The organism is Nostoc sp., from assembly GCF_036917235.1.
Lineage (GTDB): Bacteria > Cyanobacteriota > Cyanobacteriia > Cyanobacteriales > Nostocaceae > Nostoc.
Genome location: NZ_JBALDU010000069.1, coordinates 1 through 57,671 on the forward strand (window position 1 = coordinate 1; position 57,671 = coordinate 57,671).

At 41.6% G+C, this 57,671-nt stretch carries 50 protein-coding genes and 1 tRNA gene; 27 read left to right on the plus strand and 24 right to left on the minus strand.

Features of this window, described 5'->3' with window-relative positions; translation table 11 throughout:
• Positions 1 to 451: 451 nt before the first annotated feature.
• A complete protein-coding gene (locus tag V7K44_RS20305; protein WP_334933733.1) occupies positions 452 to 925 on the plus strand; it encodes a tellurite resistance TerB family protein in 474 nt (157 codons plus the stop codon).
• A 353-nt stretch (positions 926 to 1,278) separates the two neighbouring features.
• A complete protein-coding gene (mutS, locus tag V7K44_RS20310) occupies positions 1,279 to 3,903 on the plus strand; it encodes a DNA mismatch repair protein MutS (RefSeq protein WP_334933735.1) in 2,625 nt (874 codons plus the stop codon).
• Between the two features lie 72 nt (positions 3,904 to 3,975).
• On the opposite strand, the gene V7K44_RS20315 is transcribed toward mutS, so the two are convergent.
• From V7K44_RS20315 to rpmI, 6 genes are all read right to left on the minus strand, one after another.
• Entirely contained in the window at positions 3,976 to 4,545 is a 570-nt protein-coding gene (locus V7K44_RS20315) for a peptidylprolyl isomerase (RefSeq protein ID WP_292738596.1), read from the minus strand.
• 118 nt (positions 4,546 to 4,663) lie between these two features.
• A complete protein-coding gene (locus tag V7K44_RS20320; RefSeq protein WP_334933737.1) occupies positions 4,664 to 6,646 on the minus strand; it encodes a primary-amine oxidase in 1,983 nt (660 codons plus the stop codon).
• Between the two features lie 174 nt (positions 6,647 to 6,820).
• The gene (locus tag V7K44_RS20325) at positions 6,821 to 7,345 is read right to left on the minus strand and encodes a tetratricopeptide repeat protein (RefSeq protein WP_334933739.1); all 525 of its coding nucleotides are present in this window, start codon (positions 7,343 to 7,345) and stop codon (positions 6,821 to 6,823) included.
• A gap of 76 nt (positions 7,346 to 7,421) precedes the next feature.
• Positions 7,422 to 8,237, minus strand: a complete 816-nt coding sequence (locus V7K44_RS20330) for a transporter substrate-binding domain-containing protein (RefSeq protein WP_334933741.1) — start codon at positions 8,235 to 8,237, stop codon at positions 7,422 to 7,424.
• Between the two features lie 12 nt (positions 8,238 to 8,249).
• Positions 8,250 to 8,606, minus strand: a complete 357-nt coding sequence (rplT, locus tag V7K44_RS20335; protein WP_289795542.1) for a 50S ribosomal protein L20 — start codon at positions 8,604 to 8,606, stop codon at positions 8,250 to 8,252.
• Positions 8,607 to 8,625: 19 nt separating this feature from the next.
• Positions 8,626 to 8,823, minus strand: a complete 198-nt coding sequence (gene rpmI / locus V7K44_RS20340) for a 50S ribosomal protein L35 (RefSeq protein WP_094350284.1) — start codon at positions 8,821 to 8,823, stop codon at positions 8,626 to 8,628.
• 115 nt (positions 8,824 to 8,938) lie between these two features.
• Here rpmI and V7K44_RS20345 point away from each other — a divergent pair, with 115 nt between their 5' ends.
• Positions 8,939 to 9,469: a GrpB family protein gene (locus tag V7K44_RS20345; RefSeq protein WP_334933744.1), complete on the plus strand. Its 531-nt coding sequence runs from the start codon at positions 8,939 to 8,941 to the stop codon at positions 9,467 to 9,469.
• Between the two features lie 22 nt (positions 9,470 to 9,491).
• Here V7K44_RS20345 and V7K44_RS20350 read toward each other — a convergent pair whose 3' ends face one another.
• The 3 genes from V7K44_RS20350 to V7K44_RS20360 form a co-directional block, all read right to left on the minus strand.
• Positions 9,492 to 10,205 (minus strand): hypothetical protein, encoded by a 714-nt coding sequence (locus V7K44_RS20350; RefSeq protein ID WP_334933746.1) that lies wholly within the window; start codon positions 10,203 to 10,205, stop codon positions 9,492 to 9,494.
• A gap of 391 nt (positions 10,206 to 10,596) precedes the next feature.
• Positions 10,597 to 11,712, minus strand: a complete 1,116-nt coding sequence (locus V7K44_RS20355; protein WP_334933748.1) for an ABC transporter permease — start codon at positions 11,710 to 11,712, stop codon at positions 10,597 to 10,599.
• 113 nt (positions 11,713 to 11,825) lie between these two features.
• On the minus strand, positions 11,826 to 12,707 hold the full coding sequence (locus V7K44_RS20360; protein WP_334898388.1) for an Npun_R2479 family HD domain-containing metalloprotein: 882 nt from the start codon (positions 12,705 to 12,707) through the stop codon (positions 11,826 to 11,828).
• A 562-nt stretch (positions 12,708 to 13,269) separates the two neighbouring features.
• Between V7K44_RS20360 and V7K44_RS20365 the strand changes: the two genes are divergently transcribed.
• From V7K44_RS20365 to V7K44_RS20385, 5 genes are all read left to right on the plus strand, one after another.
• Complete coding sequence (locus V7K44_RS20365; protein WP_334933751.1) at positions 13,270 to 14,727, plus strand: efflux RND transporter periplasmic adaptor subunit; 1,458 nt, start codon at positions 13,270 to 13,272, stop codon at positions 14,725 to 14,727.
• An 83-nt stretch (positions 14,728 to 14,810) separates the two neighbouring features.
• Complete coding sequence (locus tag V7K44_RS20370) at positions 14,811 to 17,930, plus strand: efflux RND transporter permease subunit (protein WP_334933753.1); 3,120 nt, start codon at positions 14,811 to 14,813, stop codon at positions 17,928 to 17,930.
• 126 nt (positions 17,931 to 18,056) lie between these two features.
• On the plus strand, positions 18,057 to 18,254 hold the full coding sequence (locus V7K44_RS20375) for a hypothetical protein (protein WP_334933866.1): 198 nt from the start codon (positions 18,057 to 18,059) through the stop codon (positions 18,252 to 18,254).
• Between the two features lie 78 nt (positions 18,255 to 18,332).
• Positions 18,333 to 18,800, plus strand: a complete 468-nt coding sequence (locus V7K44_RS20380; RefSeq protein ID WP_334933755.1) for a DUF29 domain-containing protein — start codon at positions 18,333 to 18,335, stop codon at positions 18,798 to 18,800.
• 624 nt (positions 18,801 to 19,424) lie between these two features.
• Positions 19,425 to 21,095: an MBL fold metallo-hydrolase gene (locus V7K44_RS20385; protein ID WP_334933757.1), complete on the plus strand. Its 1,671-nt coding sequence runs from the start codon at positions 19,425 to 19,427 to the stop codon at positions 21,093 to 21,095.
• A gap of 54 nt (positions 21,096 to 21,149) precedes the next feature.
• On the opposite strand, the gene V7K44_RS20390 is transcribed toward V7K44_RS20385, so the two are convergent.
• From V7K44_RS20390 to V7K44_RS20425, 8 genes are all read right to left on the minus strand, one after another.
• Entirely contained in the window at positions 21,150 to 21,461 is a 312-nt protein-coding gene (locus V7K44_RS20390) for a DUF6679 family protein (RefSeq protein ID WP_012408115.1), read from the minus strand.
• Between the two features lie 575 nt (positions 21,462 to 22,036).
• Positions 22,037 to 22,255 carry a hypothetical protein gene (locus V7K44_RS20395; protein ID WP_334933759.1) on the minus strand — a complete coding sequence of 73 codons (219 nt, stop codon included), beginning with the start codon at positions 22,253 to 22,255 and terminating at the stop codon, positions 22,037 to 22,039.
• Between the two features lie 281 nt (positions 22,256 to 22,536).
• Positions 22,537 to 23,325, minus strand: coding sequence for a Nif3-like dinuclear metal center hexameric protein (locus V7K44_RS20400; RefSeq protein ID WP_334933761.1), 789 nt, complete (start codon positions 23,323 to 23,325; stop codon positions 22,537 to 22,539).
• A gap of 32 nt (positions 23,326 to 23,357) precedes the next feature.
• The gene (locus V7K44_RS20405; RefSeq protein WP_334933764.1) at positions 23,358 to 24,107 is read right to left on the minus strand and encodes a hypothetical protein; all 750 of its coding nucleotides are present in this window, start codon (positions 24,105 to 24,107) and stop codon (positions 23,358 to 23,360) included.
• Between the two features lie 291 nt (positions 24,108 to 24,398).
• The gene (locus V7K44_RS20410; protein ID WP_334933766.1) at positions 24,399 to 24,812 is read right to left on the minus strand and encodes a secondary thiamine-phosphate synthase enzyme YjbQ; all 414 of its coding nucleotides are present in this window, start codon (positions 24,810 to 24,812) and stop codon (positions 24,399 to 24,401) included.
• Positions 24,813 to 25,028: 216 nt separating this feature from the next.
• Positions 25,029 to 26,111 (minus strand): glycosyl transferase, encoded by a 1,083-nt coding sequence (locus tag V7K44_RS20415; RefSeq protein ID WP_334933768.1) that lies wholly within the window; start codon positions 26,109 to 26,111, stop codon positions 25,029 to 25,031.
• Positions 26,112 to 26,244: 133 nt separating this feature from the next.
• Complete coding sequence (locus V7K44_RS20420) at positions 26,245 to 27,432, minus strand: aminotransferase class V-fold PLP-dependent enzyme (protein ID WP_334933770.1); 1,188 nt, start codon at positions 27,430 to 27,432, stop codon at positions 26,245 to 26,247.
• 103 nt (positions 27,433 to 27,535) lie between these two features.
• Positions 27,536 to 27,985, minus strand: coding sequence for an HIT family protein (locus V7K44_RS20425; RefSeq protein ID WP_334933772.1), 450 nt, complete (start codon positions 27,983 to 27,985; stop codon positions 27,536 to 27,538).
• A 306-nt stretch (positions 27,986 to 28,291) separates the two neighbouring features.
• On the opposite strand from V7K44_RS20425, the gene V7K44_RS20430 reads away from it, so the two are divergent.
• The 9 genes from V7K44_RS20430 (at position 28,292) to ftsH2 (ending at position 40,676) form a co-directional block, all read left to right on the plus strand.
• Complete coding sequence (locus V7K44_RS20430) at positions 28,292 to 29,752, plus strand: TM0106 family RecB-like putative nuclease (protein ID WP_334933774.1); 1,461 nt, start codon at positions 28,292 to 28,294, stop codon at positions 29,750 to 29,752.
• Between the two features lie 68 nt (positions 29,753 to 29,820).
• Complete coding sequence (locus V7K44_RS20435) at positions 29,821 to 31,005, plus strand: esterase-like activity of phytase family protein (protein WP_334933776.1); 1,185 nt, start codon at positions 29,821 to 29,823, stop codon at positions 31,003 to 31,005.
• 330 nt (positions 31,006 to 31,335) lie between these two features.
• Positions 31,336 to 32,958, plus strand: coding sequence for a serine/threonine protein kinase (locus tag V7K44_RS20440; protein WP_334933778.1), 1,623 nt, complete (start codon positions 31,336 to 31,338; stop codon positions 32,956 to 32,958).
• Positions 32,959 to 33,059: 101 nt separating this feature from the next.
• Positions 33,060 to 34,586: a serine/threonine protein kinase gene (locus tag V7K44_RS20445; RefSeq protein WP_334933780.1), complete on the plus strand. Its 1,527-nt coding sequence runs from the start codon at positions 33,060 to 33,062 to the stop codon at positions 34,584 to 34,586.
• Between the two features lie 110 nt (positions 34,587 to 34,696).
• A tRNA-Asp gene (locus tag V7K44_RS20450) sits at positions 34,697 to 34,770 on the plus strand.
• Between the two features lie 134 nt (positions 34,771 to 34,904).
• A complete protein-coding gene (gene gltX, locus V7K44_RS20455) occupies positions 34,905 to 36,350 on the plus strand; it encodes a glutamate--tRNA ligase (protein ID WP_334933782.1) in 1,446 nt (481 codons plus the stop codon).
• Between the two features lie 208 nt (positions 36,351 to 36,558).
• A complete protein-coding gene (locus V7K44_RS20460) occupies positions 36,559 to 37,704 on the plus strand; it encodes a transposase (protein ID WP_334933784.1) in 1,146 nt (381 codons plus the stop codon).
• A gap of 191 nt (positions 37,705 to 37,895) precedes the next feature.
• Positions 37,896 to 38,390 carry a hypothetical protein gene (locus tag V7K44_RS20465; protein ID WP_099100181.1) on the plus strand — a complete coding sequence of 165 codons (495 nt, stop codon included), beginning with the start codon at positions 37,896 to 37,898 and terminating at the stop codon, positions 38,388 to 38,390.
• Between the two features lie 399 nt (positions 38,391 to 38,789).
• Positions 38,790 to 40,676 carry an ATP-dependent zinc metalloprotease FtsH2 gene (gene ftsH2, locus V7K44_RS20470; RefSeq protein WP_334933786.1) on the plus strand — a complete coding sequence of 629 codons (1,887 nt, stop codon included), beginning with the start codon at positions 38,790 to 38,792 and terminating at the stop codon, positions 40,674 to 40,676.
• A gap of 150 nt (positions 40,677 to 40,826) precedes the next feature.
• On the opposite strand, the gene rnc is transcribed toward ftsH2, so the two are convergent.
• The 4 genes from rnc to V7K44_RS20485 form a co-directional block, all read right to left on the minus strand.
• Positions 40,827 to 41,513, minus strand: a complete 687-nt coding sequence (gene rnc, locus V7K44_RS20475) for a ribonuclease III (RefSeq protein ID WP_334933788.1) — start codon at positions 41,511 to 41,513, stop codon at positions 40,827 to 40,829.
• A gap of 103 nt (positions 41,514 to 41,616) precedes the next feature.
• On the minus strand, positions 41,617 to 41,853 hold the full coding sequence (locus tag V7K44_RS33265) for an HNH endonuclease (protein WP_442940706.1): 237 nt from the start codon (positions 41,851 to 41,853) through the stop codon (positions 41,617 to 41,619).
• Positions 41,854 to 42,375: 522 nt separating this feature from the next.
• On the minus strand, positions 42,376 to 42,984 hold the full coding sequence (locus tag V7K44_RS20480; RefSeq protein ID WP_334933790.1) for a hypothetical protein: 609 nt from the start codon (positions 42,982 to 42,984) through the stop codon (positions 42,376 to 42,378).
• 43 nt (positions 42,985 to 43,027) lie between these two features.
• Positions 43,028 to 43,615 carry a Uma2 family endonuclease gene (locus tag V7K44_RS20485; protein ID WP_334933792.1) on the minus strand — a complete coding sequence of 196 codons (588 nt, stop codon included), beginning with the start codon at positions 43,613 to 43,615 and terminating at the stop codon, positions 43,028 to 43,030.
• Positions 43,616 to 43,706: 91 nt separating this feature from the next.
• Between V7K44_RS20485 and bchD the strand changes: the two genes are divergently transcribed.
• On the plus strand, positions 43,707 to 45,740 hold the full coding sequence (bchD, locus tag V7K44_RS20490; protein WP_334933794.1) for a magnesium chelatase ATPase subunit D: 2,034 nt from the start codon (positions 43,707 to 43,709) through the stop codon (positions 45,738 to 45,740).
• A gap of 74 nt (positions 45,741 to 45,814) precedes the next feature.
• On the opposite strand, the gene V7K44_RS20495 is transcribed toward bchD, so the two are convergent.
• Positions 45,815 to 46,600, minus strand: a complete 786-nt coding sequence (locus V7K44_RS20495; protein ID WP_104904777.1) for an RNA polymerase sigma factor SigF — start codon at positions 46,598 to 46,600, stop codon at positions 45,815 to 45,817.
• Between the two features lie 532 nt (positions 46,601 to 47,132).
• Between V7K44_RS20495 and V7K44_RS20500 the strand changes: the two genes are divergently transcribed.
• The 8 genes from V7K44_RS20500 to V7K44_RS20535 all read left to right on the plus strand — a co-directional run bounded on the left by V7K44_RS20500 (position 47,133) and on the right by V7K44_RS20535 (position 52,509).
• Positions 47,133 to 47,861 carry a Bax inhibitor-1/YccA family protein gene (locus V7K44_RS20500; protein WP_334933797.1) on the plus strand — a complete coding sequence of 243 codons (729 nt, stop codon included), beginning with the start codon at positions 47,133 to 47,135 and terminating at the stop codon, positions 47,859 to 47,861.
• A 111-nt stretch (positions 47,862 to 47,972) separates the two neighbouring features.
• Positions 47,973 to 48,134 (plus strand): hypothetical protein, encoded by a 162-nt coding sequence (locus V7K44_RS20505; RefSeq protein WP_334933799.1) that lies wholly within the window; start codon positions 47,973 to 47,975, stop codon positions 48,132 to 48,134.
• A gap of 116 nt (positions 48,135 to 48,250) precedes the next feature.
• Positions 48,251 to 49,373 (plus strand): peptide chain release factor 2 gene (gene prfB, locus V7K44_RS20510; RefSeq protein WP_334933801.1). Its coding sequence is split into 2 segments (ribosomal slippage): positions 48,251 to 48,322 and positions 48,324 to 49,373, totalling 1,122 coding nucleotides; the frame shifts between segments, so codons are not numbered across the junction.
• A gap of 130 nt (positions 49,374 to 49,503) precedes the next feature.
• Positions 49,504 to 49,659: a DUF3285 domain-containing protein gene (locus V7K44_RS20515; RefSeq protein ID WP_094350437.1), complete on the plus strand. Its 156-nt coding sequence runs from the start codon at positions 49,504 to 49,506 to the stop codon at positions 49,657 to 49,659.
• Between the two features lie 39 nt (positions 49,660 to 49,698).
• Positions 49,699 to 50,226, plus strand: a complete 528-nt coding sequence (gene ybeY / locus V7K44_RS20520; protein WP_334933858.1) for an rRNA maturation RNase YbeY — start codon at positions 49,699 to 49,701, stop codon at positions 50,224 to 50,226.
• 153 nt (positions 50,227 to 50,379) lie between these two features.
• Positions 50,380 to 50,835 (plus strand): diacylglycerol kinase, encoded by a 456-nt coding sequence (locus V7K44_RS20525; RefSeq protein ID WP_334933803.1) that lies wholly within the window; start codon positions 50,380 to 50,382, stop codon positions 50,833 to 50,835.
• 303 nt (positions 50,836 to 51,138) lie between these two features.
• Complete coding sequence (locus tag V7K44_RS20530; RefSeq protein ID WP_334933805.1) at positions 51,139 to 51,738, plus strand: anthranilate synthase component II; 600 nt, start codon at positions 51,139 to 51,141, stop codon at positions 51,736 to 51,738.
• 3 nt (positions 51,739 to 51,741) lie between these two features.
• Entirely contained in the window at positions 51,742 to 52,509 is a 768-nt protein-coding gene (locus tag V7K44_RS20535) for an MBL fold metallo-hydrolase (RefSeq protein ID WP_334933806.1), read from the plus strand.
• A gap of 128 nt (positions 52,510 to 52,637) precedes the next feature.
• On the opposite strand, the gene V7K44_RS20540 is transcribed toward V7K44_RS20535, so the two are convergent.
• Entirely contained in the window at positions 52,638 to 53,879 is a 1,242-nt protein-coding gene (locus V7K44_RS20540; protein WP_334933808.1) for an FG-GAP repeat domain-containing protein, read from the minus strand.
• Between the two features lie 776 nt (positions 53,880 to 54,655).
• Between V7K44_RS20540 and V7K44_RS20545 the strand changes: the two genes are divergently transcribed.
• Entirely contained in the window at positions 54,656 to 55,966 is a 1,311-nt protein-coding gene (locus V7K44_RS20545; protein ID WP_334933810.1) for an aminopeptidase P N-terminal domain-containing protein, read from the plus strand.
• 265 nt (positions 55,967 to 56,231) lie between these two features.
• Here V7K44_RS20545 and V7K44_RS20550 read toward each other — a convergent pair whose 3' ends face one another.
• Positions 56,232 to 57,422, minus strand: coding sequence for a sensor histidine kinase (locus tag V7K44_RS20550; protein WP_334933812.1), 1,191 nt, complete (start codon positions 57,420 to 57,422; stop codon positions 56,232 to 56,234).
• Between the last annotated feature and the right edge of the window lie 249 nt (positions 57,423 to 57,671).

The following is a 57,671-nucleotide window of genomic DNA, read 5'->3' on the forward strand; positions in this document are numbered from 1 at the left end:
GATCGCCATTAATATACTCCGTCGAAATGGTCATCCTTCCATCACAATTGCTCAAAGATTTCTCTCTAATGATATTGACAAACTTCTTGCCCTTGCGGAATGAATCAGCCCTGCCTTATAAAGGGGGGAAACAAGAAAATCCGATTCCCTCCCCTTTCCAAGGGGAGGGTTAGGGTGGGGTAAAACCTTGGTTAATCAACTATTTTAGACTTGTGTGTACACCATATCCATTTAAGCTACTTAGGATAAAAAAGTACTAAAAACCTCGATCGCTCAAAGCAACTTAACCGTTTTTATACGCAGATGAGTATACTCTCTGCGTATTTTTTATGAAAAAAAGATTCATCCCAATGTATATTTCTGCATTCTTTTGGGAATCATAAATCGAGGAAGCATGATAAAGCGCAAAATATGACTTCCTGAAATATCACGTAACTTTTAGAGGATAATTATGTCTAAACGCAAGTTGCCCAAAGGCCGTAGTGTTAGTTCAGTTGCTTTAGAACCAGAAGTGGCGATCGCAATTCTTGGGTTGTTTTCCGCTGCGGCTGATGGTGAAGGTATTTCTTCCACAGAAGAATATGCTTTGAGTGAATTTCTCGGTCGGGTTGACTTATTTGAAGATTACTCTGAAGAAGACTTTGAAGAATTGAACGAAAAAGTCGTCAGCTTGATTGAAGAAGAAGAAGCAGAAGATTTAATCGCCCAGTCCATCGAATCCTTACCCAATAGAAATTACCGCGAAGCTGCATACATCACAGCTATTTTAGTAGTAGGGATTGACGAAGAAGTACCCGAAAGCGAACAAGATTATATCTCTGAACTTCAAGAAGCCTTAAATATTTCAGACGAACGCGCACAAGAACTTATAGACGCAGTGTTCGGAGAGGAAGAAGAAGAAGAAGAAGAAGAAGAAGAGGAGTAAATTTTTTGACTTGCAACCTCATACCATTTTGGATTTTAGATTTTAGATTTTGGATTATGAAACATCCATTGGATAAGTGTTTCAGTTTTCCATCTGTCGCAATCATTTTTCAAATTGGTATCAGTCATCTACCATCTTTAATTTGAGGTTACTAAATTTAGAATATGAAATAATTTTGTTTGGGTTAAGTTGTTCAGATTCCCGGCTTCATGAAGAAGTTGGGAATTTTGCATTGTATCAAAAAAAACCTTTTTCAGATAAAAGTAAAATATCCTTGAGCGATCGCCATTCAACTTTCACATCACGTTATCATCGGATATTGTGGAATTTCCGTGCGTAACTCGATAGCATCTATGACCGCCTCTCACTCCGAAACTCCATCTAACAAGCCCGATGCAAGTACTTTTATTTCTGACCATCTACAGGTGGATCGCAGTAAGCTAAGTCAAATGTACTTGCATTATGTCGAGACGAAGGATAAATATCCTCACGCGGTATTGCTGTATCGGGTAGGAGATTTCTTTGAATGCTATTTCCAAGATGCTGTAAAACTAGCGCAAGAATTGGAATTAGTTCTCACTAGTAAGCAAGCTGGGGAACAGGGACGGGTGGCGATGTCTGGTGTTCCGCATCACGCTTGGGAACGCTACGCGACGATGCTGGTAGAAAAAGGCTACGCAGTAGTAATTTGCGACCAAGTTGAAGATGCTTCTGAAGCTGCTGGGAGATTGGTACGACGAGAAGTAACGCGCATTCTTACACCCGGCACTTTGCTAGAAGAGGGAATGCTCAAATCCAGTCGCAATAATTACTTAGCAGCAGTAGTCATTGCCGCAAATCATTGGGGTTTGGCGTATGCAGACATCTCCACAGGGGAATTTCTCACGACTCAAGGTAGCGATTTAGAACATTTGACCCAAGAATTAATGCGCTTACAACCTTCAGAGGTGTTAGTTCCGACAAATGCGCCCGATTTAGGTAGTTTGCTGCGTCCGGGGGAAACTTCGCCACATCTTCCTGAGTGTTTGCCACCATCATTTTGCTATAGTTTGCGATCGCAACTACCTTTTTCTCAAGGAGAAGCTAGACCTAGATTATTGCAGAAATTTAAAGTGCGATCGCTCGAAGGACTTGGTTGCGATCATCTTCCCCTCGCCGTCCGTGCGGCTGGTGGTCTTCTAGAATACTTGGAAGATACTCAAAAAGAAAACCCTGTTACTCTTCAGAGACTCCGCAGCTATACTGTCACCGACTACCTGATTGTTGACAATCAAACCCGCCGTAACTTAGAAATTACCCAAACCGTCCGGGATGGCACTTTTCACGGTTCCCTACTTTGGGCGTTAGATAAAACTAGTACAGCTATGGGTGGGCGTGCTTTGCGGCGATGGTTGTTGCAACCGCTACTCGATATTAAAGGCATTCGGGCACGTCTTGATACCATCCAAGAATTGATGGAAAATACGCCCCTGCGTCAAGATTTACGGCATTTATTACGCCAAATTTATGATTTAGAACGCCTCACAGGAAGGGCGGGTTCTGGTACAGCCAATGCTAGAGATTTAGTAGCTTTGGCAGATTCGCTCTCACGCTTACCAGAATTATCCAATTTAGTAGTTGAGACACGTTCTCCATTCCTAAAAGCTTTGCAGAAAGTCCCAAGTGTATTGGAAGAATTGGCACAAAAGTTACACTTACATCTTGTAGAATCGCCACCCATACTAATTAAAGAAGGCGGATTAATTCGCCCTAGTGTAAATCCCCTATTGGATGAAAGGAAGGCGACTGTAGAAGCAGACCAGCAATGGATTGCCAATTTGGAAGTTGATGAAAGAGCTAAAACAGGAATTTCTACACTGAAGGTAGGATTTAACAAAACCTTTGGTTATTACATCAGTATTTCTCGCACCAAAGCCGACCAAGTACCCGCTCATTATATCCGCAAGCAAACCCTGACCAATGAGGAACGTTACATCACTCCTGATTTAAAGGAACGAGAAGCCCGGATTTTGACGGCGCGAGATGATTTAAATCAGTTGGAATATGAGATTTTTACGGCGTTGCGGGAAGAGGTAGCACAAGAGGCGGAAGTAATTCGCAATTTATCTCGTGCAGTGGCGGCGGCGGATGTGTTGTGTGGTTTGGCTGAGTTGGCGGTGCATCAAGGTTACTGTCGTCCCGAAATATTGCCAGGGAGGGAGATTAACATTGTTGATGGTCGTCATCCGGTGGTGGAACAGTCTTTACCTGCGGGGTTCTTTGTGCCGAATTCGACGCAATTGGGAAGTGAGGAAACGAACCACAGAGGCGCAGAGGACGCAGAGGAGAAGGAGAAGGAAAAGAGTTTCTCCTCTCCCGCTCCTGACTTAATTATTCTCACTGGGCCAAACGCCAGTGGCAAAAGTTGTTATTTGCGGCAGGTGGGATTGATTCAGTTAATGGCGCAAATTGGTAGTTTTGTACCAGCGAGGTTTGCTAGATTGGGAATATGCGATCGCATTTTTACCCGTGTCGGTGCAGTAGATGATTTAGCAACTGGTCAATCTACCTTCATGGTTGAGATGAATGAAACCGCAAATATTCTCAACCATGCCACATCTAGGTCGCTGGTACTATTAGATGAAATTGGTCGCGGGACAGCAACATTTGATGGTCTTTCTATAGCTTGGGCGGTGGCGGAATATATAGCAGTTGATATTCGATCGCGCACAATTTTTGCCACCCATTATCATGAGTTAAATGAACTGGCTAGCATTATACCGAATGTAGCTAACTATCAGGTGACAGTGAAAGAATTACCCGACCAAATTATCTTTTTGCACCAAGTTCAACCAGGAGGTGCTGATAAGTCTTATGGAATTGAAGCGGGAAGATTGGCGGGTTTACCAGCCGTAGTTATTCAACGAGCAAAACAAGTCATGGGGCAAATTGAAAAACACAGTAAGATTGCGATGGGGCTGCAAAATCTCGATGGATAAACAAGTTTGTAGTAAGGACTTTAGTCCTTATTTTCTAAGCACTAAAGTGCTTACTACAAACCGAGGTGTTAATTACTGCCGAAAAATTTCTACTTTTTGTAATACCACTTCTTGATTCGGACGATCTCTAGTCGTAGGCACATTAGCGATCTTGTTGACTATATCTAGACCTTGGACAACTTCACCAAAAACACTGTGTTTGTTGTCAAGGTGAGGTGTTGGTGCTTCTGTAATAAACCATTGCGAACCATTAGTACCGCGTCCGGCATTAGCCATCGACAGGATACCTGCACCAGTGTGTCTCAATTCAGGATGAAACTCATCCTCAAATTGATATCCTGGGCCACCAGTACCCCATCGATTGGCTGTATCTAGATAACGACTTAGAGGATCGCCACACTGAATCATAAAATCAGGGATGACCCGGTGAAAACGAACCCCATCGTAAGCTGGAGTTCCCTTACCAGATTGACCAGTTTTAGGGTCTTTCCAGTCGATTGTTCCAGTTGCTAGACCGACAAAATTTTTGACGGTGTTAGGAGTTCGCTCTTCTTCCAAACGAACTACAATTTCACCCAAGGAAGTAATTAAACGAGCGTGCAGTGTTCCATCACCGGGAATATTAATTTCTGGAAAGTTCATTAGATATCCTATTTTAACCAGTGCCAGTATTTGAACTATATAAGTTTATCAGCATTCAAGTTACTGCCTTTAGACATGAAAAAAACCTGAAGGCAGGAAACTTGAGCCAACAAATATTTTACTCAGGCAAATTTATCGCTGGATTACGGCTAAAGAATCCTCTAGGGACTAGCTTAAAGCCAACTCGGTGAACAGGCATCACCGGCCAATCTTCCGATCGCGGAATATGAGTTACGCCCATTGTGTACCACAGTACGATATCTTCACCCATCAAGGCTTCATCGTCTGCAATATATTTTGGTAAACCTTGCCCAGCTTGAGTTTGGTTGGGATAATCGCCGCCAGCATAAAGTTCAGTAGGTTTATATTTTGTTACCCACACGTGATGAGTTGCAAATTCTGCCCGTTGACGGATTTTTGAGCCTTCCACAGGGAAAAAAATCGAGTTTCCTTCAGGCATCAGCATATATCCGGGTGCAGCACCGAGAGGATTTTTTTTGTCTGCACTGACAATCATCCATTCCCGACTGCTTTTCATATCCAAATCGCGCACAGCAGCCGTTTCTTTAGCTAGTGGGGTTTCTGAAAGTGCGATCGCATTTCCTAAAGGATTTTTCTCATCCATCGGCAAAGCTTTCACATTCATTTCCATCACAGAATTTGCCTGACCGTCTACATCGAAATCTAGGCGATAGTTGAAAAAGTGCTGGTGATTGACTCCGAAGATATTCTTAGCAATTAACCGACCATAGGAATCATCATCAGATTGCTTTTGGGCAGCCGTTCCCTGCGCCAATACGATACCCGTTAATTCATTTTGGACTTCCAAAGTCCCATCCTGGTGAAAGATCCAATTGATGCTGTAATCATAGTTGTCAATAGCTACCGTCATCTTCATCACTAATTCTCGACTGCGACGGACATCATTACGCTGAGTATTATATTCATAGTGCTTCCACAGCATTCCGTTATCGCGCTCGTAGATACCGATAACTCCTGGTATTTTATAAGGTTCTCCCTGTTCATTAGCAAATACAGAATTTAGCAACAAGCCATTTTCGGGAATTTCTTTACCTAATTCCATCGTATTTGCTAGTAAACCTAAGTTGTATTCCCCAACATCAAAGGCATTTCTGAACGACCAAGTAGGCTCAGGATTACCATAAGGTACTACCATTTCTGAGAGACTGGCGCGATATAAAACTGGTCGAATATTTTCCCCGTCTTTGTGCGTCACTTGATAAAGCATTAATCCATTACGAGGATGCATTGAATAGCGAAACTTCCAACCTTGCCAGCTAATTTCATTGTCTTTTATCTGGAAACTTCTACCATTAGGTTGCAGAATCTTTAATGATTTAAGTGGTGACAGTAATTTGCCCAAGAATTTGATATCATAATCCCAGTTTTCTTTAGAGAAAGGTACGTTTCCTCTATCAACGAAACTAGCAATTTTACCCGTGTTCAAATTGACTGTTGCTAAGATTCCTTCAATGGGACTACCGTAATAGTTCCAGCCTTTCCCTTTGTAGTAAAATAAGCCGCGACAAAGACGATTACCTGTTGCTTCTTCCTGTTCGCTCAGAATTCCTGGTGCCCACCAACTGATTTTAACTCGAGCGAAATCGTTAATTCCCCGCCTTTGCATCGCTTTTTGCCATCGAGGATCGGCTTTAACGACCTGAGTTGCTAGTTCATATTCTGAATTAACGATCGCAGGTTGAACTGACGGTATTTCTTTCCAAGAACTTAAGGTTTTGCTTCTCAGGTCAACGATACCTTCAAAGGTTTTGTTTTCTGAACGTTCATAGATTACCAAAAAAACTTTTCGCTGGAAGGCCTTCCCAGGTGTAAAATTTATCACTTCCTCTTTATCTGGTTCTTGTAAAGCAATAAGAGGAAAAGCTGCCATTTCGCTCAATTTTTTTTCTCTTTGGATGACGGAAACAGCTGTGCTAATTTCTACCTCAGTTAGTGAAGTGAGAGGATGGGAAATCGAAGGCTGTTGAGCCATCAATGTTTCCATTAATCCGATTGAGAAAGAAATGACAACAATGATGGCAATAGCTAGCCATAAAAAATGCTTTAGCCGCTTAATCATCTTTTACATTTTTACAAAAGACTTATAGTTATCTATTTCCAAACCTAAGATTGAAAACCGATAAATTCAGAGGCTAAAGCGAAATTAATTATAATAAAATAACCCCACCCTGCTAAAGCACAGCTATAGCGGGGTGGGGTTCCGGGTATTATGCTTAATTACCTGGACATTATCTTACGCAGAAACCAAACGACGTAAAGATTCAGCACGACGTTTAGCAATAGAGTTATTTGGAGCTAATTTAAGTGCTTCTTCGTAACTTTGTAACGCCTGAGTCGTTAATTTTTTCTTCTCGTAGGCGTGACCGAGATTATTCAATCCTGTTACGTAGTCTGGTTTAGATTTGAGAGCTTCTTTGTACTGACGAATTGCTAAGTCATATTGCTCTTGGGTAAAATAAATATAGCCGAGTCCGTTGTAAATGGGGGCGATATCTTCTTCTCCCTCTTCTTCAGCAGCTTTGAGAGCTTTTTGAAATAGCGCGATCGCTTGAGAGTACATTTTCTTTTCTGAATAAATGCTGCCTAACTCATAATATTCTTGAGTCGTACCCTTTTCTTTCTCTAATTTCTTTCGCAATTTTGCAAAAGAGCCTTCAACCTTGCGAGTTTTGAAAATTTGGCGAAACACACTCACGGCTGCAATTGTGAGTATAACCACCAAAATTGAGAGATAAACAACGGCTAGACTGTTATCCATTACTGCAAATACAAATATTATAAAGTTTGTTATTTGTTTTTTGTCATTTGTTATTCACTAATGACTAATGACCAATTTACGGTAAACCCCAATATTGAGAGCGTTCCTGGAGCCAACCTTTTTCTAAATAACGAGCGATCGCTTGATTCACGTTTCGTCTAAACTCATCGTACTGCAATCCCTTGGGCATTACTACACATAAAGGTTCAGTTGATAACTTAGTTGGCAGTAACCGATATTGAGGATATTGTTGCACCCAACCACTTAGAACACTAGCATCTGCGGCAAAGGCTACGGCGGCATTATTTTCTATTTCCTCTCGCGCTTCTTTATAGGAATCTACTCCTACTAACTCGGCGTTTGGCAGATAGTATCGCACTTTAGCAATGGTACTGGAGTTGTTGAGTACGGCAATTTTTTGTTTTGCCAAATCATTCAACTGCTGTACAGAGGCATCTTTTGTAACTAATACAGTGCCATCCAAATAGTAGGGAACACTGAAACTAACTATGCGGGCGCGTGACTCGGTTGCTGTGACTCTAGCGATCGCAAAATCAACTTTCTTGTCTAAAACTACAGACAGGCGATCGCGATTCGCTACAGGTTGAAATTTTACAGCTTCGGCTTTACCAACCAAGTCAGCTGCCAAACGCTTGGTCAAGTCAATTTCTAAGCCTTGCAAATTCCCGTTGTCATCCTTAAATCCCAAGGGACGCAAGTTATCTTTCACGGCAACATTTAAATAGCCTCGCTGCTGAATTTCTGACATTTCGGCAGCAGATGCAGTTAATCCTGTCCCTACTAGAGAAAAGCAAAAAAGCCAAAAGATAGTGGCGGATAATACCAGATGTAACCGAGTAATTGCTTGCCGTCTGTTACATCTGTTATACATCCCTCACCACCTTTATCCTTTAGCTTGAAGTGCCAATTCAGCAACTTTGCCGAAACTAGCTGGATCGAGGACTGCTAATTGCGCCAGCATCTTGCGATTTAGTTGGATATCAGCTTTTTTCAAGTTACCGATCAACTGGCTATAACTCAAGCCGTGTTGCCTGGAAGCAGCATTGATGCGGGTAATCCAGAGGCGACGAAAATCGCGCTTTTTCTTTTTGCGATCGCGGTAGGCACTCCGTAGCGCCTTCATCACTTGTTGGTTGGCAGTTCTAAACAGAGTTGAATGGGAACCGCGAAAACCTTTAGCTAGTTTGAGAATTTTATTGCGGCGTTTGCGAGCTACATTACCGCGTTTTACCCGAGTCATAACTTATTTCCTAAAATACTTACAAATATGGGAGCATCAAGCGCACGTTAAGTTCGTCGCGTTCGTGTACAAGCGCACTCTTACGCATACCACGTTTTTTGTCAGAGGATTTGTGTTCTAAAAGGTGGCTTTTGAACGCTTTACGACGGACGATTTTACCGCTACCGGTGGCACGGAATCGTTTTGCCGCGGCTTTACGAGTCTTTAGTTTAGGCATGGTCTGGCTTTGATTCGACACGATCCATTATTATATACTATTAAAATTGCTATAACTGCAATTAAATAAAGGATTTAGCCAACCGCGATCGCTGTAGATAAACTTAGCTTCACTTATGGATGAGGTCAATATAGTCGAATATGACCCACGTTGGGCGACTTTGTTTGCAGAAGAAGCCGAGCGGATTTGGCAGGCACTAGGCAATGACTTAGTTATAGAAATTGAACATATTGGTAGTACCGCAGTACCAGGAATGGCAGCCAAACCAGTTATTGACATTATGGTGGGAGTGCGTTCCTTAGTAGATGCAAAATCTGCTATTTTGGCTTTAGAATCTTTGGGATACGTTTATTGGCATGAAGATACGCGTCCTGGACGGATGTTTTTTGTCAAAGGAATGCCGCCATACGGAAAGCAACGTACTCATCATGTTCACATAGTAGAGATTGACAGCGAATTTTGGGAGCGCAAGTTATTTTGCGACTATTTGAGAAAGCATCCTGAAGAGGCGAAACGCTACGAAGTTCTAAAACGTAATTTAGCGGCAAGTTTTCGGAGCGATCGCGAGGCTTATACCAATGGTAAAAATGACTATATCCGTGCTTTGATGGTCAAAGCACGGTGTAATGAGATGGGAAAAAGCTAAAGCCATTGATTATTTAACTTTTTTAACTGGCCTTGACTTTGGGATCTAAAATTATTTGCGAAGTGGATTTATTCACATGGTAAGTCCAAAATTGCTCTTTAACCTTGACAATCACTTCCCAGCCTTCCACAGGGTCGTACTGCTGGGTGCAGACTTCGCCAAAGTTGAATTGGCAGAGATTTCCAAAGGTTTTTGGTGTAGTTTGAGTAATTTTTAAATCAGTAATTCCCACCCCAGAACGGCTTGAAGCATCGCTCAAAATTGCATCTGCGATCGCCTTCGGCAATGTTTGTGAAGTACTCACTTTCGGATCTAAAATGATTTGCTTTCCAGATTTATCTACATGGTAAGTCCACGAATCTTGACGGACTCTGACAAGTACTTCCCAGCCTTCAATGGGGTTGTATTCCCTAGTACAAACTTCTCCAAATTTGAACACACAGGGATTACTAAAGGTTTTCGATGTGACTTGGGTAATCTCTAATTCCCGTTTACGCAAGCCGGAATGCCTAGAAGCATTTCGTAAAATTTTATTAGCGATCGCTTTCGGCAACTCGTTTGCTTGGGATTGGGATACTTGAGTGCCGTCTGGGTAAGGGATAGCACCAGCAGAATTGTTTTCAATGAGTCCAAATCCACAAGATAGCAAGCTTGTCAACACCAGCGTCAAGAAAATTCCTCTGGGTGACTGGAAGGTGCTTTTAATTACGGCAGATGCTCGGATGATGGATTTCATATATTATGTATTGATTGTTAAAAATTTAACAGATAATATTGCACCTGTGTTGACTCTTACCATTGATTTGCCCACTCTTGACAGCCATCCATTTTTCTTAACTTTACACCAATGGCATCCTGCCCACCCCACAATCATATTGGAAAAATATTAGTGCAAAATTAGTGCAAATTAAAGGTGCAACAGCTTACCTTCCAACATCCAAGTTAAAGTAGAAACTACTATCCAATAGCGTTCGGTTAAGGTTTTTTGATGAAAACTATAAATCTCAAAGACGCGATAAATCGGCGTCAAGACAATAATCAGTCGTTTTGTCTTGACGCCGATTCATCGCGTCTCTTGCCTTAACCGAACAGTATTAGACGGCATCGCATTTGCTATTATTAAGAGCTTATCTTCTTAAACTGCGGGGGTCGAGTGCATCTCTCAGCCCATCACCGAGTAGGTTAAATGCCAGCACTGTGAGAATAATCAACACAGCCGGCGGCCAAATTAACCAAGGTTGCAACACCAAAATTGAAGCATTGCTAGCCAGAGAAAGCATATTTCCCCAAGAGGGATCTGGTTGTTGAATTCCCAAGCCGATGAGACTCAATATCGCCTCTGCACCAATAAAGCCGGGAATTGCAAGAGTCGCAGAGATAACTACATAACTAGCCGTTTGCGGTAAAACGTGACGGACGATGATATAAATTGGGTTCGCGCCCATTGCCCGGGCTGCTTGGACAAATTCTCGCTCTTTAAGTGATAGTATTTGTCCCCGAATGACCCGTGCTAAACCAGCCCAGCTAATAACTGAAGTAATCACTACAATCAGCAAAAAGCGCTGGGTACTACTTAAACCCGCTGGTAAGACTGCGCCCAATGTTACCAAAAGATAAATACTGGGGAAAGTCATTAACACTTCTGCCAAACGCATAATGACACTATCAGTCACACCGCCGAAATAGCCAGAAATTCCCCCAATGAGTAAACCGAGGGGATAGGTAATGATAATGCCAAAAATCCCGATAAACATACTGATGCGACCGCCATGCAGCAAGCGACTAAATTGGTCGCGGCCTTGGTCATCAGTGCCCAAAATATTGACTTTTGCGCCAGTTGTTGTGCCAAATAAATGCCAATTTAAGGGGATACCAGAAAAGATTGTGACTTCATCCCACTTCGGCGGTAGTGGCAAACTCATCTGCAACAATCGGTATTCTGGCCCGGAAACAAATAGACGCAAGGGTGAAGGCTTTGTCGAGTCTACAATGAGTTTGCGATCGCCTGTATCTAAATTCGTATCTCCCTGAGTTGTCGGATAAACATAAGGCCCGACAAACTGCCCTGATTGAGAAACCCAATGTATCTTAGTTGGTGGCAGCAGTGAACCATTAGGCTGTGAAGCATAGGGGTCATAAGGAGCTACGAAATCAGCTGCAATTACTCCTATATAGAAAATTAACAGCAAAATGGCCCCAAAACGTGCCAAAGGATTTTTCTTCAGTCGTCGCCACCAATCCATAGTAGTTAGGAGTTATAAGTTAGGAGTTATGAGTTATTAAGTTTTTATCTTAATTCATAACTCATGATTAATAATTTTCAACTCCAAAACTCCTAACTCCTAACTCCTAACTCCTAACTCTTAACTGCTAACTTCTCTAAATAGCGCTGCTGTTCTTCCTGTTGTTTTTCATGTTCCACAACAAACACGTTTGAGTAAAGATTCGCGAGAATTTGTTTTCCCTGTTGTGTCAATGATAGGTAATGCAGTCCTTCTTGGATATAGGGATATACGCCATTCCAGTAAAACTTAGCGTAGTTGTTACGCAAATCGGCAGGGGTTTTATAGCCCAAAACTTTGTTTACACCAGTTTCTTCAAATTCGTAAAATAAAGAAGTAATTTTCTTCAGGTAACGCGGGTCGCTTAGTTGACCAATTAAATCAGCAGCACGGACTAATCCTGCAAAGCACTTTGTATCTTGATGATCTTCTGCCGCCGGCACGGGAAATCGAGTCAATTCAATATTGCTTTTAATTGCCTCAGCATCGATTAACTTGTGACCTCCAAACCGCTCATCAATAAACAGTTTGGCTCTATCAACATGATACGGCGTCAGGCTGGCATCAGAAGCGCCAGCAGCCACAGAAATCATTCTGCCATTTTTACCTGTGGAATATAGGTTTGCTGTTTCTCGGTCTTGTCGGCAAACTCCCTTAACATAGCCAATATCATGACTGACTAAAGAAATAATACAATGCAACCAGTCTTCACTAGAAACACCGCCTTCCCTGATGTGTTTGCCACGTAAAATTTCTTGTCCCACTAGGGTTACTAAGACAGTGTGTTCAACATTGTGGTAAAGAGCATCGCTATTGGCAATGTTTTCCAAAGCCATGTTACCCGCCCAGGCGATAATGTCCTGATAATCATTTTTAAAGCAGCCATAAGTGCGACGGTAGCCGTCTCGAATTTCATTTACAAAGGCATCAATTAAAATTTCAGTGGCATTGAACATATCTGCTTTCTCTGGTAAATACCAATTTTTTATTGATTTGATTTCAAAATTCCAGAATCAAGGCCACCCTTGCTGGAATGTAAGGCAATGGAGTTTGCTCCTTTGTAACTCACGTGTAGCTGTAGACGCTAGCTTTATCTATGCCTGGATACATGACTTCCTGGCATAGATAAAGGCTTTAGAGAAATTATTACGTATAAAAGCAATCTCTTGGTATAGCGAAATACATAAATACTTTCGATTCTAATTAGATAAATCTAGATGAGCTATATCAGTTTTTCATATCTAAGCATTGGTTGACAGTGATCTAAATACAGATGGTGTGTGACATCAAGTAGCTCTATGAGATGAGATAATTTTTTGTATCATAATCTACATAAAATTTATTACCATTTTTATGGTAGTAATTTCTCTTGGTAACAAAGTTGTCTTATATACTATTGCAGATAAAAGACATTTGCTATGAAATGCGTCATAGTTGATATCGAAGTGAATAAACTTCAAGTTTTCTTAAGAAAATACCAAGATTTGGTATGCATAGACAGCAAGTAGAGGTGGAACTGTGAGCGATGAAAGTCTTTCAGAAGTTGAGGTGGAAGAAGCTATAACCTCTGAAGATAGGAGTTTTTTAAGCAAATCAGATCAAAAACTAACCAGGGCGTGGTTGAAGCCATTATTCTTGGGTACTGGTTTAGGAATTGCGATCGCCTTGGTTGTGATGAGTGTATTAAATCGTTTTCCATCCCGTCAACAAAGTGCGGTAGCGGATAAAAAAGTTAACCCAGCGATGACAGTCACCATCGCCACAGTAGAAACCGCCCGTGTTGTCCGTACACTCAAAACTACTGGGACTGTAGCCGCGAGTGATTTAATTCCGGTGCTACCGCAAACAAACGGTTTACAGATTAAAAGCATTCCCGTAAATGTCAAAGAAGGAGCTTTTGTCAAACAAGGTCAAGTGTTGGCGGTGTTAGATGGTTCCATACTCCAAAGCCAAATTAGCCAAGCAAAAGCAGACGTGGAATCGAAACAAGCAGATGTGGTATCGAAACAAGCAGATGTGGCATCGAAACAAGCAGATTTGGCATCAAATAAAGCAATAGTCCAGCAAAGACAAGCCGATTTAGCTCAAGCCAAGGCGAGGTTAGAGGAAGCAGGCAAGAATTATCAGCGCTATCAACAACTCGCTGACTCTGGGACAATTAGCAAACAAGAACTTGATACTCGTTCCTACAATGTGAAAACTGCCATAGAAGTTGTGAACCTGTCCCAAGAAAATATACGCAGTGCCCAGGCTAATATCGGCAGTGCCCAAGCCAATATTAATAACGCCCAAGCGATCGTCAACAAAGCCAAAGCCGATGTCAAGAGCAGTTCTGCTAAGGTGCAACAACTGCAAACTCAGTTAGGACAAACTGTGGTACGTGCACCGGTTTCGGGAGTAATCGCTGAGAAACTGGCTAGAGTCGGTGATGTGACTGGCGTACCGCCGCAAACCCAGGTGGGAACTGTGATTGGTGGCACACAAAAACTATTTTCGATTATCCGAGATGAAAAGTTAGAACTTCAGGCGAAGGTGCCCGAAACTCAACTAACTCAGGTGAAAATTGGCGCATCGGTGCAAATTACTTCTGATGTCGATCGGCGGGTGCGATCGCAAGGACGAGTTAGAGATATACAACCACAGCTGAACGATCAAAGACGGGAGGCGACAGTGAAAATTGACTTGCCGCCAACAACTTTACTTAAACCAGGAATGTTTGCTAGTGCCGCGATTACTACTGATTCAGGGATGAAAATGGTAGTGCCACAAAAAGCAGTGCAGTCCCAAGGTGACGCAAGTGTAATTGTATTCATCTTATCGAGTGAAAATACAGTCAGTAGCCAGAAAGTAGAATTAGGAGATCCTGGTAATAACGACACAGTGGAAATCAAGAGTGGGTTACAGTTAGGCGATCGCGTTGTAGTTGATGGTGCTGGCTATCTCAAAGATGGGGATAAGGTTCGAGTTGCAAGTTGAAGGGAATGGGAAGAAATAACCAATGACCGACCAATGACAAATGACCAATGACAAATCCAAAATCTAAAATCTAAAATTCTCCGATGTCTTTTAATATCTCAGCTTGGTCGATCAAAAAACCTGTTCCCACAATAGTTTTATTTTTAATTTTGACAGTAATCGGTTGGTTCTCCTTTATATCCTTGGGGATTGATACTAACCCAAATATTGATGTGCCAACAGTTTCGATCAAAGTCATCCAACCAGGTGCAGGCCCAGCAGAATTAGAATCTCAAGTGACGAAAAAAATTGAAGATGCCGTCGCCGGGTTGGGCAATATCGATTTTATGATTTCCACCGTCAGCGATGGGAATTCTAAGACGACAATCAATTTTGTTTTGGGTACAGATAGCGATCGCGCCACCAATGATGTTAGAAATGCGATCGCTCAAATTCGCCAAGATTTACCCCAAGACATTAACGATCCAATTGTGGAACGCCTAGAATTTTCCGGCGGCCCGGTGATTACCTACGCAGTTAAATCAGATCGGCGTTCTGTAGAAGAATTAAGCAATCTCGTAGACCAAACTATTAGCCGTACCTTGTTGGGAGTTCGTGGTGTAGCACAAATTCAGCGCGTGGGTGGTGTTGACCGAGAAATTCGCATTAATCTTAATCCAGACCGCTTACAATCTTTAGCAATTACCGCCACTCAGGTAAACGACCAAATCCGCGCTTTGAACATTAACTTACCTGGGGGACGTGCTGAAGTTGGTGGTAGCGAACAAAGTATCCGTACTTTAGGAAGTGCTGTTAGTGTCGATATTTTGAAAACCTACGAAATCGTTTTACCACAAGGTGGTTCTGTACCGTTATCTAGCCTGGGAACTGTAGAAGATAAATTTGGTGATGTGCGCCAAGCCGCCCGTTTGAATAATCAACCCGTCGTAGCTTTCCAAGTCTTGCGTAGTACTGGCAGCGTTCTGGTGACAGTAGAAGAAGGAGTCAAAGCAGCAGTCAAACAACTAGAAAAAACCCTTCCTCCAGATGTCAAACTGGATTTAATTTTTACTAGAGCCGATATTGTCCGCCAATCTTACCAAAGCACCATTGATGAGTTGATTCAAGCTTCGGTGCTGGCGGTCATCGTTATTTTAGTGTTTTTGCGAGACTGGCGAGCAACATTAATTACGGCTGTTGCCTTACCCCTATCAATAATTCCCACCTTTGCAGTGCAGCAAGCCCTTGGTTACACCCTCAACAACATGACTTTGTTGGCATTAGCGCTGGCGGTGGGCAACTTGGTAGATGATGCCGTTGTGGAAATTGAAAATATGGAACGGCATATCGCTATGGGTAAGTCGGCTTGGGAAGCGGCTTTTGAGTCTTCCGACGAAGTAGGATTAGCGGTAATCGCCAGTTCAGCGACAATTATTGCAGTGTTTCTGCCCGTTGCCTTTATGGGTGGAATTCCAGGGCAATTTTTTCAACCATTTGGCGTTACCGTTGCGGCTTCCACAATTTTTTCAACTCTTGTCGCGCGGATGGTTACGCCGATGATGGGGGCGTATCTTTTAAAGGAGGCGGAGGGGCAGAGGGGAGTAATAAAAATTTTTAATTTTAAATTTACACTTCCAGGTGGTGGGAAGGGAAGTAAAAAACTCACACCTGAAAAGCATCGGGGCTTTCAACCTTATAGATCAGTCTTAGAGTGGGCATTACGCCATAGATTGACAACAATAGCGATCGCATTAGCTTTCTTCATTGCCAGTGCGATGCTGGTTCCCTTAATTCCCAAGGGTTTTGTTGATGATGGTGATTTTGGAATTTCCAACGTTTCTATAGAATTACCTCCTGGTTCCACGTTAGAAGACGTTAACAAGGTAGTCACCCAAGCGACTGATATCATCCGCCAAAATCCAGTAGTTGAACGTGTACTAGCAACAGAAGAGATCAATTCTGCCAGCCTTGCGATTAATCTCAAACCCAGAGAGGAACGAAATATTTCCCAAAAACAGTTTGAGGAACAAGTGCGTCCTGACTTTGAGCAAATACCAGGAGCGAGAATTAGTTTTCAAAGTCAGTCACCGGGTGACAGCCGCAAAGGTTTATCAATTGTCCTCAGAAGTGAAAATCCCGAAGCGTTGAATCAAGCTGCTGATGCCCTAGAAAAGCAGATGCGATCGCTAGCTGGATTGGTAGAAGTGGCTTCGACTGCCAGTTTAGTCAAACCAGAGATTTTGGTAATTCCTAACCCCCAACGGGCAGCAGATTTGGGGGTGACAGTGCAAGCGATCGCTCGGACTGCTTCTCTTGCCACCATCGGCGATAATGAGGCCAACTTGGCAAAATTTAATTTAAGCGATCGCCAAATCCCCATTCGCGTGCAAATCGATCCGCAAGCGCGGGCTGACATCAACACAATCACAAATCTGCAAGTACTCAGTCAAAATGGTAGATTGGTTCCCCTCATCGCAGTGGCAGATATCCGCTTTGGTAGCGGACCTGCTACCATCAACCGTTACGATCGCGCCCGTCAAGTTGCCGTAGAAGCCAATTTGCAAGGGCTTTCTTTAGGAGAGGCAGTGCAAACAATTAACCAACTACCTGCGATGCAAAACTTACCGCCAGGAGTAGTACAGCAACCATCAGGCAGCGCCAAAATTATGCAAGACATTTTCGGTCGCTTTGGCGGTGCGTTGGGGCTGGCATTAATGTGTATCTATGCAATTCTGGTACTGCTGTATGACAACTTTCTTCATCCATTATCGATTATGGCAGCCTTACCCTTTTGTTTAGGCGGCGCATTGGTAGCGTTGATGGTTGCTCAAAAACCCTTGGGAATATATGCCCTGATTGGGATTGTGTTGCTGTTGGGGATTGTCACCAAAAACTCGATTCTGTTAGTTGACTATACCATCATCAATATGCAGCAAGGTAAAACCCAACGTCAGGCACTCATAGAATCGGGTGTATCACGTTTGCGTCCGATTCTCATGACATCTCTGGCAACGATCGCCGGTATTCTGCCCTTAGCATTAGGAATTGGTGCGGGTTCTGAAGTTCGTCAACCGATGGGAATTGCCATTATGGGCGGTTTCACAACTTCTACTCTGTTGACACTGGTGGTAGTGCCAGTGATATTTAGTTACATTGACAACTTTCAAACTTGGATTATGCATACATTGCATTATGGCTTTGGTAAAAAACCATCGCGCCCATAATTGTAGAGACGGCGATTATATCGCGTCTCCTTAACCGCACCGTATTGCTTCTGCCCCTGTACCTATTGTGCGATCGCATTTCTCAGTGGGAATCATAACAAACAGATTCACCTGAGTAAATAACCAATGGCTTACCAAAACATCACCGCCTCCCTTTCCCCAGCAGATGTTCAAGAAATTAAAGCAGCCTTTGCGACTATCCAAGCAAAGATGCCTTTTCTTGTGACTCTGAGTGCAGAAGAACGACGTAACTTATTTAAGATGGGCGATAAAATATCTCCAAGGGTTAGATGTATACAAAAAAACTTTTCAGACATCCTCTAAGTGCGATCGCTTTCATCGCTATGATCGAATAAACTTCTGGGCGAACTGTGAGTGAATAGTTAGGAGCTAATCTGAGAAATGCCTAACCCACCATACGATCGAGATTTGCAATTATGGATTGAGCAAACCATTCAACAGTTACAAAATCATGATTTTGAGGCGTTGGATATAGAGCATTTGATTGAAGAACTAGTTGATTTAGCTAAGGCAGAGAAAAACGCGCTCAAAAGCAATCTGACAATTTTGTTGGCGCATTTACTCAAATCAAGACTTGGGCATGATGTCCCCGATAGCATGAAAGGAAGCTGGTATAGCTCAATACTTGAACATCGTCAGCGAGTTCTGAATAATTTAGCAGATACTCCTTCTCTAAAAAGTTTTCTGGTAGAGGTAGTGGAAAAAGCCTACCCAGATGCTCGCAAGCTAGCCATTAAAGAAGGTAAGTTGGCTAAGTTTGGGATTCAGATACCCCAGGAAAGTGAGTATCCCACAGTTTGTCCTTTTTCCATTGAGCAGATTTTAGATGAGGATTTTTACGGGCTGTAGAAAATTGCTTCTGCTGTCATATTGCTTTACATCTAGATGGATAGACAGCTTGACCGAAAGGTTCTACAATCTGACTGATTGCGGTAAATTTACCTATTGCCCAATCCATATAACCATAGTAAAGATTTTCCAGTGATTCCGTTTGATTGCAGAAGCACTAAATTAATATAGGAAAGTCTTTGAGTAAAGGGCAGCAGACAAATGGATGTAAAGCTGATTCTAGCTGGATTAACAGTTATATTTACGCTTTCGTGCTTATTTTTTGGCACGAAAAATGGATTCTATGATTCAGATGATTATCACGGTAACGGCTCCGCACATTGAGATAAGTCTGTAGACCCTTTGGCGACTTGCTGTAGGGTGAGTTGACTAAAAATAGCTCAGAACTTGCAAAGGGAAAAAACAAGAGCCAGACTCCTTAACTTACTAGCTTGATGGCTTTTCGTTAGCCCACCTTTCCGAACCAGTGCGGGTTCGTGGAGGCGTCCTCCCCAATCAAAAATCTGTATTCTCAGGGTGTAGGGGCGCACGATAAAACTTACCCCTAAGTCACAAAACCAAAATTTGTGTAACTTTTGGCTTTTGGGATATGTCCATGATGATGAGGTTTGAGGGGAGGAGAGCATGAGGGATAATCTGTCGGCATCCTCTCGCGTAGATGCTACGGAAGCGGGTAGTGAATTAGAATGTTTGCCCTATAGTGTCCAGCATGACAATGAGGGCGTGTGTTTATTGGTGAAAATGGGCCCACACCGCATTCTGTTGGACTGTGGTTTTGAGGATATTTCATCGCTGGCTAAGGGGCTTACTAAATCGGGACGTGGAACTAGTTCGCCCCTACCAGCAGATTTAGTTTTGATTAGTCACGCTCACCCAGATCATTCCAAAGGCTTACTGGCGCTGCATAAAGCTTTTCCCAAATTACCTATTTATGGTAGTGAGGTGACTAGCAAGTTACTGCCACTGAATTGGCTAGACGAAGACCCTGAGAAAATTTCCCAATTTTGTCATGCATTGCCATTGCGATCGCCTGTAGAATTCCAAGATGGTTTGGTGGCAGAATTATTTCCCGCAGGGCATTTACCAGGGGCAGTAGCAATTCTCCTGACCTACACCACCCAGCAGCGTAGTTACAAGCTACTGTATACAGGGGACTTTTTCTTATCAAACTCCCGACTAGTAGAAGGTTTGCGTTTAGAAGAACTGCGGGGCTTAGACTTGGATGTGCTAATCATTGAAGGTAGTTATGGCACATCGCGTCATCCTCACCGCCGCAACCAAGAAAATCAACTAGCCGAGCGAATTAATCGAGCGATCGCTGAGCATTGTTCTGTAATTCTTCCCACCCCAGCTTTAGGATTGGGTCAAGAATTATTAATGCTCTTGCGATCGCATCACCACTTCACCGGACGAGATTTAGATATCTGGGTAGATGGTGCTGTCGCCACTGGGTGTGATGCATATCTTGAACTGCTATCCCATCTCCCCCCATCGGTGCAGAACTTCGCCCGCCATCAACCCTTGTTTTGGGATGAACGGGTACGTCCCCGCGTGCGTCGTTTACAACCAGAACATCGTTCCACAGTGGGCAAGTCACCTTGTATTGTCCTCACCGACTCGACAGCTGATTTAGGCGAACACTGCCAATTAGACACCGGCCCTTGGCTGATTCTCCTACCAGAAAAAATTGATATAAAAGTTAACAAAGAATATTTAGCACCCACAACTGTCGAAAGCTATCTTTTAGCTCAACATAGTGATGGCCCTGGTACTACGCAGCTAATTCATAATTTGCGACCCCAGCACGTCGTTTTTGTCCACGGTTCTCCTGCCTACTTGGCAGACCTCACTAGCTTAGAGGAGTTGCAAAACCGCTACCACGTACATTCACCGGCGGCTGATACCTTAGTAGAACTGCCCATCGGCGACACATTTTTACAACCGGCAGCACCTGAGACTAACTACGAAGGCGAGCTGACAGAGTTGGGAACACTAATCACAATCACCCTACCCAATGTGATTACTGCCGATCCGCGTTGGCGGCAATTTGCCGATACTGGTTTAATCGAAGCTCGTTGGCAAGGGGAAGAATTAGTATTAAGGGGATTGTCTCAACGAGAACTGCTCAACCAAAACAGCGATCGCTATACATGGACAGATGTAGACTGTTGTGGTAATTGCCGACATCAAAGGGGGCAGCGGTGTTGGAACCCAGCTTCCCCGTTGTATAACTTTAAGGTAACTCTCGAAGGTTACTGTCCTGCCTTTGAACGCTTATCTAATCCTGAGTCCTGAATGCTTAATGCTGAGTTAGGATTTGTTACTCAGCACTGGGCACTCAGCACTGAATTATTCTGGATTCGAGTCAGTGTAACGGTTATGGATACGCTCTGCTTCGGGACAATCTTCAGTCATCAGAGGTTCTACATTACCGCGCGGTACTGAAGCCAATTTTTGCGTTACAGCACCAATGCTCTCGAGGCGAACCATTTCTTCCCAAGAACAAACTTCGTCCTCTTCTTCTGTTTCATAGCGTAGGGTCACTAAATCTCCCTCTATGTCTATGATGCGGGCGCGTTCAATCCAGCGTTGCTGGTCCCGCAAGAAAACACATACCTCGCGCCCATCGCAACACAGTTGATAAATCTTGCGGTGTAGCATGTACTGTTTCTGCCTTTTTAAACAACGTAGTTAAACCTGTCAAAATCTGGGTTCTACCCCATTACATTACACCTTTAAGAGGTTAATTTCACTGTTCAGAACAAGTACGCTTCATAACCCAATCCCAAGATTTGATTCTAGTTGTCAAAATATCAGGATAATGTTGGGTCATAAATCAGATGCTCTACCAATGAACTCAATTTCTCTCCGGCTTATTCTAGGGAATGTCTGCTTCTATAGAAGTCAGACAATTCGGTACCTGTCCTAATCAGGTTTATATTTGTTGGTGAGTCATTCCTACCATTATGTAATAAAGAATACTCCAAAACAATCGTTGATTGCGGTTGTTTAACTTGCCTACTTTTAATCATTGGCATTACTGGGAAGTCCGGGGACTTGGCTTTACTTTTACCCACTTGTATCTGATCTTAACTCATTCTCTTGCTGACCTTGATGCTTTTCAACAACAACACCCAAATAGTTTTGAGTTTTTCAGGTTTTTGTCTGAAAAAAGGCAACAGCGTAAGGGAAGAGGTAGAGGGAAAAGACCATGAGAAAATTTTACTCCAGAAGTCTCAGGAGGATTTATGTGGTAAAGGAAATTCTATAAGCACGTTCGACGAGGATGCTTCTCGTTTAATTTTTCCTGCGCGAACTGCATCGTATAGGGCTGCGAGTTCTGGCAAATCCTCTGCCTGATAGCATTTAGTGGCTAGCACCTGCTGGAGTAAACCCTCAGATTCAACACTAAGATATCCCGTTTGGAAAGCAGATGCGATAATTGTGCGAATCATCTTGGTTAAGGCAGAGTGAGCAAATTATTAGGTCTAGTGTGAAACATTTTTCTCTGTTACTAATTGATATGAAACATTAATACTGTGTGATTAGTATTACGCTCAATCAGTGATTTACATCACAATATGATTTTTCGATACTCCGTCTATTAATATACAGAGATAAAAATGCAGAGGAATTTTCAGTATCAATGTTGAGAAGCTGAATGTTTTAACAAAATTAAAATACAACAATCAATTTTTTCGACAAGCATCCACAAAATACAATCAAGCATCAGCAATCAAGCAAAAAACTGGCGGAAATCTTCATCTTTTTGACTTAATTGCACCCAGTCTAAGTTTAAAGACTGGAATTTTTGCACCAAGCGATCGCAAGCCGGACGTTCGGTAGCGTAATGTCCAGCATCGATTAAAATGAGATTGCGATCGCGACTTTCTTGAAACTGATGAAATTTACAATCAGAAGTCAGATAAGCTTGAGCGCCAGTTTTGACGACGGCTGAAATGTAACTAGCCCCCGAACCACCCAAAACCGCAACTCGTGAAATTGTTTGCTGTAAATCAGCACTTGGGGAAAAAATCAAATTAGGGGGAGCAAGTCGGGTTTGAATGGTGGCGAGTAATTTTTGTAATGTCAGAAATGGCTCTAGCAAACCAACACGGCCATATCCTAATCCTCCTTGTGTAAGTACTATGGGAGTAACTTCTTTGAGTTCTAAAATCTGAGCCAAAACGTCAGCAGTTCCATCTTGCACTTGGTCAAAGTTCGTGTGAGCAGTGTAAATACCAATATTATGGGTAAAGGCTAACCGTACCATTTCAGCGATCGCTTCACCAGTGCGTAAAGATTTGAGGGGATTAAAAATCAAGGGGTGATGGGCAAATATTAGATTAGCATTTTCTGCGATCGCTTCCTCCATTACCGCCAAAGTCGGTGTCAAGCACACCAAAACCCGTGTTTCTTCCTGCAAAACTCCTGGTTCAATTTGCCAGCCACAATTATCCCAACTTTCACACCAAGCGGGATTAGCCCATGCTTCAAACCAATTAATTAAATCAGCAATTTTCATAATTATTTTCTTCAGCAATTTTTAATTGCTAATCAGCGTCTCTGTGGTTGAATATTTAATTTTAATGCTAATTGCTGGCGCATTTCCTGGAAAGGTTTATTCCATACAGGGCTAGCATTCCAGTTCCATACTGCTACTGGAATAAGTTCTTCTTCAGCAAGATAAGTTAGCAGACGGTATTCATCTTCTGGTTCACGAGAAAAGATAAAGGGGTTGCGGTAGCCCGTCTCACACAGTTTATAAGATACGACCTGACCATGATTAATACGTTGTAAAAGTTCCTTACCTTTGACGAGCAAATAATCCAAAAATACCAGACTAAAAGGTTCTATATGTGCGCGTTTTTGTGGCTCTTTTTGTACCCATCTTGCCCAGTCAAATCCATAGATAAAATCATGAACGTAACGGAAGCGTATTTCCGTGTGATTTCCGAACAGTTCTGTCAGACAAACCATCTTTTCACCAAAAACTTTTAAGAAAGGAATAGCGCCTTCATCTGCATTTAAAGCCTGTCTAAGCATACTACTTACCAGAAAATCAAAATCCCAAAATATGTTTTCTGGAAAATTTTTTATTTGAGTACGGACTATGCTTTCGAGAGTTTCTTGAATAGTTGTGATAATTTGAATGTCGGTATTTTGTTCCGCAATCAAATTTCCCAATTCTGCAAAGCTGGTAATTAATGTTTTTTGGGGACTAAGTGACAATAAGTTCACAGACTGCTGGGCAAGGATTTCATCAATAAGTTGAAAAGTATTAGTTGGTGTTAGTTCTTGCTTCATAGTAATAGTAATAGCCCAGACAGCTTACACTAAATATTAGTGTATATCGGCATAAGCGGATTCTTTAATAATCACAAATAAACTTAACTTTTTGATTTACAAATATATACGAAATATTTAATGCATATCTGGTTAGTTTTGCATCAATAATTGTGATGATAAATTTATCAAGGCGATATTTTTTTAATGCATATCACCGTGATTTTAGGAGATTATATCCAAAAGGTAGATAGTATAACCAGAGTATTTAAACTCTACAAAAGCACACTTTCAATAAAACTTGAGAATCGGCTATCCAGAAATGTGAACAACCAATTCTCTAGAATGACTGCGTTGGCGGTGTTCCCAAATATAAATTCCCTGCCAAGTTCCTAGTACTAGGTGGCCGCGATTAATGGGGATATGTTCGGAAGTGTGGGTGAGTGCAGTACGGATATGTGCTGGCATATCATCGGGGCCTTCTGCATCATGGATATATTTGCCTGATTCTGGCACGAGTTTTGACATAAAATTCGCTAGATCCACAAGAACATCAGGATCGGCATTTTCTTGGATCACTAAACTGGCTGAAGTATGGCGCAAAAATAAAGTACAAAGACCAGTTTCAACTCCAGATTCTGCAACTGCGGCTGCAATTGTTGCGGTGATGTTGTAAAAAGATTTGCTAGTGGTAGAAATTTTTAGTAACTTTTGGTAGTGAGTCATTTAAAACAGTAATTATTGATGACAATAAAAGCTAGTTAGCAGTTCAATCTGCTTGATTTGGATATTGTTTTGTCGTCAGTTGAGCGCTAGATTGGGTATAGTTATTATAAATCTTTTTCAAGTCAGCTAACATCTGTAAATTGTATTCTTAAGACGTAGATTTATTTATCTATGGTTGGAGATAGCATTACAGCCTTGATGTTGTTTTGAACAACTTTATTTTGTCTGTAAATAATTGATCACAGCTTTAGCGATCGCTTCATTACCATCCTTAGCAATTGGTTGAGATTGCTTTGGAGGTTGGGGTAACTCATGGAGAAAATTCCAAGTCCCTTGAAAAAACTCAGATGGGGTGATGATTTGATGCTGATTATAATTAGTTATGCCTTCTACTATAAAAGTTGCTTCGGCAAAGTCTTCACGCGGTATAGTGACAATTGGTAATCCTAGTATTGTGGCTTCCGAAAAAGTACTATAACCAGGTTTAGAGACGACTCGCCCACAAATAGGCATAAAATCTACAGGGCGGTATTTACGGTCATTAATTTTCACTAAATTAGGTAAATCAGGAGCAGATTGATCGAATACGATAAATTGCCAATCTGGAAATCGCTGTAGGTTATTATAAGGAATTTGCTGTAAACCCAACCCACCGAAGGTCAACAAAATAGTTTTTTCGACTGGTGTAGTTATTCTCCACAGAGAACGTAAATCATCAGCAGAGTGACGGGGGGAACCGCCTGTTAAGCCGACATCTGTGATATTGTTAAAGGCTGGCATTGGTTCGTGGAAAGGGAGACGAAACAAGCGATCGCACTTTGCATACCAATCACTAATCCAATCTGCAACTGCGGTAAATTCACCTCCCCAATCTCGGTAGATAAAGTCCCAGCCAAAGTTACTCATCATCCAGCAGGGAATATTTGCCGCTTTGGCAAACCCAGGAGCGAGGAAGGGAATATCTGCCAAGATAAGATTAACGCGATTTTGGCGGATAAAATTTACTTCTGAGGCAATCAGCGAATTTTGATGCTTCTTAATATCCAGCAACTTTTCTAAAGTCGCTACTTTATCCATTATCAAACTATCTGTTTGCACCACACCCAAATCAAATGCACGAGGACGATAGATAAAATCGCCTTCTATATAGCACTCTAGCAACCAGCGTGGGGCAGTACTTACCACAATTAGCAGAACTTCTGGACATAATTTTTGAATTGTTGCGGCTACAGAAGCCGTGCGGGTAGCATGACCAAAGCCGTGGTTAGTTATAGCTAAGTATAAGATTGGGCGTTCCATTTTTAAGTTAGGAGTTATTCCATTTTGGATTTTAGATTTTAGATTTTGGATTGACGTAAAAATCTAAAATCTGCATAGTTAGGAGTGAAAATTATAATTTTCACTCACATTTATAACTTACAATTACTAACTTTTAACTAATTTTACAAAAACTTTGAATCGCCTCAATCAATAAGTCGATTTCCGATTCTAAAGTAAAGTAATGAACGGTAACACGTATACAGCTAGGATCGGCAATTGTCCGAGTTAATATCCTTTGTGAGTCTAAAAATTGCACCAACTTCAAATGAGCTTGAGGTTGATTATTGTCAAATTGAAAGGAGACTATACCGCTTTCAGGTGGAGAAGTTCGCAAACATTTAATATCAGGTAACGCCGTCAATTGTCGCCAGAGGTACTCACTGTTATGGCAAATTTGCTCGTAACGTTCCTGTGACGTTCCCCATTGTTGATGAATTGCGATCGCTTCCTTTAACCCAAGATACAACGGATAAGATAATGTAGAAACCTCGTATCGTCGCCCATCTGGCAGCCAATCCACAGGCTGAGATTGACTATCCACAACAATGCCATTCAAGCCAATAAAGGTAGGTTTCAGGCTTTCTCGTGCTTCTGGTCGGACATACAAGCCACCAGCACCGGCAGGGCCACATAACCATTTGTGACCAGTGAAAGCATAAAAATCTACTCCCAATTCAGTCAAGTTTAAAGGCAATAAACCAGCAGATTGGGCAGCATCTATCAGTAAAAAAGAATGATTCTTTCTGCATACTTCGGCAATTTTATCAAGAGGTAAAACTTGACCAGTATTCCAGAAAACATGACTCAAGATCGCAAGACGGGTATTGGGACGTAAATGCTGGACAATAACTTCTACCGGATCGCCCTCATTTAAAGTCGCTTTTAGGGGACACGTGGTAACTTCCACAGCGAATCTCCGCGAGATTTCTTGGGCTGTGGCAATCACGCCTGGATGTTCGCAGTCTGAGAGTAGCAAATGATCGCCAGCACGCCATTCGATGCCCCACATGGCGATATTACAGCCAACAGTGACATTTTGGGTGAGAGTAATTGTTTCAGATGGTGCATGAAATTCGGAAGCGATCACAACTCTAGCAGCTTGAGTCTGAGGCGCTATCCAGCTATACGCCTCATTACCAAAAGGGCCTATTTCTTGAACATAAGCTTGAGTTTGGGCGATCGCATCCATTGCCCTTTGGGGCATCGGTCCTTGTCCTCCATAGTTAAAATAAGCCTTGTTCGCTAAAGCAGGAAATTGCTCTCGATGCAGCTTGATTGGTGATGTAGAAATACTAGTCATAATTCACAAGGGATATCTGCTGTTTGCAGGTTATTGATATTCAAAAGTATTTGCACTTTGTGATAAAAGCGATGAAATTAATTTAAGTCCTCACTGCTAAATTTCATCTCGTAATCAGTAACGATAAATGTTCTGTGACTTTATGTGCTAAATTCTGGGCTGTTTGAGAAGTAATCAAATGGTGTTTGAACTCTGAGACATGATGCCACGGATTAGCCTTGCGGTCTGGATCGGACTCGTAACGGGGGAAGAGATGCCAATGAATATGTGGCTCACCATTTCCATAACAGGCATAATTCATTTTCCACGGATTAAAAGCGTTAACAAGAGCTTTTCCTGCCAGCATCACCTCTTGAAATAGGGCAGACTGGATACCTGGGGGAAGTTCATGCAACTCTCGAATATGTTGTTTTAGAAGAATGAGGGAATATCCGCGATGAAATTGATGATCGCCAATCACAAAGATTGAATGCTCGAATTCGTGGATAAAGTAGGGATTCTGACCGTTTTTCCAGAGTGTGACACGCTCACAGATGAGACACGGTTTATTCATGTTGTTCTGTCATGTACCCTTGTAATAATGGACAAACCGTGGTTTTGTTACTCTCCCTGTTGTAATTTAGGAGAAAAGCAAACGTTTATGCTGTTTACGCCAATAGGTAGCTGTTGACAGTATAAAATAAACAGCAAATTAAGCGTGGATTTGTTGGCGTAGCCCACCGTACCCCTACGGGAAGGCAAGCTACGCGTAGCGTCTGTCTACGACACGCTGCGCGAACGCAGAGAAGGTATCGCCACTTCTAAATTTTAATTGTCACAGTTACTCCCAGATTTTGCTAATTCTTGTTAACTTAAAAGGATGCTAATCAATGCTGAACTCCTACTGCAATACCAACGCTGTAAACGCCGACCTTTTCTAGATATCCACGGTGACAAAAGTCAGCGCGATGCCCCCAATGAGTTGCTAAGGAAACTGCAACAGGACAAAATCGCTCATCAGTTGAGTATTTTGACAAAGGTGACTTATCACCAACCAGATTATTCTTATGGAAACTGGGAAAAGGCAGAGAAGGCAACTTTAGAATTGATGCAGCAGGGAGTTGAGTACATCTATAAAGGAGTACTGTTAGCAACTTATTCCGAAGCAGACACTCTGCTAAGTCGTCCAGATTTACTCGTGAAACAACCAGGACAATCCCATTTTGGAGATTGGATCTATATCCCGGCGAATATTGAACTGGGTAAGCGCCCTAAGCAAGAATATCAGGTTGTCGCTGCATTTCATGCCCAAGTGTTGGCAACAGTTCAGGGAGTTGCACCTGAAACAGCTTCGCTCGTATTACGAACCAAAAATAAGAATTATGCAGTGGATCTGTGCAAATGGACACCACGGATGCAGCAGATTCTGGAGGAATTTATTCAAGTTTTAGAGTCACCGAATCCGCCAGAGGTGTTTATTTCTCGCCAAAAGTGCAATTTTTGCCATTGGTATAGTGAATGTTATGCGATCGCTCAATCTGAAAAACATCTCTCACTGCTACCAGGAGTAACACCCCTTCGCTACACTCAACTCCAAGCCTTAGACATTACCACACTGGAATCTCTTGCTAACACCAGTCCCAGCAGCTTAGAAAAGCTACTTGGTTTCGACAGCGAAGTAGCGCCCAAATTGGTAGTGCAAGCTCAATCTGCACTAGAAAAACGGCCATTAATTTTACCATATCCGCTACCAACACAAGATATTACATTTACAGCACCTATAGAGCTTTATTTTGATATTGAAGCCCAGCCAGACTTAGATTTAGATTATCTCTTAGGAGTTTTGGTTGTTAATAGACAAAATAATACAGAACAATTTTATTCCTTTTTAGCAGACAAACCAGAAGACGAAGAATTAGTTTGGCAGCAATTTTTAGATTTGGTTTGGCAATATCCCGAAGCGCCAATTTATCATTTTTGTGTCTACGAGTTTGATACAGTCAAACGGTTAGCAAAACTTTACGGTACTCCACACTCCTTAGTGCGTCCTGTACTGAATCGATTTGTGGATGTGTATGAACAATTAACCCAAAGTGTAGCATTACCGGTAGAAAGCTATGCCTTGAAAGCGATCGCTCGTTGGATAGGATTTGATTGGCGTGATAAAGAAGCCAGTGGTGCTAAATGTATTTACTGGTACGATCAATGGTTAGAAACAGGCGATCGCACCTTATTAGAAATTATCCAACGCTACAACGAAGATGATTGCCGCGCTACCCATAAAGTGAAAGATTGGCTTGTCAACTTTTTTCAAGATGAATATGGTTTGCAACTTGCTTAATGAATGTTGACTAATGATTACTCAATACTATTTTGTTTATGATTTTAAAAATTTAGCAATAGTTTTCCATGCGGTTACTTAAAAAAATATTTGTATTTCCACGAATTCTTTACTTTCTCATCCCGATTCTAATTATTAGTGTCGTATTCACAAACTTACCGTCAAATGGTGTTGAAGTCAGGAGTATAGAATTTATCGGGGAAGCCACCTTACCCAAAGGTTTAATTTTAAAAAAAACTGAAGTTGGAGGTTTATCTGGAATTACATATAATGCCAAAGATAACCTGTATTACGCTATTTCCGATGATCGTGGACAAAAAGCTGCCGCTCGTTTCTACACATTAAAAATCGATTTGAGCAAAGGTTTACTACAAAAAGATGGAATTACCCCAGTCAGTGTCACCACATTAATAAATGAAAATGGTCAAACATTTCGCCCTGGTGAAACTGATACAGAAGGTATTGCCTTAACTAATAAAGGAACTGTGTTTATTTCTTCTGAAGGCAATGCTGCAAAATTAATCAATCCTTTTATTAAAGAGTTCTCACTATCTTCTGGCAAGGAAATTGTAGCACTCCCCATCCCAAACAAATTTTTGCCAGATAAAACTAGTCAACAAGGGATTCGCAACAATTTTGCTTTTGAAAGCCTCACCATCACACCTGATAAAAAGCATCTATTCACAGCCACCGAAAATGCTCTAATTCAAGATGGTGTCGCAGCTAAACCTAACATCGGTAGTCCTTGCCGCATTTTGCAATACAACTTGCTCAACAACCAGCCAGAAAAGGAATTTCTTTACCAAACTGAACCAGTTGCACCATTTTTGAATCTGATTGGCAAATTCGCTAGTGGATTACCCGATTTTCTTGCTCTCGATAATCAAGGACACTTCTTAAGTTTAGAAAGGTCTTTTACTGGTTTAGGATTTGCGATTTCCTTATTTCAGGTTTCTTTAGAAGAAGCTGATGATATTCATAATATTGATAGCCTTTTAGCAGTTGACTCCAAAAATATTAAACCTATTAAGAAAAAACTGCTGTTAGATTTGAGAAAACTAGATGTACTGCTAGACAACATCGAAGGCTTAACTCTTGGCCCAAAACTACCGGATGGTCAACAATCATTAATTCTTATCAGTGATAACAATTTTAACTCCTTACAACGCACCCAAATACTGGCCTTTAAAATTAAAATTGAAAATCCACTTATTAGATTATTACGCCGTTTCATCCCAAATTTTAACCTTTAACCGTATAGAAATAAAAGTGCATAGGCGTAGCCCGTTGTAGACATCGCCGCTTGCTTGACTTCTATTTAGTTATTTTTGATTATTCCTGTGTATTCACGGAATCTACTAAGTAACTTTATCTAGCTTATTTATAGTTTACGTGTAATTTCTCAACCGTATTCCTTAATAAATATGTTACACAATGTTTAGCAGTTTTTGCAGAGAGCTTAAGCATCTTTCTAGCATATAATTAATTTTCTCAAAGTTCAGATATTTCTTAAATTTCAATTTAATAATTAGCTAGACTGAATTAAAGTATTTTGCCAATAACATTTTTTATAAATGATTTTTATGCCAGAAAAAAAAATTGAGAGTATGGTAGGGCAAAAAGCAGAATTAGACGATTACATCGGACACTTTTTAAACAATCGCTATTTAATCAGAGATTTGATTGGCAAAGGGGGAATGGGTAGAGTTTATCTAGCAGAAGATACTGCTAAAGGCGGTATGCCGATCGCAATCAAAATCCTATCACTCAGTTTGTCAAACCAACAAATGTCCCAACGTTTTGCCAGAGAAATTTTTATTGGCGCTCAATTGGGTCGCAAAAGTAAACATATTGTTCGCATTTTAAGTTATGGAGTTACTGAGGATAAAACTCCATTTTATGTAATGGAATACCTCCAAGGAAAAAATCTCAAACAAATTCTGAAAATTCAGCCCTTAACAATATCGAAGTTTTTAGAAATTTGTAATCAAATTTGTTTAGGCTTACAATGTGCCCACCAAGGTATCAGTCTTAAAGGAGAGATTTATCCTATCGTTCACAGAGATATTAAACCAGAAAATATATTTATTGCTGAAGATAGTAAAAAAGGTGAAATTGTTAAAATACTAGATTTTGGTATTGCCAAGTTTTTAACAGAGCGAAGTGGAATGACCCTAACAGATTCTTTTATTGGCAGTTTGCCTTACTGTTCTCCAGAACACATGGAAGGGCGTAAACTGCTAGATGTACGCTCTGATATTTATAGTTTGGGAGTATTAATGTTTGAGATGCTGACCGGGAAACACCCATTTCAAACAAAAAGTAACTCCTTTGGTACTTGGTATCAAGCCCATCGCTTTCAAATGCCACCTACAGTTGAAGAAGTAAATCCGCAAGTTAAAATACCAGAAATATTAGAAAAAATATTGATGAGTTGTTTAGCTAAAGAAGTAAGCGATCGCCCTCAGAATATCAACCAAATATTAGAAGATTTAGAAAAAGTTAATGTTCAAGTTAATAATGTTATTTATAGTGATAATACCGACATTATTAAAGCCTCACTTCCAGTTCAATTAGTACCCGCAACTTTACTATCAGAAAAAGAGTGTTTGCAGAAAAATTGGCCTAAAAATAAACCAATTGCGCCAATTGGATTTCCCCATTTACTACAGACTCCTAAAAAACCTATACCAACTTTTTGGGCAATGTTGCCCAAACAAGAGATTGCAAAATTTTTGGATAAAATACACAGTACTGAATTTATTAGTAAAATGAATGTGTACCCGATGCTACTGTGGGTAACAGTACTATATGACGCCCAACCTTCTACAACTAAGTGGCTACCTTATTTTCTGGATCTAAAAGATAATAAGAGTCAAAATATAGCGCGTAGTTTAGCAGAAGTAGGCTACTATCATTTACTATTTTTTCCGTTAGAAGATCCAACTCATTGCTCTCATGTAACGACTTTAAATCTCACAGCTAAACAGCGTCAACAACTTATAGATTGGTTAGATATGAGTCAACAGTCAAATGAATTAATTTTGCCTAGTCAAGCCAAAAATATTCTAAAAATAGAGTACGAAAAGCTAAAGTTAGACATATTACGAAACTTAGCCACACATCAAAAATCTGAGACAGATGGTTTAAAAATTTGGATGACTAAATTCTTGGAAATGTTTTTGAAATTGCTATTGCATCGTTGAAGGTCTGCCATCAAAGTCAAAATGCTTACCACCATTATCTAATAATAGTTTTATGTGTTTATTGCTAACTTTAAATGGACTCAGCATCAGAGGTGAACAAAGTGAATCAAAGCCCATTTACATCTCCAAGTAGTACGGGCTTACTTGCCAATCGTTATCAACTCAAGCAATTAATTGGTAGCGGTGGCATGGGTGAAGTTTTTTTAGCGAATGATGTTTTGTTAGGAGGTATACCAGTTGCTATCAAGTTTTTGACTCAAACTGTGGCTAATACCAAGATGCAACAAGACTTTGCTCGTGAAGCATTAATGAGTGCAGCCTTGAGTCAAAAGAGCGTACATATAGTGCGGGCGTATGATTATGGTGTAAATGAGAAAGGAAAACCATACTACGTCATGGAATACCTATGTGGCAAGAGTTTAAAGGATTTAATTCCGCTATCTCTGTCCATGTTTTTGACTCTCTCTCGCCAAATTTGTTTGGGCTTACAGTGTGCCCATCAAGGGATTAATATTGATGGCAAAATTTGTCCGTTGGTTCATCGAGATATCAAGCCTGCCAATATATTAATTGTTCCCGATCCGATATTGGGTCAGTTAGTTAAAATTCTCGATTTTGGTATTGCTAGATTTTTGAATTATACATCAACTGCTAGTACAAGTAGCGGATTTAATGGCACTTTACCCTACTGTTCTCCAGAACAGCTAGATGGGGAAAAACTAGATAGTCGCTCTGATATTTATAGCCTGGGTGTGATGATGTTTGAGATGCTCACAGGCAAAAAACCTTGGCAAACGGAAACTGATTACTTTGGTGCTTGGTATAAAGCACATCACTTTGAAGCACCAAAAACGATCGCAAATGTTAAACCCACTCTTAAAATACCTCAGAAACTAAATAATTTAATTATGGCTTGTCTGGCTAAAAAAGTAAGCGATCGCCCTCAAAATATTGCTGAAATTTTACAAGTTTTAAACGTTTTAGAAGAGTCTAATTGTCACACTTTACCTACAAATTTAGCTTCCAACTCTATTCTTAGTCGTCCATTAAATTCTGCATTACCAATCACAGTAGAACAAAGCTATCGGCAACTTTTGTGGCCTCAAAATAAACCAATTCAAGAAATTGTTTTTCCCCAGCTTCTAGACACCCCACAAGGATCTATAACAGCGCTATGGTTGATGTTGTCTAAACAAGAAATCAAAAATTATGCGGTTTCTACCCGTTATAACCAGTTTATCTTTGTGACATCGCCTCATCCGATGCTGTTGTGGGTAACTGTACTCTACAATCGGCAATTGGCTCCTAAGTGGCTACCATGCTACTTAGATATGCAAAATCCCCAAAATCTTAGGATGGTAAGTTTCCTGGCTGAAAATGAACAATATCCTTTGATTTTCTTTACTCTGGAAGCACCACATTCTTGTATCAAGGTTCTCAGCAGTCGCATTGAGCTAACTCAGCGGCAAATGTTGAAAACCTGGGTGCAACAGAGTCATAGTCTATCAGCCGCTTCTCAACCCCAATTGAGCAAACAGCTACTGAAGCAGCAGTATAAACAAATGCAATCCAGAATGTTGCAACATCTGGAATCAGAGCCACAGGTTGTATTATCACGGTCTTTTTAACGTATAATTATCACCTGGGAAATACGTAACAAAAATAATTCCTAATTCCTGACTCCGAAACACTTGACAAGTAAAGAAAAAATAGTGATAATAGCAAAGTTGCCAAATAAGGGACTGTAGTTCAATTGGTTAGAGCACCGCCCTGTCACGGCGGAAGTTGCGGGTTCGAGCCCCGTCAGTCCCGTTCTAAAAATTATGAGTAGCGAATCACTTAAGTTAGGTGATATTGGATTTTGAATTACCCAAAGAGGTTGACTCAGGATTCAAGGTTTAAATATAAGCTACATTTATCATGCTTTGCGAAAGAGAGAATTAACTGTGACTGTTAGAGTCCGTATTGCGCCGAGTCCAACCGGAAATTTACATATTGGTACAGCTAGAACTGCTGTATTCAACTGGTTATTTGCCCGTCACCACGGCGGTAAATTTATACTGCGAATAGAAGATACAGATTTAGAGCGATCGCGTCCCGAATACACCGACAATATTCTTGAAGGACTGCGCTGGCTAGGTCTTAACTGCGATGAAGGACCTTTTTTCCAATCCCAACGCCTGGATCTCTATAAAGAAGCAGTAGAAAAACTGCTAGCTCAAGGATTAGCCTATCGCTGCTACACTACTTCCGAAGAACTAGAGGCGCTCCGAGAAGCCCAAAAAGCCAGAGGCGAAGCACCTCGCTATGACAACCGTCACCGCAACCTCACCTCAGAACAACGCGCCGCCTTTGAAGCAGAAGGTCGCTCCTTTGTAATTCGCTTCCAAATCGAAGATGGGCGGGAAATTGTCTGGAACGATCTAGTAAGGGGAAAGATGTCTTGGCGAGGTAGCGATTTAGGTGGGGATATGGTCATCGCCCGCGCCTCAGAAGAGGGAAGCGGTCAACCTTTATACAACTTTGTCGTTGTAGTGGATGACATCGATATGCAAATCACCCATGTCATCCGCGGAGAAGACCACATCGCCAACACTGCCAAGCAAATTCTGCTGTATGAAGCAATGGGTGCAAAAATTCCAGAGTTTTCCCATACGCCATTAATTTTGAATATCGAAGGGCGCAAGCTTTCTAAGCGAGATGGCGTCACTTCCATTTCTGACTTCCAGAAAATGGGCTTTACTGCTGAAGGCTTGGTAAATTACATGACATTGCTGGGTTGGTCGCCACCAGACTCGACGCAAGAAATATTTACCTTAGAATCAGCTGCTAAAGAATTTGGCTTTGAGCGTGTCAATAAAGCAGGTGCAAAGTTTGACTGGGACAAGCTGGATTGGTTGAACAGTCAGTATATCCATAAAACGCCAGTAGATAAACTGACAGATTTACTTATACCCTATTGGCAAGCGGCTGGGTATAAATTTGATAGTGGAAGAGAACGTTCCTGGTTAGAACAGCTAGTAACTTTAATTAGTCAGAGTTTGACTCGTTTAGTGGATGCGGTAGCTCAAAGCCAACTGTTTTTTAGCGATACAGTTGAATTTAGTGAGGAAGGCAGTACGCAACTAAAGCAAGAAGGTTCTACTGCTGTTCTTGAAGCGATTGTCACAGCTTTAGAAAATCAGCCGCAACTATCGGAAGCCGTCGCCCAGGACATTATTAAACAAGTGGTGAAAGAACAAAAAGTCAAAAAAGGCTTAGTAATGCGATCGCTCCGAGCAGCTTTAACTGGAGATGTTCATGGCCCCGACTTAATCCAATCTTGGTTACTACTAAATCAGATTGGTTTAGATAAACCGCGCTTGATTCGGGCTATAACGGAAGCTAAGTAGCGATTACTTCCAGATTTTAGAAATATTTTAGATTTTAGGGGCGCACAAACGTGTGCCCCTATCCATAAGGTAAAGCAACTATGGGAACAAGAAATTATTTACTAATTACGAGTCGTAATGCGTAAAGCCCTCGCGCTTTAGCTTAGGGATATAAGCGAAGAGGACAAATTTATTTGTCCATATCTTACAATATCTGTAAGATAGAAGCATGGGAGAATTAACACTAACACTAAAACTTCCTTTCTATCGGCTAAATCAAGTAAAAGCCCTTGAGTTGGAACGGTTAACTATTGTCAATACTCAAGTGGCTAACGACTTGCTTTTAATCGATAAAAAAGAACGTGCTAAGTTGACTAGTTCTGCCTTTCGCCATGTAGAAATAGGTTCGGCTTGGATTAACCAAACTATTCGCAATACAAACGCAAAAACAAAAGTGAAGCGCTTTAAGAGAGTTTGGTTAGAAACTAATAATCAAAATTTCGAGATATCTAAACAGGGCAATTTCTACACCGTTGCTTTCAATTTATTGAGAGGACGCAAAGGGCGAATCCCTATGACTGTTCATCAAGCTTCGCATATTGAGGTTTTAGATAAAGTGATTTTGGGAGAAGCTAAACTAGGCTGTCTGAAATTGTTTAAATCTAAAAAAGGTATTTGGTATGCACTGATTAGCGTGTCAATGCAAGTTGCTGACTCACAATTAATTAAAGGCTGGATTGGAGTAGATAGAGGACAAACGAATATTGCCGTCGCGGCATTGCCTAATGGTTTTGGTAAGTTTTGGAAAGGTGGACGAGTTAAAGGATTGAGAAGACAGTTTCAACGTACTCGTCGCAAGTTGCAACAAGCCAAACAAATTAAGGAAGTAAAGCGATTAAAGCAACGTGAAAGACGTATCATGACCCATATTAACCATGTCATTTCAAAGCAGTTGGTGCAGTTTGCCAGGGACTTTGGAATGGGATTGCGGTTTGAAGATTTGTCTGGGTGTCGTCAGACTATGAAGCAGAAAAAGAAAACTAAATCTGATGCTGCAAACAACTGCAATACATGGGTCTTCTATCAGCTTGAATTGTTCACTCGATACAAAGCAATTCGTGCCGGTGTACCCGTTGAATCGGTACCTGCCCCATACACCAGTAAAACCGACCACCGCAACGGAGTCCTGGGTGTGAGGAATGGTAATTGGTTTAGAGGCTATGACGGGTATAGATGCAATGCTGATTTTAATGCGGCCAGAAATGTCGGTCAGTGGATAGGTTTTTCATGCCCTCTGGGTCTTAAGGAAACTGTATTTACAATGGGTGCAGTCGATCCAGAGGGTGGGGTCAATGACAGTCCCCAATTAGTGTGAACTGTCTAAGTGAGGGATAAATCCACTCACTTAGACAACCGCTAGAATCGCCGTCAATTTATTGCGGCGAGTGTCAATAATGAATTATCCCCAATTTCACATCTAAAATAGTTAGTCAATTCTCCTCATATTCGGAACTTGGTATGTAAAATTCATGTCTTCAAAAACACTTAGAAGCAAACGTAATTACAATGCCGACAAAAGCGCTCAATAGAGGGATGAGATTATCGTTTATGATAGTTACGCTCTTCATTACATCAACAGTTAACGCTGCGGTTGATGCTCAGGAAGCGCCAACGATATTTGGAGATGTCACCCTTAGCCCTCAGTTTTCGCCAGACCCCCTGACAGTTCGCGGGATGAGTGGTGGTTCAATATCTGGGAGTCAAGTAGGTGGGAGAAGCGAAACAGCCACTGGTCCTTGTACCGGATTTGTTGATGAAACACCAGACCACACATTAGCGTTAACAAGTAAATTTGACTACCTAAAGCTGCAAGTGCAAAGTCCTGAAGACACCACCATAATTATCAAAGGGCCCGGTGGTACTTGGTGCAATGACGATTTTGATGGCAAAAATGCTGGCATTGTTGGTGAATGGCTACCTGGAAGTTACCAAATTTGGGTTGGTTCCTACGAAAAGGGCAAGTATCTTCCTTACACTCTAAAAATTACAGAAGTAAAGTAGGGCATTGGGCACAAGAAGCAGAGGTGCAGAGGAGCAGGGGGGAAAACTTACTGTAACTTCTCCTCTTCTTCCTCATCTCCCTCAATCCCCAGTCCCCCAGAATCATTATTGAGAGCGGCTTGGACGATACGAGGAGCAATCTGGATAAATTCTCTCTGTCTTTGCATCCCGTTGCGCTCCCTTTTCTCGTGCGATATTGTATTAAAATTAAGTTAACTTTGATTAAGATTCTTGTTGGCATTGCCATAATGCTCTAATCGCCTTATGGCAGTGCATATAAGAGATCAAATTAAACAAAATGGATTTATAAACATCCGTTTAACAGCTTAAAGTGACAGAGTGATGAACATTCGGTTACTAAAGCTAACGAGTTGTATAGGCATCTAAAGGCAAATTAAAATGAAATTCTCTTGGAAAGTCGTAGCACTCTGGACATTGCCGGCTTTGGTAATTGGCTTTTTCTTCTGGCAAGGGGCGTTTGCAGGCGCTCCTGCCGACATGAGTAAGAATGCAGCTAATACCCGCATGACTTACGGTCGCTTTCTAGAATACTTGAACAGCGATCGTGTCAACAGTGTGGATCTGTATGAAGGCGGTAGGACAGCAATTATAGAAGCCCGCGATCCAGACCTGGAAAATCGTGTCCAAAGGTGGCGTGTGGATTTGCCTATTAACGCTCCTGAGTTAATTAGCAAACTCAAAGAGAAAGCCATTAGTTTTGATGCTCACCCCATGCGGAATGATGGCGCAATTTGGGGATTGTTGGGCAATCTCATTTTTCCAGTTTTATTGATTACTGGGTTATTCTTTTTGTTCCGGCGTTCTAGCAACCTCCCTGGCGGCCCAGGTCAAGCGATGAACTTCGGCAAATCCAAAGCGCGTTTCCAAATGGAGGCAAAAACCGGCGTCAAATTTGACGACGTAGCCGGAATCGAAGAAGCTAAGGAAGAACTGCAAGAAGTCGTCACCTTCCTGAAGCAGCCAGAAAGATTTACGGCTGTGGGCGCACGGATTCCCAAGGGAGTGCTGTTAGTTGGGCCTCCTGGAACTGGTAAAACTTTACTAGCAAAAGCGATCGCTGGCGAAGCAGGCGTACCTTTCTTCAGTATTTCCGGTTCGGAATTTGTGGAAATGTTCGTTGGTGTGGGTGCATCCCGCGTCCGCGATTTGTTCAAGAAAGCTAAAGACAATGCACCGTGTATCATCTTCATCGATGAAATCGACGCTGTGGGCAGACAACGGGGTGCTGGTATCGGTGGCGGTAACGACGAGAGAGAGCAAACCCTCAACCAATTGCTCACCGAAATGGACGGGTTTGAAGGCAACACAGGCATCATCATTATTGCTGCTACCAACCGTCCCGACGTACTAGACTCAGCCTTGTTGCGTCCCGGTCGCTTTGACCGCCAAGTAACAGTTGATGCACCCGATATCAAAGGGCGTTTGGAAATCTTACAAGTCCATGCGCGGAACAAGAAACTAGACACTAGCGTATCCTTAGATGCGATCGCTCGCCGCACTCCTGGATTCACTGGTGCTGATTTAGCCAACTTGCTCAACGAAGCAGCAATTCTCACTGCGAGAAGACGCAAAGAAGCGATCACCCTCCGCGAAATTGATGATGCGGTGGATCGGGTAGTCGCTGGGATGGAAGGCACTCCTTTGGTAGATAGCAAGAGCAAGCGCTTAATTGCATACCACGAAATCGGACACGCCTTAGTTGGGACTTTGTTAAAAGACCATGATCCAGTACAGAAAGTTACCCTGATTCCACGGGGACAAGCACAGGGTTTAACTTGGTTTACACCCAACGAAGAACAGGGATTAATTTCTCGTTCTCAACTCAAAGCGAGAATTACTGGTGCTTTGGGTGGTCGCGCCGCCGAAGAGGTAATTTTTGGCGCTGCGGAAGTCACAACTGGCGCAGGTGGAGACTTGCAGCAGTTATCGGGAATGGCACGGCAGATGGTGACTCGTTTCGGGATGTCCGACTTAGGGCCACTGTCCTTAGAAAGCCAACAGGGAGAAGTTTTCTTGGGTCGTGACTGGACAACCCGATCTGAGTATTCTGAATCTATTGCTTCCCGCATTGATGGACAAGTCAGGGAAATTGTTGAGCAGTGCTACGACAATGCTAAGAAGATCATCCGTGACCATCGCACTGTCACCGATCGCTTAGTAGATTTGCTCATCGAGAAAGAAACCATTGATGGCGAAGAATTCCGCCAGATTGTGGCTGAGTATGCTGAAGTCCCAGATAAACAGCAGTACGTACCGCAACTGTAATAGTTGACTCTTTTCTGGCTACTATCTGGAAATGAGTAAAGTGACAAAAAATAAAATGAGGATGGTATACTCCACCCTCATTTTTTTGCGTTTTTCAGTGTTAGGAAGCTGCTAATTTTAAAATTCTCAAAATTTATGAACTCATAAACTCTATAACAAACCTTGTTTTTTCAACTTAGCTAGCGCATCTTCAGCAGCAGCTTTTTCTGCATCTTTTTTATTGCGTCCCTTGCCTTCTCCGTAAATTTTTTCATCTACCAATACTTTGGCTATGAATTCTGGCGCATGAGAAGGGCCTCCTATTTGTTCTGTGAAATATTTGGGTGGATTTGGAGTAACGTTGCGTTGCACCCATTCTTGAAAGCGGTTTTTTGAGTCTACATTAGAACGAGATACAATTATATGCTTAGGATCTACAGAATCAAATAGTGGTTCTATAATTGCGCGAACTGTTTCAATATTGGACTCATTATCTAAATAGTAAGCACCAAGAACTGCTTCAAAGGTACTACTAAGCAAATTAGGATTTTGGTAGCCTCCATCTCGAATTGCACCTTTTCCTAGCCGCATTCTAAAGTCTAAACCTACCTCCTCAGCGAACTTTGCCAATTGCTTTTCATCTACTAGCGCCGAACGCCGCCGTGTTAATTCATCTTCTCCCATTTCTGGGTGACAACTATATAGATACTCGCCACTTAAGAAATTTAGTAAAGCATCACCGAGGAATTCTAGGCGTTCATTGTGTTCGCCTTCTCCGGGATTTTCATGAACGTAAGAACGGTGGGTAAGCGCACGACGTAGAAGTTTTTCATTATGGAATATTAGAAGCCTGTGCATTTTTATTTTTTCCTATTTTTGGTAGTTAATTGAATTGGAAAAGGTGGGTAAGATACCCACCAAAGAAGATAACAGCCTAATAAAATTGAGATGCTATATAGAACTAGAAACAGTTATTTTTGAGATTGGAAGGTGGATAGAGACTATTTCCACGAGAATTGTTACATGGAAAGCAAGAAAGCCGTAAATTTTCAAAAGAATCAGAACCACCATGACTCTTAGGTAAAAGGTGATCAAATGTCAGATTTGTTTGTGAGATATTTTGACGACACCACCAACAGCAAGAACCATACAAATGAATGAGTTGGTTCTTTTTATTACGTTTTTGTTTGGGATTCATTTTGTTGATGTTCCATTTCGCTTATTGTTTGGAACAGCATTTAAATATTAAGCATCTAGGATTAACAAATTTTTCTTAAGAGAATTAATTAAAAATTAATCCTCTCATATCAAAAATTCGTTATCTACGCTTGGGTTTGGTTTAAGTCTCAGCCGTAGAATTCCTGGCTTCCTACCAAGTTTTGCGTCATCCTTTCCCCTGAATATTCATCCAAACATCTTGTCTTCCCGTTGAAAGTCTAGTCAATCAGTTGACTTGACATTGTGCTGAATATTCAGCCGAAGGGATAACACGAAGCTCGTCAGGAAACTAGGAATTCTGCTGCTGAGACAACACCAAAAACCTGCGCTTTAGAGTGCAATTATTTTGCTGTCGTTAAATACACATTGGCATAGCTAATTCTAGATGTCAATATAGTTATTTATGAAGATTCGTAAAGTTGGAGACACGTAGTTGCCTGCCATCTATGATATTCTCTCAAAGCCACTATTTATTTAAAAAATATTCTAGTTAATAAATAATTTACGGTTTACTTTGCGCGATCGCATCATACAAAATACCCAAAATTCTCTTAATATCCTTAATATAATATTCACTCAAGTCAATCGAAACTACATTACCTTCAAGCTTGAGAAATCGCCAGATAGTGCCGATAGTAACAGCACCATATATAGCTTTTATTTGATTTCCACCTCTTTCGTTAAATAACTGGGCAGCTACCATTTCGGCAATACATTGGGCTAAACCAGACCTCAAATTCTCATTTTTACTTTCTACTAACATAATTACCGGACTACGCACAAGCAACTGCTCCGAAGAAAGACTTAAAATAAAATCACAAAAGCCGTTTAATCCTCGTTGACTATCAACAGTAAAATCAACTCCAGAAAAAAAGCTTATTTCATAATTAAATTTACGTCTAAATTCTAATAAAATTGGGCTTATTATCATCTCACTTCGAGCTTTTTCTGAACTTATTGCTACTGCTAAATCAATATTTTTCCTAAGAATAGTAGATAATAAATCATTATATTCTTGCTCCTGCACGTTTGCGAATAGTCCAGATGATTCGTGGATAACTAACCCAAAAGAATCAATAATTTCAATAAGTTTAAAATCAATATAAGCCATAAAACTTACTCCTTTGTCTTATGACTGAATTCTATAACAAAGTTTAAAAATTCCGCTTTGGCGGAAACACCTTAGCTAAATCAAGAGATAAATCAGGGAAGCAGGGAAAAGTTATTATCTCATCTGATAGGAAAATTCGCTTATTTGAATAACCATATCTGCCTTGATTATCCTGATATGGTTCACTGTAAACTTCCAAATAATTATCGAATAAATTGAATATCCAATAATCAGTAATACCTGCTTTAGCATAAAGAGGTATTTTAACGTCTTGGTCATAGGCCAAAGAAGAATCTGAAACCTCCATTACTAAAAACACATCAGCCGCTTTAGGATGACCCGACAGATAATCATCAGCACGGTTTTGAACAATCGCAAAATCAGGCTCAGGTTCGCTATTAGGTGGCAAAACAATCGGCGCTTGTGATTGCAAAGTAGCCTTGTCTCCCAGTATTTTGGGGAGTTCCTTCCACAGTTTTCTTAAACAAGTTTCATGGGCTGTACCTTTGGATGCCATTTCAATAATTTCCCCGTTGATTAATTCAATGTGGTCATCTTCATGGAAAAAGCCCAATTCTCCAAGCTTGTGGTATTCATCCAGTGTGAAGCGTTTAGCCTGAGCAATACTCATAACCTTACCTTTCTCTCATTGCCATAATACTTATTCTAAATGTGTCAGAAATTGGTATGCTAAAGGCCTAGACTCGCTATGAAAGCAAACAATGCCTGCGCCTACTATTAATCCCACCATCACTGCTTTTCCCTTGAGTGCCGTAGTCGGTCAAGAAGCAATTAAATTAGCCTTGCTGTTAGCCGCAGTTGATCCTGGTTTGGGAGGGGTAGCGATCGCAGGTCGTCGCGGTACGGCAAAATCTGTAATGGCTCGTGCTATCCACGCTCTACTACCGCCGATTGAAGTTGTCAAAGGCTCAATCAGTAATTGTGACCCCAATCACCCAGAAGAATGGGACGATCAACTTTTGGCGGAGTACGCAGACAAAGACATTCAAGATGTACCCCTAGAAATTATCCCCGCGCCTTTTTTGCAAATTCCTCTAGGTATCACTGAAGACCGACTATTAGGTTCAGTAGATGTTGAAAAGTCGGTAAAACAAGGTGATACCATTTTTCAGCCTGGATTACTCGCTACAGCTAACCGGGGTGTACTGTACGTAGATGAAATTAATTTATTAGATGACCAAATATCAAATCAGCTTCTAACAGTATTATCTGAGGGACGCAACCAGATAGAACGGGAAGGGATTAGTTTTCAGCATCCGTGCAAATCCCTGTTTATTGCCACCTACAACCCAGAAGAAGGCGGATTAAGGGAGCATTTATTAGATAGAATTGCGATCGCACTCTCTGCTGACGGTGTACTCGGTTTAGATCAAAGAGTAGAAGCAGTTGAACAAGCGATCGCTTATTCTAAATCTCCCCAAGACTTCCTCAAACAGTACAACGAAGACTTAGACTCCCTCAAAACCCAAATCATTTTGGCGCGGGAATGGTTGAAAGAAGTCATCATCACCCATGAACAAATTGCCTACTTAGTCGATGAGGCCATTCGCGGAGGAGTTCAGGGACATCGTGCCGAGTTATTCGCCACGCGGGTTGCCAAAGCTGCGGCGGCTTTGGAGGGACGAACAACAGTTAATGCCGAAGATTTGCGCCGTGCTGTAGAACTGGTGATTGTACCACGCGCCACAGTTGTGCAGACACCGCCACCCGAACAATCACCACCACCTCCGCCTCCGCCACCGCAACAGAATCAAGAAGAACCCCAAGACGAATCTGAAGAGGAACAAGAAGAACAGGAAGAACAGGAAGAAAATCAAGAGCAAGAACCCCCCGACATCCCGGAAGAATTTATCTTTGATCCTGAAGGGGTAATCCTTGATGACAGCGTGCTGTATTTTACTCAAACGGCGAAGCGGCAAGGTAAATCTGGTAGTCGCAGTGTCATCTTTTCCGATGACAGGGGACGCTACATTAAGCCGATGTTGCCCAAGGGGAAAGCGCGACGCATTGCAGTAGATGCCACGCTGAGAGCTGCGGCTCCTTATCAAAAAGCACGAAGAGAAAGACAACCAGATAGAAAAGTTATTGTAGAACAGCCTGATATTCGCTCGAAACGCCTAGTACGCAAAGCGGGGGCGTTGGTAGTGTTTGTGGTAGATGCTTCTGGCTCAATGGCCTTAAATCGAATGCAATCGGCTAAAGGTGCAGTGATGCAACTCTTGACAGAAGCTTATCAAAACCGCGACCAAATAGCATTAATTCCCTTCCGGGGAGAACAGGCAGAAGTGTTATTGCCTCCAACACGTTCTATTGCCTTAGCGCGTAACCGCTTGGAAAGGCTGCCCTGTGGTGGGGGTTCGCCCTTAGCGCATGGTTTAACTCAAGCTGTGCGTGTTGGCTTAAATGCTCAGATGAGTGGAGATATTGGGCAAGTTGTCCTTGTAGCAATCACCGATGGGCGGGGTAATATTCCCTTAGCGCGTTCTTTGGGTGAACAGCTAGAACCAGGAGAAAAGCCAGATATAAAAGGAGAATTATTAGAAATTGCTGCCAGAATTCGTGCCTTGGGTATGCAACTATTAGTAATTGATACAGAAAGTAAATTTGTGTCTACTGGCTTTGCTAAAGAATTATCGCAAACAGCAGGCGGTAAATATTATCATTTGCCGAAAGCAACAGATCAAGCTATTGCTGCTATGACCAAAGGTGCGATCGCTGATTTAAAATCTAGATAATTAGTTATTAGTCATTAGTCATTTGTCATTTGTCAGTTGCTTTTCTACTAACCACTGACCATTGACTAATGACATCAAGACCCAGTGGGCATTACTTGTGGTTGCAAATAACAAATCAAATCTTGAATTCCCTTTTGCAGATAGCGCGTTACGGTCATTGGACTAGTACCAATGTTCTTAGCCGCATCCTTGCGAGAAAGTTCCTTCAAAAATACCATTTCAACTGCCATACGGGGCTTTTCTTCTAACATATTGATTGCGCCTTGGAGTTGTTGGCGTTCTTCTTCTTGTTGTAGGAGGACATGAGAACGAGGACAAGGAAGTGCTTCACCCAAGGTTATTTGGCAATCAACATAGTTAACTGCGGTTGCATCTAAACTCAAAGGCATCCGGTTTTGAGCAGCTAACTTGGTTTCTTGCCATTCTTGCACCGATACGCGAAGTTGGTTGGCAATTTCAGCATCTTTGGGCGGGCGACCTAAAGAGATTGACAAGTCCTTGCGAATCTTTTGTCCTTCATTATATAATTCTTGCCAACGACGGGGAATTTTTAATAGAGTACTGCGATCGCGCAAAAAGTGCAGCATCTCACCGCGAATATATGGCACTGCAAAGGAACTAAAAGCATATCCTTGGCTAGGGTCGAAACGCTCAATAGCCCTAATCAAACCAAAATACCCAATTTGTTCTAAATCTTCATAAGGTTCATTACATTGATGACTGAATTTATGAGCCATCTTCCGTACTAAGCCAGTATGTAACTGTACAAGTTTATTACGAAGTTTAATAGAAGGATTCTGGTGGTACAAGTGCAATAATTCTATACCATCAGTTCGTAAAGAGGACTCACTTGTTGCCATATACATTCCCTTGTTGTAACTCCTATTCCTAAAAAAATGGAGTTGCGTATATTTTCTTCTAAGCTGTTATTATTTTGCTGAGTCAGGGAAGAATAAGCCATCGTCGTTTCACTGAACTTGTTAGGGGTCTAACTCCACAATTCAGTATTTGTACGCATGATTTTGCGAACCCCTCTGTTACAGGTGATTTTGGCTTTTTATAGAACTGTTGAATGGTAAATAATCTTTAGCTTTTGCAACAAAAACTAGCTATTTATGCTGAAAAATGCACAACTTATCTAATAGTCATCTGTCATACTGAGTGCAAGTGGATCGGTACTGAATTAATCGCAAAATAGGTTGCAATCAAGGGTAAACAGTATGCTATCAGTACTAAAGATGCTGTAAAATCCTCAAAAACTGACGACTCTAATTTTCAACAACAAAGCCGCCCTTCAGATTTGGCAACGATATTAAATCCTTGTCCGTTAACGGCAAAGATTGCTAAGAATAGGAATAAGCAGAACGTTTTCCTAAAAAACAGTTTTTCAATATGAGCAATACCAGTAATTTTCGTGAAGCTATCCGTGAGGCTAAATCTCACGCCCTCGTTGGTCCAAACGTGATTGCCAACGCCCTTCCCTACGTCGGTGGTGGATTGGTGCTAACGGCATTAGGAACCTACGGCGGTTTAGGAGTTATCCGTACTAACCCCGAAATATTCTTTCTCACCTTCATTGGTGCGGTGATTTTGGAGTTAATTTTGTTCTTTGTTGCCCAAAATGTTGCCCAGAAAGGTAACAAGGGGCTTGCACTACCCCTGTTGGCAACCTACAGCCTCTTGTCTGGATATACTCTCAGTGGTTTGATATTTGTCGCTTTGAGATCCCAAGGTGTTGGCATTCAAGGCATTGGGTTAGCTGCCCTTGGTTGTGGTGTCACCTTTATTGCTGCTCGTCAAATTGGTTCAAATCTTTCTGAACAAGATGGCATGGCTTTGACGAAAACCATTAATCTTGGTGTCATTGCCTTGGTGGTTGTGTGTCTAGCCCAATTTGGCTTTGCTATGTTTGGTGTTTACACGCCAAATTGGTTAGAAATTGCCATCTCTGGTTTAGGAGTATTCCTGTTTGTTGGGGTTTCTGTAGTTGATTTCTACATCTTGCCCCGCACTTACAGCGATGACCAATATCTTCCTGCTGCTTTGTCGATGTACCTTACTTACATCAACTTGTTTGTCTTTATCTTGCGGTTGCTAATTGCCATCAATGGCCGCGATTAATTGTCTGTAGGCACTAATACAAGTAAATTTTTATAAAGTAAAAACCGTGGTTAAATTTTTAGCAACCACGGTTTTTTCATCGTTTCCAGCAAGCTCATCCGTGAATATATCTTGCATCCTTATACCAAGGTGAAAGATTTACGTACCAATGTCGAAACACTCGCTACGGCAGAGGTCTTGAACGGTAAAATTGATTTGTTTATCAAAGCCTATCTGCAACAGCTAAATCACGCTACTTCAGTGGGTAAAGAAGCACTTGATAATTTCAAGTAAATTTTGTAACTAGTGCAGAAAAAATTTGCCCAACTACAGCTAAAATCAAGAAACACAAGTAGAATAAAGAGCAATTTTTTAATCCAAAGCGCTCTATCTCTCATTAAACAAGCATTATGGATGTCCTAGAACTCAAACGCGAAATCGAAACGTTGTCTGGCCGCCTGGGTAAAACCCAGGACTATCTTTGACGTACCTGCACTGACAGCCAAAATTCAAGACCTCGAAAAAATATCCGCTCAACCAGAATTTTGGAATGAGCAAACCCAAGCCCAACAAACGCTACAAGAACTCAATGACCTGAAAGCCCACCTCCAGCAATACGATCGCTGGCACGCCAATCTAGAAGATACTAAGGCTGTTGTTGAGTTGTTGGAGTTAGAAACCGATGAGGCACTACTCCAAGAAGCGGAATCTACTATCACTAAACTAAATCGTGACCTTGACCAGTGGGAGTTACAACAGTTACTTTCTGGCCCCTATGATGCGGAAGGTGCTGTACTGACGATTAGTGCTGGTGCTGGTGGCACAGACGCTCAAGACTGGGCATTTATGCTGATGCGGATGTATACCCGTTGGGGCGAAGCTCACGGCTATAAAGTAACTTTAGCTGAAGAGTCGGAGGGTGATGAAGCCGGAATTAAATCGGCAACCCTAGAAATTACCGGTCGCTATGCCTATGGTTACTTGCGTTCAGAAATGGGTACACATCGCTTAGTGCGGATTTCACCTTTTAATGCTAACGGCAAGCGACAAACCAGTTTTGCTGGGGTGGAAGTGATGCCGCAGATTGATAACTCTGTGCAATTAGATATTCCAGACAAAGATTTGGAAATCACCACAACTCGCTCTGGTGGTAAAGGTGGGCAAAACGTCAACAAAGTAGAAACAGCAGTGCGGATTGTTCACCTTCCCACGGGTCTTGCCGTGCGCTGTACAGAAGAGCGATCGCAGCTGCAAAATAAAGAAAAAGCTCTAAATCGCCTCAAAGCAAAACTGTTGGTCATAGCTAAAGAGCAACGTGCCCAAGAAATTGCCGAAATTCGTGGCGATATGGTGGAAGCCTCTTGGGGAAACCAAATCCGTAACTATGTGTTTCACCCTTACCAAATGGTGAAAGATTTGCGTACAAGCATGGAAACAACAGGGATTAGCGATGTGATGAATGGCGAAATTGATACATTCATCCAAGCTTATCTGCGCCAAGAAAATAAACTGGTAGAAAACACTCCGGCATAGAGGCACTCGTTGCATAACATACCAATTGCTAAGGCGTTTCACTGAGGAACGCCTTAGCAATATATTGGCGATCGCAATTCTATCCCAGACCAACTGTTACAGTTATAAAAGAGTCTGTAGACAAATAACTATGAGCAACTCACCTTCAACAGAACCTCAACCTAGCTACGTCAAACTCGCCATGCGAAACATGGTGCGGAAGGGTGGAACTTCCCTAAAGCATTTTGGATTGACTGCTGTAGGGCTTTTAGCTCTGCTTGTTGGTCTTGCTTACCTCACTCATTAACGACAAATCGTAAACCTCAGACAAGGAGACTGTGTGCCCCTGAGAGTTGAACTATATGTGGAGGAGTATTTTTATGAGTTGTCCCCGACAACATCTGTAAAAATTGACGAGACTGATGACCGAATTACTCCTGAAACTTGGGAAAACTGGTTTAATCACTGGTTGGAAATACTTCAGCCTCAGATTCCACCAGCGCCAAGTTATGAAATCGGGCTACGTTTGACAGATGATTTACAAATTCAAGAACTGAATGCTCAATATCGTCAGCAAAATAAGCCGACAGATGTTTTAGCCTTTGCAGCTTTGGAGGTGGATTTTCCTCAAAGCAAAGAAATGCTTGCCTCTGTCCCATTATATTTAGGTGACATTATTGTGTCTGTAGATACAGCACAACGCCAAGCTCAACAACAAGAACATAGCTTACCAACCGAGCTGTCCTGGTTAGCTGCTCACGGTTTATTGCATCTGTTGGGCTGGGATCATCCTGATGAAAAAAGTTTGGAGCGAATGTTAAAACAGCAAGTGGGATTGCTGAATGCAATAGGTATTGCTATTGACATGGAATAGCAGTAGTTTAAGTATCTCTTAATGTCAATTTTGAGTAATACTTTTATAATACTTCTGTGGAAAATTGCCTAAAGATTGCCTCAAAGTTAATTCTGCCATTAAGATCGGCGAATATTCCCACTGTAGCAACTCTGTTCTTGTGTTTTTAAGTCTATGTCCCAAAAAATTTCTCCATCACCAACACCTACCTCGTTACAAACACTAGTGTCTAACGAACGGGAATTCTCCTGGAAAGTAGCCTCTAATTTATTTGTTAGTTTTAAATATGCCTGGGCTGGAATCAGCTATAGTTTTCAAACTCAACGTAATTTTCGCATCCATGTAAGTGTTTGTGCAATGGCGATCGCTTTAAGCGTTTTCTTGCATCTGCAAGCAGTGGAAATAGCGGTAATTGGTATAACTAGTGGTTTAGTTTTGGCATTAGAGTTACTAAATACAGCGATCGAGTCGGTTGTGGACTTAACCGTTAAGCAGACATACCATGATTTGGCAAAAATTGCTAAAGATTGTGCGGCTGGTGCAGTGCTTGTCTCTGCTTTCGTAGCGATGTTAGTAGCAGGTACGCTATTGCTCCCTCCTCTGGTAAAGTTAATTATATCGGCTTTGTAAACGTGATTTGCGTAGGCGAGCATTTACCGCAGGTATTGTCAATTGACTCACACTCTGTCCGATTCCCTTTGTAGAATATATTCAAAATTTAAATCGTGCGATGTCTACGACGGGCTATGCCAACGCACCAAGCATTCTGGCTAAAGGATTACTTGGTAATCTTTAGAAAGTGGCCGCAGAGTAGCCGCTTTATATTTACGTGTCTACGTCAGCATTATTTTTACACCTAACGAACAAATAGCATGAGATACTTATCTATGCTTTTTACAACTGATGAGTGGTAAAAACCAGGAGTGATGAGCTTTGATTATAGTTATAGACAATTACGATAGTTTTACATATAACTTAGTGCAATATCTGGGAGAATTGGCATCAGAGTTCCCAGTGGCAGATTATATTAAAGTTTTTCGTAACGACAAGATATCCATAGATGAAATTCGGGCATTAAAACCGGAAGCTGTGGTTATTTCTCCTGGGCCTGGTCGCCCGGAAGATGCCGGTATTTCTTTAGAATTGATTGAACAGCTAGGACAAGAATTACCAATTTTGGGTGTTTGTTTGGGACATCAAAGCATTGGTCAAGTGTTCGGTGGTAAAATAATTCCTGCTCCAGAGTTGATGCATGGCAAAACCTCTCAGGTGTCTCACACTGGAGTGGGAGTTTTCCGGGGATTAGAAAATCCTCTGACCGCCACTAGGTATCATAGTTTGGTAATCGAACGTGAGACTTGCCCAGATGTGTTAGAAATCACCGCTTGGGTTGAAGATAACACCATTATGGGAGTGCGACATCGGAACTATCCTCACATTCAGGGCGTCCAGTTTCACCCAGAGAGTGTCCTGACATCTTCAGGAAAACAGTTATTGCGAAATTTTCTGGAACAGTTACAGTCAAGAGCATAATTAATGAAACGACGACAGTTGATGGGCTATGCTGGGGCGGGGTTGGTAACAGCTTTGGTTACTACCTTGGGTTCTGAATCTCAAGCTGACGCACAATCTAGCGGTTTATCAGTTAAGTGGTTGGGTCATACTTGCTTTCTTTTTACTGGTGGTGGTGCGAAAGTTCTCGTCAATCCATTTCGGACGGTTGGCTGTACTGCTGGGTATCGTCCTCCAAAAGTTGCAGCAGATTTGGTACTGATTAGTAGCCAACTGCTTGATGAAGGTGCTGTGGATGTACTACCGGGAAATGCAAAACTGATCTACGAACCAGGAGTTTATGAGTTTAAAGGCATTAAATTCCAAGGAATTGCCATAGACCACGATCGCAAAGGTGGTAAGCAGTTTGGCTCAAATACCGCTTGGAGTTGGAAGCAAGGCGGAATTAATATCCTACACTTAGGCGGAGCCGCTGCACCCATTTCTATTGAGCAAAAAATCTTGATGGGGCGTCCCGATGTGGCATTTATTCCAGTGGGAGGCAGTGCAAAAGCCTACAATGCTGAGGAAGCAAAGCAGGCTGTTCAAGTTTTAAATCCCAAGTTAGTGATTCCGACTCATTACCGGACACAGGCTGCTGATGCTGCTAAGTGCGATCTTTCGCCATTGGATAATTTTCTGACTCTGATGCAAGGTATGCCAGTGCGGCGTAGCAATGAAGATAGTATTTCCATTAGCCCTGGTAAATTGCCGGAAAAGGGGGAAATTCAGGTTTTGAGTTACAAATTTTGAATAAAGGGGATTGGGGACACTTCGACAAGCTCAGTGCATCGCTGGGGATTGGGGACTGGGAAAAAACAGGGGAAGCAGGGGGAGAATAATGACTCCTGCCTCCACCTGATGAATTCTGAATTCTGATTTTAGAAAGTATACCACTCTCCGGTCAGCTTATCTGCGTCGCTGATGGGAGTCTCAACTGCTGTCGTTTCATTTATAGTCCAAATGTTGTCTGTACCTGCTGTCTGATCGCGCCAGTAGATATCAGTCTTGCCATCGCCGTTGAAATCACCAAGGGATGGTGTCAAGGCTGCGTTATTAGCTGGTAAGAAAGCTTCAGTAGCAACTGTTGTACCATCCATCAACCAAGCGGTGTTCTCACCAGTTGTGCCATTGTGCCAGAAGATATCGGTCTTGCCATCACCGTTGAAGTCACCAATTTTAGAAGTCCAGGATGAGTCAAGTGTACCTAAAGCACCTTCTGTGACTAGGATGCCATTCATCGTCCAAACCTTGTTCTCACCTGTTTGAGCGTTTCTCCACAGAATGTCTGTCTTAAAGTCGCCGTTGAAATCACCAAGGCTAGCAGTCCAGGCGGCATCTTGTGATTGTAGAGCAAAGTCAGTCTTTTGCGTACCATCCATAAACCAAGCGACGTTATCGCCAGTTGTCTGATTGCGCCAGAAGATGTCACTCTTGCCATTGCCGTCGAAATCAACAATGGTAGGAGTATACGCTGCGTCTGTAGTGTCTAGAACAGTTGCATTCAGAACTGTTGTACCATCCATCTCCCAAATAGCGTTCTCGCCAGTTGTGGCATTATGCCAGAAGATATCGGTTTTGCGATCGCCGTTGAAATCTCCAATCTGAGGACTCCAGGCTGGATCGACGCTACTTAGAGCAGCCGCACTACCAACTTTGGTGCCATCCATCAGAACAATGCTATTCTCACCGGTTGTCTTATTGCGTAATAAGAAGTCGGTTTTGCCATCTGCATTGAAGTCAGCAATTTTGTAATCATAGGCAGATAGGTCAAATTGACCTAAAGAACCCTGTTCGATAACTTTTGTGCCATCCATCAACCGAATGATAATCTCACCAGTTGAAGAATTTACCCAAACTTTATCCGTTTTACCATCACCGTTAAAGTCAGGAGTAATCGCCGCACTAGTTAAGTAAGGATTAGGATTGGGATTTGCTGACGTTTTAATAGGCGCAGTCACAGCTTGACTTTCTAGTGCTAGTGAAGAACTCTTATTTCCAAACCCCAAATCATAATTTAAACTCTTAAAAGAATCTGTCAAGATTTGTGATTTTGCAAAAGAATCTGATAACAATCGAGATGTATTCAAAGCTAAGGGTGAGGAATTTGAATTGTCAGGCATGGTGTATTTTTATTATTGGCTGCCATATTTTTTTAACTTTTTTTGGCAATCTCTTTCTGTAATGAAATAACATTTACCTGCTTTTCAACATTTCTTTATAACTATTTTTTATTTATTAATGTCACTCTTTGAAGATAAATATTTGTTTGTTTTAAACTATTATTCTAAAATTTTCAAGTTCTAGATAAGCAATTGCAAAATATGTTTTGTAAATTATATCTAATTATTTATAGATAAAGAATGATTATTTTATCTATATTCTTTGACGTTTGAAGGTTGTATCAAAAATCTAGCTGCGAACCAGTAATTTATTTTATGTTTAATTGGACAGACCTAATTAAGATAGAAGCGATCGCTTTTTTATTAGGGACTGAGTAGACATATTTTTTACTATGTATTGTTAAATGTCTAAAATCACAAAGTTTGTATAAAATAAACGTTTAAAACTTATTTAACTTCATGAATATCCTCAATTATTCGATAAGAACAAGATTTCTGAATCGTTTAAAAAGTAGGAAAACTGAGTCTTTCGAGATAATTGATTCTGATCCAATAATCTACAGCAGATTTCACGTTGGTGAGATAAACCAGCTAATTCTCTTAGCTAGGTATAAAGCGTGTTTTACTCCTGAATTCTGTATTCTGCTGTATAACTTAAGTGGAAACAAATATTGGTTAGAATAACTTAGATTAGCAACTATTAAGAGGCATCATCTGTGCATCTGCTAGTTGCCAAAAGTGTAAAATAACACAATACTTTTAGAAGTAGATCAACTATGCAAGCAGAATATCGGCAGCGTCGCGAACAGTTAATGGCAAAAATTGGTGATGGCACAGCCATTTTTCGCAGTGCGCCAATGGCGGTGATGCACAACGATGTCGAGTATGTTTATCGTCAAGAAAGTGATTTTTTTTACTTGACTGGTTTTAATGAGCCACAAGCAGTAGCAGTGTTAGCGCCGCATCATGCAGAACATCGGTTTGTGCTGTTTGTTCAACCGAAAGATCGCGAAAAGGAAGTATGGACTGGTTATCTTTGTGGGGTAAATGCAGCGAAGGAAATTTATGGTGCTGATGAAGCTTACCCCATTAGCGAGTTAGATGAAAAGTTACCGCAGTATTTAGAAAAAGCCAGCCGGATTTATTATCACTTAGGACGCGATCGCACTTTCAACGACCAAATCCTGGGACATTACCAAAGTTTACTGCGGACTTATCCTAAACGCGGTACAGGGCCGATCGCTATTGAAGATACTGGCCCTGTCCTTAACAGCATGAGATTGATCAAAAGCGAAGCTGAGTTGGAATTGATGCGTCAAGCAGCTGCGATCGCAACTGAAGCACACAATTATGCCCAAGAAATTGCTGCACCCGGACGTTATGAGTATGAAATCCAAGCGGAGATGGAACGTATCTTTCGAGTGCGGGGTGGAATGGGGCCGGCTTATCCTTCGATTGTGGCTTCCGGCGTGAATGCTTGCGTACTCCATTACATTGAAAATAATCGTCAAATGCAGGATGGAGAATTACTGCTAATTGATGCTGGTTGTGCCTATGGTTATTACAACTCGGATATTACCCGAACATTTCCCGTGGGAGGTAAATTTACGCCAGAACAAAAGACGCTGTATGAGATTGTTTTGGAGGCGCAAAAACAAGCGATCGCTCAAGTCCAACCAGGTAATCCCTTCAAATTAGTTCATGATACAGCAGTGCGCGTTCTCACAGAAGGTTTAGTCGAACTTGGCATTCTCAAAGGTGAAATCGATCAGTTAATTGAAGAAGAGAAATATAAGCCATATTATATGCACCGTACCAGTCATTGGTTAGGTTTAGATGTCCATGATGTCGGTGTTTATCAGCATGGTGAAGACAAACCACAAATTTTACAACCTGGTCAAATTTTGACAGTGGAACCAGGATTATATATTGTGCCAGATACCAAACTAGCAGAAGACCAGCCACAGACCGATCCTCGATGGCTTGGGATTGGCATTCGGATTGAGGATGATGTGTTAGTTACACCTGGGGGACATGAGGTGTTAACTGCGGGGGTTCCTAAAGAAATAGATGAAATCGAAAGATAGAAATGGCGATGGTAAGCTAATCAGCATTCAAGTTGCATAATCAGGGCGGGCTTTTCGGCCCACCCCACAAGATATTGAGAAAATTTTCATCTGCAAATTAGATGTGTTTTAGCTTGGACACCATCTCTAAGAAAAGCCCTGACGATTGAAATCGCGGCTATACAGACAAAACCCACCTCCGTGGGTTTAAAACCCTTGATTTTGTAATTAGTCCACGCAGGTGGACTTTGCCTGTGTAGCCGCGACTTCCAGTCGCCCAATACTTTTAAAACTCCACTTCTAAAGGAAAAATTGCGGTGAAAGTAGAACCAACGCCTACCTGCGAGGCTAGATTAATTTGACCTCGCAATAGTTTTACCAATCGCGAGACGATCGCTAATCCCAATCCTGTACTATCAGGAAGATAGGGGCGATCGCTAGAACTCACACGAAAGTAGGGTTCAAATATCTGGGCTTGGTCTTCGACTGCAATACCAACTCCAGTATCAGAAACTGCGAGCGCCCATCTCTGGTTCTCCAACACCTGACACATGATAATAATAGTCCCCGACTCTGTATAACGAATCGCATTACTAATAAGATTTGTAATAATTTGTTGCAATTGAAAAGAATCTGTGGATAATTTTTCAGGGATGCGATCGCAATCGACTACTATTTGTAAATTTTTTCCCGCAGCTAAAGGTTCCAACATTTCATACACATTATCGATTAATGCACGCACATCGATAGGTGCTAATTGGAGTTTTATCTGGCCCGCCTCATAGCGCGAAAGTTCTAGTACATCATTGATTAGATGAAGTAACTGTTTACCATTGCGTAGTACGCGCTCAATATGTTCTAAATTGGTATAGTTGTCTTTGATGTCAGGCTTTCGTCGTTGTTGGCGTAAAAATAAATCCGAATAACCAATAATAGAAGTTAGAGGATGTTTCAATTCGTGGGCTAGTTGGGAAACATACTCTTGATTAGCGCTAATTAACTGCGTAAGTTCCTCATTATGGAGCGTTAGTGATGCTTGCAACTTCTGTAATTCCCGCAAGCGTTCCTCAACATAACTCTTAAAACATCGAGCGATCGCTTCGTCGATGATAGCGTCAATCAAACGCATAGAACGAATTATCTCTGAGGGGATTCCCTCTAATAAATCCGGTTGTAGAGCATCAAATATTACTGTTCGCAGTAGATGATATTCTCTGGCAATTTCTGCCGGATCGAAGCCTTGTTCGGCTCGAATCGCTCCATGCTGAAAACTGGCAGTAACTATTGACTGAATATCATTATCCTGAGATTTTGAAAGCACTGTCACCATAGCTTTCAAAACATCAGGGATGTGATCCTTTACCGCTGTATAAGATAGGTCATCAGCACTTTCAATCCGTCTATCCTTGCGAACAGCTAAAATCCATTTATCAAGGATGGTATCCGTTTTTTCAGCCAGTACTTGACTAAAATCCATTATGTTAAATTCAGCTAGGAGATAGATGAGTAAACTTCCATATCCAAATATTTTAGCGATTAGAGTCGTTTTCTAGCAAAATTAATGATATATTTCACCTACCAAAAGAAATAGATTTTACATATTTTTTAGTTGCTTAATTTAATCTCAGTAAATAAAAACTAAAAAGTATAATATATAGCTTAACAGAGTAAATTAAAGTCTAGCAGTTAACAGCTTTGATAGTTGACGTACTTAAATTATTTAGCC

Excerpts from the sequence above, each read along its gene's own strand:
- V7K44_RS20305 (WP_334933733.1), top strand. The coding sequence starts at position 452 with ATGTCTAAACGCAAGTTGCCCAAAGGCCGTAGTGTTAGTTCAGTTGCT.
- mutS (WP_334933735.1), top strand. The coding sequence starts at position 1,279 with ATGACCGCCTCTCACTCCGAAACTCCATCTAACAAGCCCGATGCAAGT.
- V7K44_RS20315 (WP_292738596.1), bottom strand. The coding sequence starts at position 4,545 with ATGAACTTTCCAGAAATTAATATTCCCGGTGATGGAACACTGCACGCT.
- V7K44_RS20320 (WP_334933737.1), bottom strand. The coding sequence starts at position 6,646 with ATGATTAAGCGGCTAAAGCATTTTTTATGGCTAGCTATTGCCATCATT.
- V7K44_RS20325 (WP_334933739.1), bottom strand. The coding sequence starts at position 7,345 with ATGGATAACAGTCTAGCCGTTGTTTATCTCTCAATTTTGGTGGTTATA.
- V7K44_RS20330 (WP_334933741.1), bottom strand. The coding sequence starts at position 8,237 with ATGTATAACAGATGTAACAGACGGCAAGCAATTACTCGGTTACATCTG.
- rplT (WP_289795542.1), bottom strand. The coding sequence starts at position 8,606 with ATGACTCGGGTAAAACGCGGTAATGTAGCTCGCAAACGCCGCAATAAA.
- rpmI (WP_094350284.1), bottom strand. The coding sequence starts at position 8,823 with ATGCCTAAACTAAAGACTCGTAAAGCCGCGGCAAAACGATTCCGTGCC.
- V7K44_RS20345 (WP_334933744.1), top strand. The coding sequence starts at position 8,939 with ATGGATGAGGTCAATATAGTCGAATATGACCCACGTTGGGCGACTTTG.
- V7K44_RS20350 (WP_334933746.1), bottom strand. The coding sequence starts at position 10,205 with ATGAAATCCATCATCCGAGCATCTGCCGTAATTAAAAGCACCTTCCAG.
- V7K44_RS20355 (WP_334933748.1), bottom strand. The coding sequence starts at position 11,712 with ATGGATTGGTGGCGACGACTGAAGAAAAATCCTTTGGCACGTTTTGGG.
- V7K44_RS20360 (WP_334898388.1), bottom strand. The coding sequence starts at position 12,707 with ATGTTCAATGCCACTGAAATTTTAATTGATGCCTTTGTAAATGAAATT.
- V7K44_RS20370 (WP_334933753.1), top strand. The coding sequence starts at position 14,811 with ATGTCTTTTAATATCTCAGCTTGGTCGATCAAAAAACCTGTTCCCACA.
- V7K44_RS20375 (WP_334933866.1), top strand. The coding sequence starts at position 18,057 with ATGGCTTACCAAAACATCACCGCCTCCCTTTCCCCAGCAGATGTTCAA.
- V7K44_RS20380 (WP_334933755.1), top strand. The coding sequence starts at position 18,333 with ATGCCTAACCCACCATACGATCGAGATTTGCAATTATGGATTGAGCAA.
- V7K44_RS20385 (WP_334933757.1), top strand. The coding sequence starts at position 19,425 with ATGAGGGATAATCTGTCGGCATCCTCTCGCGTAGATGCTACGGAAGCG.
- V7K44_RS20390 (WP_012408115.1), bottom strand. The coding sequence starts at position 21,461 with ATGCTACACCGCAAGATTTATCAACTGTGTTGCGATGGGCGCGAGGTA.
- V7K44_RS20395 (WP_334933759.1), bottom strand. The coding sequence starts at position 22,255 with ATGATTCGCACAATTATCGCATCTGCTTTCCAAACGGGATATCTTAGT.
- V7K44_RS20400 (WP_334933761.1), bottom strand. The coding sequence starts at position 23,325 with ATGAAAATTGCTGATTTAATTAATTGGTTTGAAGCATGGGCTAATCCC.
- V7K44_RS20405 (WP_334933764.1), bottom strand. The coding sequence starts at position 24,107 with ATGAAGCAAGAACTAACACCAACTAATACTTTTCAACTTATTGATGAA.
- V7K44_RS20410 (WP_334933766.1), bottom strand. The coding sequence starts at position 24,812 with ATGACTCACTACCAAAAGTTACTAAAAATTTCTACCACTAGCAAATCT.
- V7K44_RS20415 (WP_334933768.1), bottom strand. The coding sequence starts at position 26,111 with ATGGAACGCCCAATCTTATACTTAGCTATAACTAACCACGGCTTTGGT.
- V7K44_RS20420 (WP_334933770.1), bottom strand. The coding sequence starts at position 27,432 with ATGACTAGTATTTCTACATCACCAATCAAGCTGCATCGAGAGCAATTT.
- V7K44_RS20425 (WP_334933772.1), bottom strand. The coding sequence starts at position 27,985 with ATGAATAAACCGTGTCTCATCTGTGAGCGTGTCACACTCTGGAAAAAC.
- V7K44_RS20430 (WP_334933774.1), top strand. The coding sequence starts at position 28,292 with ATGCTAATCAATGCTGAACTCCTACTGCAATACCAACGCTGTAAACGC.
- V7K44_RS20435 (WP_334933776.1), top strand. The coding sequence starts at position 29,821 with ATGCGGTTACTTAAAAAAATATTTGTATTTCCACGAATTCTTTACTTT.
- V7K44_RS20440 (WP_334933778.1), top strand. The coding sequence starts at position 31,336 with ATGCCAGAAAAAAAAATTGAGAGTATGGTAGGGCAAAAAGCAGAATTA.
- V7K44_RS20460 (WP_334933784.1), top strand. The coding sequence starts at position 36,559 with ATGGGAGAATTAACACTAACACTAAAACTTCCTTTCTATCGGCTAAAT.
- V7K44_RS20465 (WP_099100181.1), top strand. The coding sequence starts at position 37,896 with ATGCCGACAAAAGCGCTCAATAGAGGGATGAGATTATCGTTTATGATA.
- ftsH2 (WP_334933786.1), top strand. The coding sequence starts at position 38,790 with ATGAAATTCTCTTGGAAAGTCGTAGCACTCTGGACATTGCCGGCTTTG.
- rnc (WP_334933788.1), bottom strand. The coding sequence starts at position 41,513 with ATGCACAGGCTTCTAATATTCCATAATGAAAAACTTCTACGTCGTGCG.
- V7K44_RS33265 (WP_442940706.1), bottom strand. The coding sequence starts at position 41,853 with ATGAATCCCAAACAAAAACGTAATAAAAAGAACCAACTCATTCATTTG.
- V7K44_RS20480 (WP_334933790.1), bottom strand. The coding sequence starts at position 42,984 with ATGGCTTATATTGATTTTAAACTTATTGAAATTATTGATTCTTTTGGG.
- V7K44_RS20485 (WP_334933792.1), bottom strand. The coding sequence starts at position 43,615 with ATGAGTATTGCTCAGGCTAAACGCTTCACACTGGATGAATACCACAAG.
- bchD (WP_334933794.1), top strand. The coding sequence starts at position 43,707 with ATGCCTGCGCCTACTATTAATCCCACCATCACTGCTTTTCCCTTGAGT.
- V7K44_RS20495 (WP_104904777.1), bottom strand. The coding sequence starts at position 46,600 with ATGGCAACAAGTGAGTCCTCTTTACGAACTGATGGTATAGAATTATTG.
- V7K44_RS20500 (WP_334933797.1), top strand. The coding sequence starts at position 47,133 with ATGAGCAATACCAGTAATTTTCGTGAAGCTATCCGTGAGGCTAAATCT.
- V7K44_RS20515 (WP_094350437.1), top strand. The coding sequence starts at position 49,504 with ATGAGCAACTCACCTTCAACAGAACCTCAACCTAGCTACGTCAAACTC.
- V7K44_RS20525 (WP_334933803.1), top strand. The coding sequence starts at position 50,380 with ATGTCCCAAAAAATTTCTCCATCACCAACACCTACCTCGTTACAAACA.
- V7K44_RS20535 (WP_334933806.1), top strand. The coding sequence starts at position 51,742 with ATGAAACGACGACAGTTGATGGGCTATGCTGGGGCGGGGTTGGTAACA.
- V7K44_RS20540 (WP_334933808.1), bottom strand. The coding sequence starts at position 53,879 with ATGCCTGACAATTCAAATTCCTCACCCTTAGCTTTGAATACATCTCGA.
- V7K44_RS20545 (WP_334933810.1), top strand. The coding sequence starts at position 54,656 with ATGCAAGCAGAATATCGGCAGCGTCGCGAACAGTTAATGGCAAAAATT.
- V7K44_RS20550 (WP_334933812.1), bottom strand. The coding sequence starts at position 57,422 with ATGGATTTTAGTCAAGTACTGGCTGAAAAAACGGATACCATCCTTGAT.